This is a genomic window from Acinetobacter sp. NRRL B-65365 (assembly GCF_001605865.1).
Taxonomy (GTDB): domain Bacteria; phylum Pseudomonadota; class Gammaproteobacteria; order Pseudomonadales; family Moraxellaceae; genus Acinetobacter; species Acinetobacter vivianii.
The window spans coordinates 1-57,671 of record NZ_LRPD01000005.1; the positions used below are offsets into that span (position 1 = coordinate 1).

Annotated in this window: 51 protein-coding genes (1 of these 51 running past the window's edge); 22 read left to right on the forward strand and 29 right to left on the reverse strand. The window is 41.1% G+C overall.

Going from position 1 to position 57,671, the window contains the following annotated elements:
* The first annotated feature begins 441 nt into the window (after positions 1-441).
* From AWW72_RS03125 to AWW72_RS03145, 5 genes are all read left to right on the forward strand, one after another.
* Positions 442-3,120: a TonB-dependent receptor gene (locus AWW72_RS03125; RefSeq protein ID WP_062846423.1), complete on the forward strand. Its 2,679-nt coding sequence runs from the start codon at positions 442-444 to the stop codon at positions 3,118-3,120.
* Between the two features lie 150 nt (positions 3,121-3,270).
* Positions 3,271-3,981, forward strand: a complete 711-nt coding sequence (locus AWW72_RS03130; protein WP_062846424.1) for an energy transducer TonB — start codon at positions 3,271-3,273, stop codon at positions 3,979-3,981.
* Positions 3,982-4,021: 40 nt separating this feature from the next.
* Positions 4,022-4,897 carry a MotA/TolQ/ExbB proton channel family protein gene (locus tag AWW72_RS03135; protein WP_062846425.1) on the forward strand — a complete coding sequence of 292 codons (876 nt, stop codon included), beginning with the start codon at positions 4,022-4,024 and terminating at the stop codon, positions 4,895-4,897.
* A gap of 11 nt (positions 4,898-4,908) precedes the next feature.
* Positions 4,909-5,337: an ExbD/TolR family protein gene (locus AWW72_RS03140; RefSeq protein ID WP_062846426.1), complete on the forward strand. Its 429-nt coding sequence runs from the start codon at positions 4,909-4,911 to the stop codon at positions 5,335-5,337.
* A gap of 15 nt (positions 5,338-5,352) precedes the next feature.
* Positions 5,353-5,772, forward strand: coding sequence for an ExbD/TolR family protein (locus tag AWW72_RS03145; RefSeq protein ID WP_062846427.1), 420 nt, complete (start codon positions 5,353-5,355; stop codon positions 5,770-5,772).
* Between the two features lie 75 nt (positions 5,773-5,847).
* Here the strand turns inward: AWW72_RS03145 and AWW72_RS03150 are convergent, their stop codons facing one another.
* The 7 genes from AWW72_RS03150 to AWW72_RS03180 all read right to left on the reverse strand — a co-directional run bounded on the left by AWW72_RS03150 (position 5,848) and on the right by AWW72_RS03180 (position 11,955).
* Positions 5,848-6,513, reverse strand: coding sequence for a hypothetical protein (locus AWW72_RS03150; protein ID WP_062846428.1), 666 nt, complete (start codon positions 6,511-6,513; stop codon positions 5,848-5,850).
* A 235-nt stretch (positions 6,514-6,748) separates the two neighbouring features.
* Positions 6,749-7,390: a dethiobiotin synthase gene (bioD, locus tag AWW72_RS03155; RefSeq protein ID WP_062846429.1), complete on the reverse strand. Its 642-nt coding sequence runs from the start codon at positions 7,388-7,390 to the stop codon at positions 6,749-6,751.
* Complete coding sequence (gene bioC, locus AWW72_RS03160) at positions 7,387-8,139, reverse strand: malonyl-ACP O-methyltransferase BioC (RefSeq protein ID WP_062846469.1); 753 nt, start codon at positions 8,137-8,139, stop codon at positions 7,387-7,389. Before bioC ends, bioD begins: the two co-directional genes overlap by 4 nt.
* Positions 8,136-9,290, reverse strand: coding sequence for an 8-amino-7-oxononanoate synthase (locus AWW72_RS03165; RefSeq protein ID WP_062846468.1), 1,155 nt, complete (start codon positions 9,288-9,290; stop codon positions 8,136-8,138). Before AWW72_RS03165 ends, bioC begins: the two co-directional genes overlap by 4 nt.
* The gene (bioA, locus tag AWW72_RS03170; RefSeq protein WP_062846430.1) at positions 9,277-10,572 is read right to left on the reverse strand and encodes an adenosylmethionine--8-amino-7-oxononanoate transaminase; all 1,296 of its coding nucleotides are present in this window, start codon (positions 10,570-10,572) and stop codon (positions 9,277-9,279) included. The genes AWW72_RS03165 and bioA overlap by 14 nt, the downstream gene beginning before the upstream one ends.
* 287 nt (positions 10,573-10,859) lie before the next feature.
* Entirely contained in the window at positions 10,860-11,582 is a 723-nt protein-coding gene (locus AWW72_RS03175; RefSeq protein WP_062846431.1) for an alpha/beta hydrolase family protein, read from the reverse strand.
* 16 nt (positions 11,583-11,598) lie between these two features.
* Positions 11,599-11,955 (reverse strand): DUF6176 family protein, encoded by a 357-nt coding sequence (locus tag AWW72_RS03180; protein ID WP_062846432.1) that lies wholly within the window; start codon positions 11,953-11,955, stop codon positions 11,599-11,601.
* 134 nt (positions 11,956-12,089) lie between these two features.
* On the opposite strand from AWW72_RS03180, the gene AWW72_RS03185 reads away from it, so the two are divergent.
* The gene (locus AWW72_RS03185; protein ID WP_062846433.1) at positions 12,090-12,665 is read left to right on the forward strand and encodes a peroxiredoxin; all 576 of its coding nucleotides are present in this window, start codon (positions 12,090-12,092) and stop codon (positions 12,663-12,665) included.
* 77 nt (positions 12,666-12,742) lie between these two features.
* On the opposite strand, the gene AWW72_RS03190 is transcribed toward AWW72_RS03185, so the two are convergent.
* Positions 12,743-13,702: a LysR family transcriptional regulator gene (locus tag AWW72_RS03190; RefSeq protein WP_004770853.1), complete on the reverse strand. Its 960-nt coding sequence runs from the start codon at positions 13,700-13,702 to the stop codon at positions 12,743-12,745.
* Between the two features lie 249 nt (positions 13,703-13,951).
* Here AWW72_RS03190 and benA point away from each other — a divergent pair, with 249 nt between their 5' ends.
* The 7 genes from benA (at position 13,952) to AWW72_RS03225 (ending at position 22,083) form a co-directional block, all read left to right on the forward strand.
* On the forward strand, positions 13,952-15,334 hold the full coding sequence (gene benA / locus AWW72_RS03195; RefSeq protein WP_005256256.1) for a benzoate 1,2-dioxygenase large subunit: 1,383 nt from the start codon (positions 13,952-13,954) through the stop codon (positions 15,332-15,334).
* Positions 15,331-15,831, forward strand: a complete 501-nt coding sequence (gene benB / locus AWW72_RS03200) for a benzoate 1,2-dioxygenase small subunit (RefSeq protein ID WP_062846434.1) — start codon at positions 15,331-15,333, stop codon at positions 15,829-15,831. Before benA ends, benB begins: the two co-directional genes overlap by 4 nt.
* A gap of 73 nt (positions 15,832-15,904) precedes the next feature.
* Positions 15,905-16,921, forward strand: coding sequence for a benzoate 1,2-dioxygenase electron transfer component BenC (gene benC / locus AWW72_RS03205; RefSeq protein WP_062846435.1), 1,017 nt, complete (start codon positions 15,905-15,907; stop codon positions 16,919-16,921).
* 20 nt (positions 16,922-16,941) lie between these two features.
* Positions 16,942-17,727, forward strand: a complete 786-nt coding sequence (benD, locus tag AWW72_RS03210) for a benzoate diol dehydrogenase BenD (protein WP_062846436.1) — start codon at positions 16,942-16,944, stop codon at positions 17,725-17,727.
* A gap of 44 nt (positions 17,728-17,771) precedes the next feature.
* Positions 17,772-18,965 (forward strand): benzoate/H(+) symporter BenE, encoded by a 1,194-nt coding sequence (gene benE, locus AWW72_RS03215; protein WP_062846437.1) that lies wholly within the window; start codon positions 17,772-17,774, stop codon positions 18,963-18,965.
* Between the two features lie 445 nt (positions 18,966-19,410).
* Positions 19,411-20,769, forward strand: coding sequence for an aromatic acid/H+ symport family MFS transporter (locus tag AWW72_RS03220; protein WP_062846438.1), 1,359 nt, complete (start codon positions 19,411-19,413; stop codon positions 20,767-20,769).
* A 45-nt stretch (positions 20,770-20,814) separates the two neighbouring features.
* The gene (locus tag AWW72_RS03225) at positions 20,815-22,083 is read left to right on the forward strand and encodes an OprD family outer membrane porin (protein ID WP_062846439.1); all 1,269 of its coding nucleotides are present in this window, start codon (positions 20,815-20,817) and stop codon (positions 22,081-22,083) included.
* A gap of 89 nt (positions 22,084-22,172) precedes the next feature.
* Here the strand turns inward: AWW72_RS03225 and ftn are convergent, their stop codons facing one another.
* Positions 22,173-22,637, reverse strand: a complete 465-nt coding sequence (ftn, locus tag AWW72_RS03230; protein ID WP_047430990.1) for a heteropolymeric bacterioferritin subunit Ftn — start codon at positions 22,635-22,637, stop codon at positions 22,173-22,175.
* A gap of 353 nt (positions 22,638-22,990) precedes the next feature.
* On the opposite strand from ftn, the gene AWW72_RS03235 reads away from it, so the two are divergent.
* Positions 22,991-24,046, forward strand: a complete 1,056-nt coding sequence (locus AWW72_RS03235; protein ID WP_047430987.1) for an SDR family oxidoreductase — start codon at positions 22,991-22,993, stop codon at positions 24,044-24,046.
* Positions 24,047-24,402: 356 nt separating this feature from the next.
* Here the strand turns inward: AWW72_RS03235 and ligA are convergent, their stop codons facing one another.
* From ligA to AWW72_RS03260, 5 genes are all read right to left on the reverse strand, one after another.
* Positions 24,403-26,430: an NAD-dependent DNA ligase LigA gene (gene ligA / locus AWW72_RS03240; RefSeq protein WP_062846440.1), complete on the reverse strand. Its 2,028-nt coding sequence runs from the start codon at positions 26,428-26,430 to the stop codon at positions 24,403-24,405.
* A gap of 72 nt (positions 26,431-26,502) precedes the next feature.
* Entirely contained in the window at positions 26,503-27,513 is a 1,011-nt protein-coding gene (locus AWW72_RS03245) for a cell division protein ZipA C-terminal FtsZ-binding domain-containing protein (protein WP_062846441.1), read from the reverse strand.
* 1 nt (position 27,514) lies between these two features.
* Entirely contained in the window at positions 27,515-30,964 is a 3,450-nt protein-coding gene (gene smc, locus AWW72_RS03250; protein WP_062846442.1) for a chromosome segregation protein SMC, read from the reverse strand.
* Positions 30,965-30,974: 10 nt separating this feature from the next.
* Positions 30,975-31,670 carry a GntR family transcriptional regulator gene (locus AWW72_RS03255; protein ID WP_004770835.1) on the reverse strand — a complete coding sequence of 232 codons (696 nt, stop codon included), beginning with the start codon at positions 31,668-31,670 and terminating at the stop codon, positions 30,975-30,977.
* 367 nt (positions 31,671-32,037) lie between these two features.
* The gene (locus AWW72_RS03260) at positions 32,038-32,838 is read right to left on the reverse strand and encodes a sulfite exporter TauE/SafE family protein (RefSeq protein ID WP_062846443.1); all 801 of its coding nucleotides are present in this window, start codon (positions 32,836-32,838) and stop codon (positions 32,038-32,040) included.
* Positions 32,839-32,844: 6 nt separating this feature from the next.
* Between AWW72_RS03260 and AWW72_RS03265 the strand changes: the two genes are divergently transcribed.
* A complete protein-coding gene (locus AWW72_RS03265) occupies positions 32,845-33,621 on the forward strand; it encodes a biotin--[acetyl-CoA-carboxylase] ligase (protein ID WP_004770833.1) in 777 nt (258 codons plus the stop codon).
* A gap of 15 nt (positions 33,622-33,636) precedes the next feature.
* Positions 33,637-34,380, forward strand: coding sequence for a pantothenate kinase (locus AWW72_RS03270; RefSeq protein WP_047430970.1), 744 nt, complete (start codon positions 33,637-33,639; stop codon positions 34,378-34,380).
* On the opposite strand, the gene AWW72_RS03275 is transcribed toward AWW72_RS03270, so the two are convergent.
* Both AWW72_RS03275 and ffh read right to left on the reverse strand, forming a co-directional pair.
* The gene (locus AWW72_RS03275; protein WP_062846444.1) at positions 34,350-34,937 is read right to left on the reverse strand and encodes an RBBP9/YdeN family alpha/beta hydrolase; all 588 of its coding nucleotides are present in this window, start codon (positions 34,935-34,937) and stop codon (positions 34,350-34,352) included. The genes AWW72_RS03270 and AWW72_RS03275 overlap by 31 nt on opposite strands.
* Positions 34,938-35,099: 162 nt before the next feature.
* A complete protein-coding gene (ffh, locus tag AWW72_RS03280) occupies positions 35,100-36,509 on the reverse strand; it encodes a signal recognition particle protein (protein ID WP_004770827.1) in 1,410 nt (469 codons plus the stop codon).
* 147 nt (positions 36,510-36,656) lie between these two features.
* Between ffh and AWW72_RS03285 the strand changes: the two genes are divergently transcribed.
* The 3 genes from AWW72_RS03285 (at position 36,657) to AWW72_RS03295 (ending at position 38,998) form a co-directional block, all read left to right on the forward strand.
* Positions 36,657-37,466, forward strand: a complete 810-nt coding sequence (locus tag AWW72_RS03285) for a cytochrome C assembly family protein (RefSeq protein ID WP_005256228.1) — start codon at positions 36,657-36,659, stop codon at positions 37,464-37,466.
* Between the two features lie 24 nt (positions 37,467-37,490).
* Positions 37,491-37,994 (forward strand): hypothetical protein, encoded by a 504-nt coding sequence (locus AWW72_RS03290; RefSeq protein WP_062846445.1) that lies wholly within the window; start codon positions 37,491-37,493, stop codon positions 37,992-37,994.
* Positions 37,995-38,068: 74 nt separating this feature from the next.
* The gene (locus AWW72_RS03295; RefSeq protein WP_004770825.1) at positions 38,069-38,998 is read left to right on the forward strand and encodes a tRNA dihydrouridine synthase; all 930 of its coding nucleotides are present in this window, start codon (positions 38,069-38,071) and stop codon (positions 38,996-38,998) included.
* Positions 38,999-39,074: 76 nt separating this feature from the next.
* On the opposite strand, the gene AWW72_RS03300 is transcribed toward AWW72_RS03295, so the two are convergent.
* The 8 genes from AWW72_RS03300 to AWW72_RS03335 all read right to left on the reverse strand — a co-directional run bounded on the left by AWW72_RS03300 (position 39,075) and on the right by AWW72_RS03335 (position 50,372).
* Entirely contained in the window at positions 39,075-40,076 is a 1,002-nt protein-coding gene (locus AWW72_RS03300; protein WP_062846446.1) for a DUF6160 family protein, read from the reverse strand.
* Positions 40,077-40,199: 123 nt separating this feature from the next.
* Positions 40,200-42,623, reverse strand: coding sequence for a DUF6160 family protein (locus AWW72_RS03305; RefSeq protein WP_005256222.1), 2,424 nt, complete (start codon positions 42,621-42,623; stop codon positions 40,200-40,202).
* A gap of 29 nt (positions 42,624-42,652) precedes the next feature.
* Positions 42,653-43,381: a DUF6160 family protein gene (locus AWW72_RS03310; RefSeq protein ID WP_047430956.1), complete on the reverse strand. Its 729-nt coding sequence runs from the start codon at positions 43,379-43,381 to the stop codon at positions 42,653-42,655.
* A gap of 13 nt (positions 43,382-43,394) precedes the next feature.
* On the reverse strand, positions 43,395-45,518 hold the full coding sequence (locus AWW72_RS03315) for a hypothetical protein (protein ID WP_062846447.1): 2,124 nt from the start codon (positions 45,516-45,518) through the stop codon (positions 43,395-43,397).
* Positions 45,519-45,762: 244 nt separating this feature from the next.
* Entirely contained in the window at positions 45,763-47,172 is a 1,410-nt protein-coding gene (locus tag AWW72_RS03320) for a hypothetical protein (RefSeq protein ID WP_062846448.1), read from the reverse strand.
* A 287-nt stretch (positions 47,173-47,459) separates the two neighbouring features.
* Positions 47,460-48,851 carry a hypothetical protein gene (locus tag AWW72_RS03325; protein WP_005256214.1) on the reverse strand — a complete coding sequence of 464 codons (1,392 nt, stop codon included), beginning with the start codon at positions 48,849-48,851 and terminating at the stop codon, positions 47,460-47,462.
* Positions 48,852-49,103: 252 nt separating this feature from the next.
* Positions 49,104-49,673, reverse strand: a complete 570-nt coding sequence (gene dcd / locus AWW72_RS03330; RefSeq protein WP_002120290.1) for a dCTP deaminase — start codon at positions 49,671-49,673, stop codon at positions 49,104-49,106.
* A 105-nt stretch (positions 49,674-49,778) separates the two neighbouring features.
* A complete protein-coding gene (locus tag AWW72_RS03335) occupies positions 49,779-50,372 on the reverse strand; it encodes a LysE family translocator (protein ID WP_005256212.1) in 594 nt (197 codons plus the stop codon).
* Positions 50,373-50,683: 311 nt separating this feature from the next.
* On the opposite strand from AWW72_RS03335, the gene AWW72_RS03340 reads away from it, so the two are divergent.
* Positions 50,684-51,241: a DUF2062 domain-containing protein gene (locus AWW72_RS03340; RefSeq protein ID WP_062846449.1), complete on the forward strand. Its 558-nt coding sequence runs from the start codon at positions 50,684-50,686 to the stop codon at positions 51,239-51,241.
* Positions 51,242-51,265: 24 nt separating this feature from the next.
* On the opposite strand, the gene AWW72_RS03345 is transcribed toward AWW72_RS03340, so the two are convergent.
* The 4 genes from AWW72_RS03345 to AWW72_RS03360 form a co-directional block, all read right to left on the reverse strand.
* Complete coding sequence (locus AWW72_RS03345; protein WP_171254671.1) at positions 51,266-52,141, reverse strand: 5'-methylthioadenosine/S-adenosylhomocysteine nucleosidase; 876 nt, start codon at positions 52,139-52,141, stop codon at positions 51,266-51,268.
* Positions 52,142-52,286: 145 nt separating this feature from the next.
* The gene (apbC, locus tag AWW72_RS03350) at positions 52,287-53,516 is read right to left on the reverse strand and encodes an iron-sulfur cluster carrier protein ApbC (protein WP_062846451.1); all 1,230 of its coding nucleotides are present in this window, start codon (positions 53,514-53,516) and stop codon (positions 52,287-52,289) included.
* Between the two features lie 309 nt (positions 53,517-53,825).
* Positions 53,826-54,275 (reverse strand): hypothetical protein, encoded by a 450-nt coding sequence (locus tag AWW72_RS03355; protein ID WP_004770808.1) that lies wholly within the window; start codon positions 54,273-54,275, stop codon positions 53,826-53,828.
* 189 nt (positions 54,276-54,464) lie between these two features.
* Complete coding sequence (locus AWW72_RS03360; RefSeq protein ID WP_062846452.1) at positions 54,465-55,001, reverse strand: GNAT family N-acetyltransferase; 537 nt, start codon at positions 54,999-55,001, stop codon at positions 54,465-54,467.
* A gap of 109 nt (positions 55,002-55,110) precedes the next feature.
* Between AWW72_RS03360 and AWW72_RS03365 the strand changes: the two genes are divergently transcribed.
* The gene (locus AWW72_RS03365; RefSeq protein ID WP_062846453.1) at positions 55,111-55,608 is read left to right on the forward strand and encodes a hypothetical protein; all 498 of its coding nucleotides are present in this window, start codon (positions 55,111-55,113) and stop codon (positions 55,606-55,608) included.
* A 56-nt stretch (positions 55,609-55,664) separates the two neighbouring features.
* On the opposite strand, the gene AWW72_RS03370 is transcribed toward AWW72_RS03365, so the two are convergent.
* Complete coding sequence (locus AWW72_RS03370; protein ID WP_062846454.1) at positions 55,665-56,111, reverse strand: hypothetical protein; 447 nt, start codon at positions 56,109-56,111, stop codon at positions 55,665-55,667.
* Between the two features lie 348 nt (positions 56,112-56,459).
* On the opposite strand from AWW72_RS03370, the gene metG reads away from it, so the two are divergent.
* Positions 56,460-57,671 carry the 5' portion of a methionine--tRNA ligase gene (metG, locus tag AWW72_RS03375; RefSeq protein WP_062846455.1) on the forward strand. It continues 846 nt past the right edge of the window, so the window shows 1,212 of its 2,058 coding nt (coding positions 1-1,212); its start codon is at positions 56,460-56,462; its stop codon lies off the right edge, out of view.

A 57,671-nucleotide genomic window follows, 5' to 3' on the forward strand; every position in this document is an offset into this window, starting at 1 on the left:
AATCATGATTATTTTTTAACCAATACTTATTTAAAGCAAATCTGGTTTTCAGGCATCTTAAATAAAAGTAACTTTATGCCAAATCATATTTTTTTATATTATTTCCTATTTCAATGAAATTAGAATAATAAAATACATGTTTTATTGAAATAGGAAAGTATTTGCACTACAAAAAAGCAAAAATAAAACTTTATGATTCATTTTAATGCATCATCTGTGAACCTTCATTTTGTAACTTTATGACAACCTTCCACTCTCTTCATTATTTTTGGTTTTTTAATATTTAGTAAAAATATGAAAAGCTTATATATAAAAACTAAAACACTTTTACATAATTTATTCTACATTAAGCGAAATCTAAAAATAGGGCTTGGCACAGGTCTTGCTAAAACGGATTTATCTAATTTTAGAGTGGCAAACGATCTAGGGGTTCAATAAACAATGAAAAAAGCCAACTTCGCTGCACCAGACTTCACACAAAAATCGGGTAAAACCCTGCTTAAACTCAGTACATTGAGCTTAAGTATACTATGCCTGACCATGGCACATGCTGCCGATACGGAAACCACCACTGAGGAAAAACCAACCAAGGTTGTTAAGGTCGCCGTAACAGGATCTTCGATCAAAGGCGTTGCGGCACAAAGTGCCTCTCCCATTACAATTATTAAAGCCGACGACCTTGCCAAGCAAGGGGTGACCACTGTTGAAGAAGCTTTAACCAAAGTCAGTGCTAACCAAGCTGGTTTCGCAACCGCCCAAAATGTGGGTGCAAGCAATACCGAAGGTTCATCGGCCAATTTACGTGCCTTAGGTACTGATAAGACCTTGATTTTATTGAATGGTCGCCGTTTAGCGTATAGCCCATTTAGTACATCAACGACTAACCTGAATATTATTCCAATGGCGATGGTTGATCGTATTGAAATCCTCCGTGATGGAGCTTCTGCAATTTATGGAGCAGATGCGATTGCAGGTGTAATCAACTTCATTACCAAAAAGTCCTTTGAAGGATTAAATATCAGCGCGGGTTTAATCCAGCCTGAAGAAAGTGGTGGTGATAAACAAGATGTCTCAATATTTGGTGGCTATGGGGATTTGGAGGAGCAGGGTTTTAATGTGATGGGCGTTATTGATTACCGCCGTTCAAATGACATCATGGCAAGTGATCGTAAAGCCAGTAAACGAGGCGGGCTTCTTCCAGAATTAGGAATTGATGCAAGTTCAGCCAATGGTTTTCCAGCCAATTTTCGTGATCCAAAAACAGGAAAACTAGGCAATCCTTATGCAAATACTCAATGTAATAACGCTCCAAATACCGTTTCAGATGGTGAACTGTGCTATCTAAATACGCAAGCATTGATCGGTATCGTTCCAAAATCAGAAACAATTTCTGCACTCGGACGCGGTACGTTCAAATTAAATGATAATTTTAATGCCATTGGTGAATATATTTATTCACGTAATGAAGTGACAACTTCTATTGCTCCTGATGTTTACAGTCGTTCAGTTACGCTTCCCTCAACAAGTCCTTATTACCCAGGAAATGGTATTACTCCTGCTGTCAGTGGTTTAAGTGGAGAACCTTTAGAACTTTATTTACGTTCACAAGCGGGCAATCGTATATCCAATCCTGTCAATGAATCACATCGAGCGCTACTTGCTTTAGAAGGTGAAGCATATGGATGGGATATCAACACAGGTATTTCTTATGCCCGCAGTGAAGCAACAGATGGTTTTGCTGGCGGCTATCTCAATCAGAGCCAAGTACAGGCTGCTTTAAATGCAGGGAAACTGAACCCATTTGGTCCAAGTGCAGATCAAAATATATGGCAATCATTCGAAGTTAAGGGAGATACCAATAAAGGTACCCTAACTGCAACGACATTTGACTTTAATGTCAGTCGTCCAATTTATACCCTTCCCGCTGGCGATGTTGGTTTTGCATTCGGGGGAAGCTTTAGTTCTCAGGACTGGAAAGCAAATGTTAACTCAGAGATTGTGAGACAAGTTCCAGGAAGTGGTATTGATCCAGACAAACCGGAAAGTAAGGGCAAACGCGATATCACCGCTCTCTTTACTGAGCTACATATCCCTGTTACCAAAACACTAGAAGCCCAACTTGCTGCTCGTTATGACAAATACAGTGATTTTGGTGATACTTTCAATCCCAAAGTAGCTTTCCGTTGGGAACCTTTAAAACAATTAATGTTCCGCACCTCTTACAGTACAGGTTTCCGTGCACCAAGTTTGTATGACATCAATGCACCTCAAAGTAAAACCTATACAGGAGCAAAATACGATGATCCTGTGCTTTGCCCAAATGGACAAGCAATCTCAGACCAATATAAGACTGAATGTAATACGCAATTTTATCGTACTCAGGGCGGAACCAAAGGCTTACAACCAGAAGAATCTACCTCGATCACGGCTGGTTTTGTAGTAGAGCCGATTAAGAATCTGGTTTTCTCTGCCGACTATTACAACATCAAAATTGACGGTCTGATTAATAGTATTGGTGAAGCCATGATTTTTGGTGATCCAGAAAAATATGCAGATCGCTTCATTCGTGGAGAAGATGGCCGCCTCCAATATATCAATAGTGCATTAACCAATATGGGTGGGGTTAAAACCCAAGGGATTGACCTTGCCCTAAATTACCTCACTCCAATGACGGTAACAGGCCGCTTTGGCTTCGGAATCGATGGTACTTATATTATTAAATATGACCGACAAGAAGAAAAAGGTGGCGTTTGGGACAGCTATGCAGGCAAGTACGATGATCCTGCAATTTTACGCTGGAAGCATGTTGCAAATATAAATTGGAGCTATGAAAACTGGAAAATGGTATTCGAGCAAGAGTTCTACCGAGGTTATAAAGACCAGAATGAAACGGGTGATGATAAATATGACAACCACCGTGTCAGTGACTATACCTTGTACAACGTTTCAGGAACCTATAAAGGCTTTAAAAATCTAGAGCTTACCGCAGGTATAAAAAATATATTTGATGCAGAACCATCAGCATCGAATGTATTAGACAACTTCCAATATGGTTATGACCCTCGCTATAGCGATGTAACGGGTCGAGCATATTTCCTGAGAGGCACCTACAAATTTTAATAAGTTTCTCCACTGCAACATAAATTGCTTATGTCGCAGTGGTTCACCGTAATCCTCTGATTCATCAAAAATTAAAGTGGTCAGTATCAATTTTTTAATTGATCTCCTCCAAACAACGATGAATCCATGATTACAATTTCAGGAGTAATTATGGGCATCCCCTTTTCTGAGAATGAAAATCAACCTGCCAAACGCCTGGTTGGCATTGGTCTGGTGTTATTTCTACATCTCATTATCGCCTATATTCTGATGACAAGTTTAGCGACCGACTTTACCAAGCCTGTCGATAAGCCTGTAGAACTACAGATTATTCAGGACATCAAACCACCACCTCCAAAACTAGAGGAACCAAAACCAAAAGAAAAGCCACCCGAGCCACCGAAAATGGTAGAGAAAGTGGCAAAAATGCCAGATCCACCAAAGCAGGTGGAGAAAGCCATGCCTGTGCAAAAACCGGCACCAGCGCAACCGACCCAAACAGCAGTTGCAACACCAACGCCTGCCCCCGCAACACCAAGCCCGAGTCCAGTTGCAGCGCCTGTCGCATCAGCCGTGCCTGCAGCTCCTGCCAAACCCGCAGGGATTTCACGTGGTGTTTCCGAAGGTGAAGCGGGTTGTCAAAAACCTGAATATCCGCGTGAAGCCTTGATGAATGAGGAAGAAGGCACTGTACGTATTCGTGTATTGGTCGATGCCTCTGGCAAGGTGATTGACTCAAAAGTTAAAAAATCGAGTGGCAGTAAAAGTTTAGATAAAGCAGCGATTAAAGCTTATAGCCTGTGTACTTTTAAAGCAGCGATGAAAGACGGTGTACCACAACAAGAATGGTACGAAATCGAATATCCATTCACGATTTCCTGAATAAATGCATTGAACAAACAAATTTTTGGAGAATTTTTAGATGAAAAACACAGCAAAACGTATCTCACGAATCGCAGCAATTGGCCTCATCGCAGGTACCACCTTGCTTCCAGTTACAACAGTGTGGGCAGATGAAACCACGCAAACCACAGCCGTCACCAGCGTCAGTACAGATGCTACAAACCAAGCGGCACCGACACCACCACCTTTAGCAGCCACAACTGAGAAAGTGCATAATCCTTATGGTTTAGAAGCACTCTGGCGTGAGGGTGATCTGGTTGCAAAATCGACTTTATTTATCTTGGTACTGATGTCGATTGGCACGTGGTACATCATTCTGTCTAAAGTCTTTCAACAAAGTAAAATCAAACGCCATGCTACAGAAGCTGAGCGTAATTTCTGGGAAGCTGAATCATTAAATAGTGCGGCCGACAGCTTAAATGCAAACAGTAGCTATCGTTATATCGCAGAAAAAGGCATCCGCTCGACCAAACATCATGACGGCACTTTATTAGAACGTATTGATTTCAATACATGGGTGACCATTTCAATTCAGCGCGCCATTGAAAAGGTACAAAGTCATCTCAGCAATGGCCTAGCTTTCCTTGCAACGGTTGGTTCAACAGCGCCATTTGTCGGCTTATTCGGAACGGTTTGGGGAATTTATCATGCCCTTACTGCGATAGGTATTTCAGGCCAAGCGTCAATTGATAAAGTGGCTGGCCCTGTGGGCGAAGCATTGATTATGACAGCGATTGGTCTTGCAGTCGCAGTGCCTGCTGTACTGGGCTATAACTGGTTAACTCGCCGTAATAAAGCCGTCATGGACAATGTCCGTTCATTTGGATCAGATCTACACGCTGTCTTACTTAGCGGTGAATTAAACGGCAACCACCCAAACCGTGATTCTAAATAAGGAACATCATTATGGGCATGATGATTAATTCAGATCAAAGTGATAATGATGTCATTGGGACAATTAACACGACACCATTAGTCGACATCATGCTGGTACTGCTGATTATCTTTTTAATCACTGTTCCAGTGGTCACACATACGGTTCCGGTAAAACTACCAGAAGAAAAAAACACACCTTATGCCACGACACCACAAAATATCCAGCTCTCAGTGAATAAAACAGGCGATATTTTCTGGAATGAACAACATGTAGCGAATAAAGAAACTTTACTTACTCGTTTGCAGGCTGAAGCGCAAAAACGTCCGCAGCCTGAAGTTCATATTCGTGGCGATCAACTAACCCATTACGAAGCAATTGATCAGGTGATTAGTACGACTCAGCAAGCGGGTATTGGCAAAATTGCATTTGTCACCACCCCACCTGCGACTTCGCCATAACAGGAGCAATCACACATGGGTATGAATGTGGGTTCAAAAAATGATGAAGAAGATGTGATGCTCGACGTCAACATGACACCTTTGATTGATGTCATGTTGGTGCTGTTGATCATGTTCATTATCACTATCCCGATTCCGAACAATGCTATTAACATCAACTTGCCAAATGGTACACCGCCGCCGCCAACAGATCAGAAACCACCAGAAACCATTAACCTACGTATCGACGCACAAGGGCATATTTTCTGGAATGATCAAGCAGTGGCTGACCGTCAGGCACTTAAGGTTTTATTCGAATCTGTGGCTCAAAAAGCCGATCAGGATCAAATTAAATTTAAGCCCGATGCACAAGCGGAATATAAGAATATCGCGATGGTCATGGCGCTGGCTCAACAAACCAATGTCACTAAAATCGGCATTGTCAGTAATAACTAAAAAACGAGAACAATAAATTAAATCCAATAACCACAAACTTACTCCTACGCTAACAAGTTCGCTTGTTGGCTTTTTTTATTTTATTTCACTGATCACAATAGGAATCAACTTGCTGCTGACTTTATAGCCTTGTGGTTTGTTATTACAGGCATTGCCTGTGACTGTAGTCTGAACAACATAAGGCGAATAAGGCATCACATTTAAATAGCCTGAATTATCCCGACCAGTTCGGCAATCCTCTGCACCTAACTTGTCATCATAACGTCCTTCATAGGAAGATTCTTCAACCTCTGCAATCAGCTTACTCGTCCATTGATTTAAATAAACTAGACTTTTACTCGATTCAACTGTCCCCTGACCTGAACCTGCACTTTCAATTTCCACCAACTGAATCGGTTTACCTTTATAAACGGTGGAATGTACTATGAAGCTATTCGATTGACCACCAAACGCTTTTAAGATTCGCGCCTGTTTTAATTTTGGACGGGTTAATACATAACCTGCCCAAAAGTTACGCCCTGCATTTTCAAAACTCACACCTGATAGATAAGCTTCTTCTCCCGAGATCAACTTCACTGCTTCGGTAGAATCGATCTGAATGGATTGAGGTGGATTGGCATTTGAATCCTGAAAATTAGTAATCCAACTAATAATGGTTTTATCTGTTGGTACGGCAGCATGAGTTGTCGAGATTAGGCCTGATAGGCACAGAGCCATACAGATAAAATTATTTTTATTCATTGTTAGTCACCTTAAATTTATTAGTTAAATGGCTTCCAAAATCTATTAGCTATCGTGACGGCGGCATGGATGCCGCCCGTAGGGCTGCGGTATAAGGATATATCGTCAGCCCTACAAAGGATTTTTGTTACTTTTCATCCTTGAAAAGTAAGATCATGTGGTATTCATTTGAGAAAACTCGGGAAGACACTGCGGTTCCTCCTATTGAATAAGATTCTAAATTTAATGAATTAAATTAGAATTTTTCCAAGTCAATCCATTGAGCCTCAGGAAAATGCTTTGCTAAATAAGTCTTTAAATAATCTGCGGTATCTTTTGAAATAATCGGATCTTTCGACTCATCCTTTAAGTTATACACCAAAGCATGCAAACTCAAACCACGCTGCTTTAAAGCCTCTAAACTCAACAAAGTATGATTAATACTTCCTAAACGCCCAGAAGTCACCAAAATCACAGGAAATTGATGCTGCACAATATAATCAATGGTCAACAGTTCTGTGGTTAAAGGTACCATCAAACCACCCGCACCTTCCAAAAGTACCACATCAAAACGCTGGGCAAGTTGTTTAGTCGCAGCTTCAATCTTGGCAAAATCTAAATCTCGCCCATCCAAACGCGTCGCTAAATGAGGTGAAGCCGGATATGTAAAAATTTCAGGCATGGTCAGTTTGTCATGATCTTCCTGAAACCAGCCACTGCCCATAATTTCACGATGTTTTTCGATATCTTCCGAGATCTCGACATTACCCGTTTGTACCAGCTTTTGGGTAATGACACGTTGCCCCCGTTCTGTCCAGAGCTTGGCGAGATAGCCTGTGGCATAAGTTTTACCAATCTCAGTATCAATACCACTGACAAAATAAATTGCTGCACTCATGCTGTTCTCCGCGCAATCACATAAATCGGATGATAAGTCAGACTAAAACCCTGCTCATCATGAAACTGTTCATAATCTGAATAAAATTGTTGTAAGGATTGCTTGGTCCAGCGATGCGACTTTGCGGTTGCCGTTACACCTGTCGCCTTTAAATGCTGCAATATCGATTTCGGATGATCAAAATAACGCTGCTTATGATCTTGGTGCATGAACAGCACTTCAAAACCTTGTTGTTCAAGCTGCTGTCGCAAAGTATCCAAATCAACATAATTTAAACCTTGTCCTGTTAACTGCTTAATTTCGGTCAAATTGTCAGGGCCAAAGCTAGAAAAACAAAAATAGGCATTCGGTTTTAACGCAGAATGAATCCGCTGCAATAAAGCAGGTAAATCAATCATCCACTGTAATGCTGAACTGGAAATTACAGTATCCAAGGACTGAGGTAAAATCAGTTGCTCAATATCACCGATCAACCAATTAATCTTGTCGACGCTTGAAAAATGCTGCTCAACATCGTCATACAAGTCATTTAAAAACAGTTGCTCAATTTGAAAATGGGACTGAAACAAATGAGTTAAATTGCCTGAACCACAGCCAATCTCAAGTACAGAAGCTAAATATTGCGGACAATAAACTTTGAGATATTCAAATAGCTGTGCACTAATTTGCTTTTGTATAACCGCATGCTCAACATAGCTTTGTCCTGCTTTGGCAAAACGCTGCGCAACCAGTGCTTTATTGATGCTCACAAACACTCCACCAATTGTTCCAATTCATTTTTTTGTACCATAGAGGTCAACGAGATACGTAAACGTGAACTATTCTGCGGTACGGTTGGTGGTCGTACTGGCATGGCATAAAAACCCTGTTGCTGCACATAGCGAGCTTTTTCAATTGCAGCTTGGCTTTCCCCGACAATAATCGGAATAATATGGCTACTCGACGGGCTTGAAAAACCTTTTGCAATCACCGCCTGCTGTAAATACTGACTGATTTCAGCCAAGTGCTGCCGCTGTTGTTGCATGTTCAACACTTTATTAAAGATAAAATCAGACCACGCCATTGAAATTGGCGGCAATGCGGTACTAAAAATCAGTGAACGCATTTTATTGATGAGATAGTCACGGATAATTGGATCACAAATAAGATAACCACCCACCGAAGCAATCGCTTTACCGAAAGTTCCCACTAGAAAATCAATCTGATCCAGCACGCCATACTGCTCAGCACAACCTAAGCCTTGCTCACCTCTTACGCCGATGGCATGCGCCTCATCCACATACAACATGGTTTTAGCAAAGCGTTGTTTTAGCTGAGCCAATGCCGCTAAATCAGTCTCGTCACCATCCATACTAAAGATACTTTCAGTCACCACAATAATGCGTTCAATTTGCTCATCTTGATGATACTTTTGCAATAATTGTTCCAGATGCTGTAAATCATTATGTCGATAACGCACATATTGAGCGGTTGATAACCGAATCCCATCAATCATACTGGCATGCACCAATTTATCAGCCAGAATCACAGTTTTACTATCCGCCAAAGCAGGTAAGATGCCGATATTCATGTGATAGCCACTGTTGAATAATAAGGCAGCACGACCAAATGCTTTGCTTAGGCTATTTTCAAATTGTTCATATTCTGCAAAATTACCAGTCAGTAAGCGCGACGAAGATGAACTAAATAATGCACGTTCGATTTTCAATGTATCGAGAAATTCTTCTCTTAAACTTAAATCAGCAGCCAAGCCCAAATAATCATTGGATGCCAAATTCAACATGGTCCGATCTTGGATCGTAATCCACTTTCCCTGCTGTTGATTTGAAGTAAATTGACGGAAATTCCCTTGTTGTTTGAGCTGGTCAAGGTGCTCGGCATAATGATCAAGCAAGGACATTGGCATTGACTCCCTGCATGCTTTTCACTACTTCAATCAGCTGCGCTAATAAATAGTTCAGTTCATCATTGCTAATCACATACGGCGGCATCACATAGACCAATTTTCCAAATGGACGTACCCAGATACCACGTTCTACAAACTGTTGCTGTAAGGTTTTCATATCAACATTGGCGGTTAACTCCACCACCCCAATCGCCCCTAAAACCCGTACATCTGCAACATGGTCAAGCTGAGCTAAATCGGTTAATTGTTCAGCCAGAATCTTTTCAATCCGTTGAATATTCGCTTGCCAATCTTGCTCTACCAATAATTGGGTACTTCTTAATGCAACCGCACAAGCCAATGGATTCGCCATAAAGGTTGGGCCATGCATAAAGACACCTGCTTCACCACGACTGATGGTTTCAGCTACCTGCTTGGTGGTTAATGTTGCGGATAATGTCATATAGCCACCAGTCAAACCTTTACCGATACACATAATATCGGGTTCAACTTGTGCATGTTCCCAAGCGAACATTTTGCCTGTACGCCCAAAACCTGTTGCGATCTCATCAAAGATCAACAATAAATTATATTGCTCACATAAAGCTTTGGCTTGACGTAAATATTCAGGATGATAAAAACGCATGCCGCCTGCACCTTGTACAATCGGCTCAATAATCAATGCAGCAATGCTGTGATGATGCTGTTCAATCTGCTGTTTGAGTTCCTGAATATCTTGCGGATTCCACTCTCCATCAAATCGACTTTGTGGCGCAGGGACAAAAATTCGATTCGGTAAACTCGTGCCAAAAATCTGATGCATCCCCGTGACTGGATCACATACGGACATCGCATTCCATGTATCGCCATGATAACCAGAACGGGTGGTAATAAAGTTAGTTTTGGCTGGTTGATTCAATGCTACCCAATATTGCACTGCCATTTTCAAGGCCACTTCTACTGCAACCGAGCCTGAATCTGCGTAAAAAATCTTATCTAAAGTTGGTGGCGTAATCTTTAATAATAATTTGCCTAACTCAATCGCAGGTTCATGGGTCAGACCACCGAACATGATATGCGCCATGTTCTGTAATTGATCTGAAACCGCTTGGTTCAGTTCAGGATGGTTATAACCATGAATCGCACACCACCATGATGACATGCCATCAATCAAGATTTTTCCATCCTCTAGTTCAATAGTCGTACCATAAGCACGTTTGACTTTAAAGGTTGGCAGAGGATTTAACATCGAAGTATAAGGATGCCATATATGTTCTAAATCAAATAAATCGGTCATCCTTTACTTACTCCTCATCCTAAGCCAACTAAATTCATGGCAATGTCTACGATCATGGAGGCGGCATGGATGCCGCCCGTTAAGCTGTGGTACAAGGACGTACCATCAGCTTAACAAATGCCTTTGCTTACTTTGGGCGAAACCAAAGTAAGTCTAGCTGAAAGCTTATCCAGAAATTAAATTAAAACTCAGCACGACTCCACCCTAACAACTATAAAATCTGTATGTGCAATCTTAAACTTGTCAAAATCTAAAATAAATTGCGAGAACTCTCAATTCAAGCAAGATTAAACCTTCTCATTAAGAAAATCCTCAATTATTTGCACAGTCTGCTCAACCATAAAGCATGGAAAACCGTGTGAAGCCCCTTCAACAGAAATGATAGATAAATTCTTTGTAGACAAATTATCAAGATTACGTACAACTTGGTAAGGAACTAAAGCATCATGCTCAGCGAACACATGCAACTGTCCACCCTGATTGTTTTTATACATTTCAACCAGATTTAATTGCTCCAGCAACTGTAACCCATCCCGAAGCAATGTAATCTGTTGTGGGCGAATCAATTTCTGCATGGCTAAAAAGTCTTTTTTTGCGGAACTTGCACCTTGACACACCAATAAGCCAAACCGTTTTAGCGTAGTAATCGCATCCTGTTCAAATGACTGCTTAAACTGCATAAAGGTTTCAACAGACATTGCTGCCGACCAATCCGATTGAGCAACAAAACATGGATTCGATGCTAAAGTGATTAAAACTTTCTGTTGAACATATTGTTGTTGTATTTGATTGACCAAGATGGTTGCCAGTTGCCCGCCCAGCGACCATCCGACAATCACATCAAACTTCACGGCAAGTTCGACATGCTGTTGCAAGATGTCATCATCTAGCGCATTAAAGATATTGATCCGCTCAACCACATGTCCTTGTTTCTCTAAAGCTTCATGTAATGGTTTTAATAATTCGGCACCACCGCCCCATCCTGTAATCAGTAAAATCTTTTGTTCCACACTGTTGCCTAATTATTCAAACTTGCTCCGAAGTATAACCTGTTTCTTTCTCATCATTATTTTCCAAATCGATCAATAATGTTGTTGGAATGACTTGTTCCCAATGCTGTTTAAATTGCTGATGATATCTATCAATTTCAAATGAACTGTTTTTCGCGACCTGTTGCGCCTGAGCAATATATTTAGCTCGCGTATAGGCAAGTAAATAATTTTCTCCATTCAACTCAAGTTGAAACCAAGATTCAACTGTTACACCTTCAGCTTGAAGCGTTTGAATTGCTTCTGCTTTGCGTTTTTCAATTTCTTGCTGCCAAGCCTCGACCTCTGCCTGTGTATTTGTTTTTAATTTAATGAGAACCGCACCAACATCCATTGATTTTCCTTTTCTTTTTTTAAATCACTATTCAATTTAAATATATAAAGCAGATCAAAATTCTGTAAAGAATTTTCTAACACATTCAATTTCTAAATTTGCTAAAGTATGTGCTATTACACTTTGAGAATAGAATGATGAATACGATAAAGTCCAAAGTTCTAGTGCTATGCGGTTCACTTTTTTTACTCAGCGCATCCAGCCTAAGTACAGCGCAAAGCACCTTATTTTCTAAGCAAGATAACGCACAGAAAGAATGGGTTGGACAATCGGCGCCAGATTTTAAACTGCAAGATCAAAGTGGCAAATGGCATACCTTAAATCAATATAAAGGCAAATGGGTCGTCTTGTATTTTTATCCTAAAGATAACACCGCAGGATGTACCCAAGAAGCCAATCAATTTAAATCGCTGTATCCACAATTTTCAAAATCAAATGCTGTAGTACTGGGTGTCAGTCTGGATGATGTCGCATCACATCAAAAATTCTCAGAAAAACTCGGTTTACCGTTCCCAATTCTTGCAGATGATAAAGGCGAACTTGCAACTAAATTTGGTATTGTTCGAAACTTGGGTATTACCAAGATTGCCAAGCGAGAAAGTTTTCTACTCAATCCTCAAGGTGCAGTGATGTATCACTATACCAGCGTCAATACGCAAACCCATGCTGATCAGGTATTGAAGGATTTAAAAACATTGCAAAGCAAATAATCGCCTCAAAGATCTCGAGTCAATTTCTGGATTGATCATCTGCCTAGTTTTTAAAGACTAGGCATTTTTATACGTGTTTAAAAATCAATCCCAACCGAATCATCAATCGGGTTTTGATCAAGTGTAAACACCGTCCGTTGATATGGAATGCCTTCCAGATCATAGACCTGATAAACACAATCAAATAACAGTTGTAAGTCTTCGCTACGATCCATTGCCCGTGCAGTCAGAAAAATTGGGCTGACCGCACCATTGTCCAAAATCGGAATATAATTCAAATGGGGAAAACGAATGGTATCGGCACTGGCAGGAATCACACACAAGCCTTCACCCGCTGCCACCAGTCCTAAAGCCAGCTGGATTTCACGCACTTCATGCATATTTTTGGGTACTAAACTATGCTCGGCAAAGATATTAAGCAGTTGAGTCGAAAAATTAGGCTTTGGAGATGTGGGATACATAAACATCTTTTCATCAATCAGATCAGCCAAATAAACCCCTTCCGTCCGCTGCGCAATCGGATGGCTGGTATGTGCTGCCACAACCAAGCGCTCTTTACGCAATAAAATCCGTCTTACCGCAGGATCACTAATCCGCAAACGCCCAAAGCCCACATCAATACGGCCCTCTTTTAAAGCCTGTAACTGCTCCGTGGTACTCATTTCCACCAGTTGAATATTTAAATGCGGCTGCTGCTGCCGAAACAAATAGATGATTCGGGGTAACAATCCATACAGTAACGATCCCACAAAACCAATCGTGACACTGCGATCGATCAGTCCAATGCGTTTCGCCATGCTCTTAATTTCTTCAGCATTAGACAAAAGTTTAACGGCGTGCTGATAAAAGAAATGCCCAGCAGGTGTGGTCTGTAATGGTCGGCTTCCACGCTCAAACAATTGAATACCCAACTCACCTTCCAGATTCTGGATCTGTCGGCTCAAAGGCGGTTGAGCAATAAATAATTTTTCTGCTGCCTTGGTGAAGCTTTGTTCTTCAACAACGGCAACAAAATACCGTAAATGACGTAATTCCATGCGGTTTCCATACCTTTAAGATATATAAAAATATAAATTCAGTCTTAGACAGAGTTTACTCATTCTTTTAAGGTATAGACAAGAGATAAACCGATGAAATATGAATCGCCCCGCTGAGATTGCTGCCCCGTATTCATCATTATCGGTTCAAGTGAAAAGACTCACACAGAATTTAACCCTTTAGGATATCGAGAGACTTTTGAAAGCATCTCGATGACTTCCACAGATTTGGAAAGTCGGAGAACGGACATGCCACGTATTCCTGTAATCAATACCAGCCACCTTGACCGTATTGATGAACTACTTGTAGATAATATCGACACAGGTGAATTTAAACTTCATCGCTCAGTGTTTACCGATCAAGCCTTATTTGATCTTGAAATGAAATACATCTTCGAAGGTAATTGGGTTTATCTTGCGCACGAAAGCCAGATTCCTAATAACAACGATTTCTACACCACCCATATTGGTCGTCAACCGATCATTATTGCCCGCAATCGTAATGGCGAACTGAATGCCATGATTAACGCCTGCTCACACCGCGGCGCACAACTCTGTCGTCATAAGCGCGGTAACAAGGCAACCTATACTTGTCCTTTCCACGGCTGGACTTTTAACAATTCGGGTAAATTGCTCAAAGTCAAAGATCCAAGTGAAGCGGGCTACTCAGATTGCTTTAATCAGGATGGTTCGCATGACCTGAAAAAAGTTGCCCGTTTTGAGAATTACAAAGGCTTCTTGTTTGGCAGCCTCAATCCAGATGTACCTTCGCTTGAAGAGTTCTTAGGTGAAACCAGCAAAATTATCGACATGATTGTTGATCAATCTGACCATGGCCTAGAAGTGCTACGCGGCACCTCCTCTTATACCTATGAAGGAAACTGGAAACTAACGGCTGAAAATGGTGCCGATGGTTATCACGTTTCAGCAGTGCACTGGAACTATGCCGCAACCACGCAACACCGCAAAGAGACACAAGCTGCCGATAACATTCGTGCCATGAGTGCTGGGTCTTGGGGTAAGCAAGGCGGTGGTTCTTATGGTTTTGAAAATGGTCATATGCTGCTTTGGACACAATGGGCCAATCCTGAAGATCGTCCGAACTTTCCGAAGGCAGACGAATATACCGAGAAATATGGTGCAGCGATGTCGAAATGGATGATCGAACGTTCGCGCAACTTATGTCTTTATCCAAACGTGTATTTGATGGATCAATTCGGTTCGCAAATTCGTGTATTGCGTCCTATTTCAGTCGATCGCACTGAAGTGACGATTTACTGTATAGCACCAAAAGGTGAAGCCCCAGAAGCACGCGCACGTCGTATTCGCCAGTATGAAGATTTCTTTAATGCCTCAGGTATGGCCACGCCTGATGATCTGGAAGAATTCCGTGCCTGTCAGGCAGGTTATGCAGGTATCGCGCTGGAATGGAATGACATGTGCCGCGGTTCAAAACACTGGATTTATGGCCCTGATGATGCAGCCAATGAAATTGGTCTCAAACCGATGTTGAGCGGAATCAAAACCGAAGATGAAGGCTTGTATCTTGCGCAACATCAATACTGGTTGCATACCATGAAACACGCCATTGTCGCAGAGAAGGAAATCGCAGCTCAAGGAGAAAATGCATGAGCAATCAAGACAAAACCAGCTTGGAAAATATTGCCCAGTTTCTCTACCGCGAGGCACGTTTTTTAGATGACGAACAATGGGATGACTGGCTCAGTTGCTATGCGCCAGAAGCGAGTTTCTGGATGCCAGCTTGGGATGACAATGATCAACTCACCGAAGATCCGCAGTCAGAAATCTCACTGATTTATTACCCAGATCGTCAAGGTTTGGAAGACCGCGTATTCCGTATCAAAACTGAACGCTCCTCTGCCACCATGCCTGATACCCGTACTTGCCACAATATTGCCAACGTTGAAATCGTAGCGCGTGACGGAGATAAACTCACGGTTCGCTTCAATTGGAACACCTTGAGCTTCCGCTATAAAACTACCTATAGCTACTTTGGCATGTCACGTTATGTGATTGATTGTTCAGGTGATGAACCGAAAATCCAGAGCAAATATGTGGTGCTTAAAAATGACTATATCAATCAAGTGATTGATATCTATCACCTCTAAAAGAATAGGTCTCCTCAGTCAAACGGACTGTTGGCTGAGGTCCCAAATTTAAATTATTTTTGTAGGATCTCTCATGTCAAACCACAATGTAGCACTTCAATTTGAAGATGGTGTGACACGTTTTATTAGTGTTGCGCAAGGTGAAACCCTGTCCGATGCAGCTTATCGCCAAAAAATTAATATTCCTCTGGACTGTCGTGACGGTGCCTGTGGTACCTGTCGTGCCTTCTGCGAATCTGGCAGTTATGACATGCCAGAAGAAACGTATATTGAAGATGCCTTAACGCCTGAAGAAGCGGAACAAGGTTATATTCTGGCATGCCAATGTCGCCCAAGCTCAGATGCAGTCTTTCAGATTCAGGCCTCCTCTGATGTCTGTAAAACTGAAATTCATAGTTTTCAAGGGACTTTGGCCCGCGTTGAAAATCTATCTGATTCCACCATTACATTTGATATTCAACTGGATGAAGGTCAACCTGATATCCATTTCCTTGCAGGACAATATGTCAATGTTGGTATTCCAGCAACAGGTGAAACCCGTTCATATTCATTTAGCTCCAAGCCAGGTAACCGTTTAACAGGCTTTGTGGTTCGTAATGTCCCAAATGGCAAAATGAGCGACTTCTTGAGTAAAACCGCACAAGCTGGCGACAAGATGACCTTTACAGGACCATTCGGTAGCTTTTATCTGCGTAATGTAACGCGTCCTGTGCTGATGCTCGCAGGCGGTACGGGTATCGCTCCCTTTATGTCGATGTTACAGGTACTGGAAGAAAAAGGTTCAATCCAACCGATCCGTTTAGTGTTTGGCGTGACCAACGATTTTGATCTGGTGGCTTTGGAAAAACTAGCTGAATTACAAGCGAAATTCCCTTGGTTTGAATATCGAACTGTCGTTGCACATCCTGACAGTCAACATGAACGTAAAGGCTATGTCACAGGACATATTGAGACTGAATGGCTAAACAAGGGCGATGTCGATATTTACCTATGCGGCCCTGTGCCAATGGTCGAAGCAGTCCGTGGCTGGTTAGATGCAGAACACATCAAACCTGCCAATTTCCTGTTCGAAAAGTTCTCTGCGAATTGATGGTTAATGGAGAATTATGTATGTCTCAAGCACAAAGATTTAATCATAAAGTGGTGATTGTGACTGGCAGTGCTCAAGGCATTGGCCGTGGTGTTGCACTACAACTGGCTGCCGAAGGCGCACAACTGATTCTGGCAGATCGTTCTGATTATGTCGAAGAAGTATTGGCTGAAGTAAAAGCATTGGGTGCTGATGCCATGACCATCCAAGCTGATCTTGAAAGCTTTACGGGTGCACAAAACGTCGTTGCAAAAGCGCTTCAACATTTTGGTCGGGTCGATGTATTGATCAACAATGTCGGTGGCGCGATCTGGATGAAACCTTTTCAGGAGTTTTCGGAAGAAGAAATTATCAAGGAGGTCAATCGTTCGCTATTTCCAACGCTTTGGTGTTGTCGAGCCGTATTGCCCGAAATGATCAAGCAACAGGCGGGTGTGATTGTAAATGTTTCCTCGATTGCGACTCGCGGGATTAACCGTATTCCCTACTCGGCAGCCAAAGGTGGCGTTAATGCACTCACAGCATCGCTGGCATTTGAACATGCCCAAGACGGGATTCGCGTCAATGCCATTGCCACAGGTGGAACTGAAGCACCGCCTCGCAAAGTGCCTCGCAATAGCAATCCACTGAGTCAAAATGAAAAAGACTGGATGCAACAGGTCGTCGACCAAACCATAGACCGTACATTTATGGGCCGTTATGGCAGTATTGAGGAACAGGTCAAAGCCATTGTTTTTCTTGCATCTGATGATGCATCTTATATCACTGGCAGCGTCATCCCAGTGGGAGGTGGAGATCAGGGTTAGTCCTGATCTTTTTCGTTTCAGATGTGCAAGGAGGCCATCACCGAATGACAACTTTACTCAAAACATTAAAACAAGACTGGTCTATTTCAGCTACGGTTGCAGGCTTTCTTGCCGTGCTAATTTCCTATTCTGGCCCACTGATCATTTTCTTTCAGGCAGCGCAACGTGCCAATGTTTCTACAGACATGATGGTGTCATGGATTTGGGGCATTTCCATCGGTGCGGCAGTTGCGGGGATTTATCTCTCCATTAAATATAAAACACCTGTCATTACCGCTTGGTCTGCACCGGGGACGGCGTTATTAGTCACGTTATTTCCTGACATTTCATTGAATGAAGCAGTCGCGGCCTATATCACTTCTGCAATTGTGATTTTTCTGATTGGGATTACAGGCTGTTTCGACAAACTACTGAAATGGATTCCTCAAGATGTTGCTGCGGGAATGATGGCAGGTATCCTGTTCCAATTCGGGATCAATCTATTTACGGCATCAGATAGCATGCCTTTGATTGTGTTTAGCATGCTGATGGTATTTCTGATTGCAAAACGGCTGATGCCTCGCTATACCATGATCTGGGTATTGGCAGCCGGAATCTTACTCAGTTTATTTTTGGGAAAAATGAATCCTGTTGAAGTGAGTTTTAATCTGGCAGTTCCACAATGGATCAGCCCAGAATGGTCATGGAACTCCACCTTAAATCTGGCACTCCCTTTGATTCTGGTCAGCCTGACAGGTCAGTTTTTACCGGGTATGGCGATCATGAAACTGAGTGGTTATGACACGCCAGCCAAACCAATTATCAGTGCAACCAGTATCGCCTCTTTAGCGGTTGCCTGTGTTGGCGGTATTACCATTGTCCTCGCCTCGATTACCGCGGCCTTGTGCATGGGCAAAGATGCACATGAACTCAAAGAAAAGCGTTATATCGCGGGGATTGCCAATGGGATTTTTTATATTCTCGGCGGACTGTTTGCTGGCAGTATTGTCATGCTGTTTAGTTTATTGCCAAAAGAACTGGTTGCGGCTTTGGCAGGCTTAGCCTTACTGGGAGCGATTGCAACCAATATCACGGCTGCGATGCAAAATCCTCAACACCATGATGCTGCACTGATTACCTTTCTTGCTACCGCTTCTGGTATGCATTTTCTAGGCTTAAGTTCAGTGTTTTGGGGGATCTGTATTGGCGTTATTGCTCATTTTATTCTCACACCAATCAAGCACTCAGCTTCGACTTAACAACTAAATTACACTTCTTACGCTCTATTTTTCCAGAAAACTCAGCTTAGACGTTTTCTGGATTTTTGCATTTAAAAAGCAAAACTCAAAAATAATTAATCCGAAGATAAAACGAATTTCATCCAGTATTTTAACGCTTGATAAAATAACCCGATCATTGAATAAAAACATTATTTATTCATTAATGATTATTCATCCAAAAATATCTAAAAACACCACTTTAAAATGACCAGTATTCTCGTATTTTAATATTTCACACCAATTTACCATTTTATATGTCAGCATAAAAATAAAAACTAAAACCAATATTTTTCAAATATTTAAGCAATAGAAATCACAATACTTTAATGACATAAAGATATATCAATTAGGTTTTTGACTCCGACCCAATAACAAAATAGCTTAATAAAAAATAACCTGTACTTCACAAATCGGAGGTGAAGCAATGGATACAAACAAGGTCAATATTAATGACATTATTGATAAAGCCCGTTTTTCGGCTTTTCATTGGAAAGTCTTAATTTGGTGTTTAATCATTATTATTTTTGATGGATACGATCTGGTGATTTATGGTGTGGCACTGCCCTTACTGATGCAGCAATGGTCACTGACTGCCGTGCAAGCTGGATTGCTAGCCAGCGCAGCCTTATTCGGAATGATGTTTGGTGCCATGATTTTTGGCACACTCTCAGACAAACTGGGCCGTAAAAAAACGATTATGATCTGTGTCACCTTATTTAGTGGATTTACCTTTCTCGGTGCTTTCGCCAGTAATCCAGTTGAATTTGCAATTTTACGTTTTATTGCAGGCTTAGGTATTGGAGGTGTGATGCCAAATGTCGTGGCTCTGATGACCGAATATGCACCTAAAAAAATTCGTAGCACCTTAGTTGCATTAATGTTTAGTGGCTATGCCATTGGTGGCATGAGCTCTGCCTTACTGGGGGCATGGCTGGTCAAAGATATGGGCTGGCAAATCATGTTTTTAATTGCGGGCATTCCCCTATTACTGTTACCTGTGATCTGGAAGTTCCTGCCTGAATCTCTGGCATTTTTAGTGAAATCGAATCATCACGATCAAGCCAAAATGATCGTCACTAAAATTGCACCTGAAACTGAATTAACCAGCAACACCCAACTGATCCTAAATGAAAGCACCACCACCGAAGCCCCTGTTCGCGCACTGTTCCAACAAGGTCGTACCTTTAGTACTTTCATGTTCTGGATTGCCTTCTTTATGTGTTTATTGATGGTCTATGCATTGGGAAGCTGGTTACCAAAACTGATGTTACAGGCAGGCTATTCTTTAGGCGCCAGTATGTTATTCCTATTCGCACTGAATATTGGAGGCATGGTGGGCGCAATTGGCGGTGGCGCACTGGCAGATAAATTCCATTTAAAACCTGTGATTACCAGTATGTTTGTGATCGGTGCGGCTGCCCTGATCTTGCTTGGTTTTAATAGTCCACAGTTTATTTTATATAGCTTGATTGCGGTCGCAGGCGCAGCAACCATTGGCTCACAAATTCTCCTGTATACCTTTGTCGCTCAATTCTACCCGACGGCATTACGCTCAACAGGTATGGGCTGGGCTTCAGGCATTGGACGAATTGGCGCCATCATTGGCCCTGTCTTAACGGGTGCCTTGCTCACCTTTGAACTGCCTCACCAAATGAACTTTCTCGCGATTGCCATCCCAGGCATTATCGCTGCACTTGCCATCTTTATGGTCAATTTAAAAGCCTCAGTGGCAGCACAATCTGCACCGAACTTTAATACACAAGCTTCACTGACTCAGCAATAAAAATAAGTGCGCCGAGGACTGGCGCACCCACGTTGGATATGGATTATGACTTTATTACCACGCTTTAAACCACATGGCTTAACAGCCTCTACACTACTTGTGATGGGGAGCTTTTACAGCCCGCTACTCGCTGCCGCAGAAGCGACTCAAACTGCTCAAGATGAATGGAAGTTTACCCTGAAGAATGCTTATATCAATCGAGACTTTGATAATCCTAATCTCAAAGATACAGGCAGTTGGTCACAAGCAGCATCCTTATTTTATAAATCCAAAATGCAGGAAACGCCGATGCATATCGCAGATAAGCCGATCACCATTGGTGCAGATGCTTCGGTGCAATATGCAGTGCGCTTAAGTAAAGATAAACATGTCGCTGATACTGTTCTGCCTTTTGATGTTCAAACACAATCACAGGCATCCGACTATTTAAAATATGGCGCGACCCTGAAACTGGGTTATGACAAAACCTTATTAAGTGTGGGCGAACTCTGGCTAGACTTACCTGTGACTGCGGTGGATGCCAGTCGCCAGTTACTCACCTCTTATTGGGGGACGAATTTAAAATCGCAAATTTCTGATCAGTTGTATGCGGAAATCGGTCGGGTTGAAAAAGTATCGCCACGCAACGAAGAAGATTTTAAAAAGTTCTCCTTTACTGCGAATGGCAAAACCGTTTACTCGGATGGTCTAAATTATCTGGATTTGCGTTATCAACTCACACCATCATTGAAGGCAGAATACTATTTTGGCAATTTAGAAGACTTATACAACAAGCATTATGTTGGATTAGAACATCAGTGGAAACAGCCTAATTTTAGTCTCAGTTCCAAGTTTAAATATTTTAATGCCAAGAACGATGGTCACAACTTCGATATCGATGCTCAAAATATTGGTTTACTTGAAATGCTGAAAGTGAACAATCAGTCTTTTGGTATGGGTTATCAACAAATTATTGGTGAGTCAGCCTATCCGTTACCTGATGGTTTTCTGCCTGAAACCTATTTTATAAACTGGAACGCGACGGGCTTCTTTAAAAAGAATGAAAAGTCTTATCACCTGATGTATGGCTATGATTTTAAAGATTATGTACCAGGCCTAAATGCAATGGTGAAATATGTCTATGGTCATGATTTTAAAGCTGCCAATGGTGAGAAAAATCATGAATCTGAGTCCAATCTCATTCTCAACTATGCATTGCAACAGCCTTATCTTAAAGGTATTTCGCTACAATACATCCGTATTGATTATGATGTAAAACATGGCAATGACTTTGGTGAAGATCGCCTATTTGTGAACTACAGTAAAAAATTCTAAACCTTCATTTCAGCATTTTTTCCAGACCAAAATAAAAAGGGAACTTTATTGAAAGCTCCCTTTTTAATTACTGCATGTGCAGCAATTTATTAGATTTGTGATTGAATATAATTTTGTAGACCAATCAATTCAATTAAACGTAATTGCTTTTCTAACCAGTAGGTATGATCTTCTTCTGTATCAGAAAGCTGCTGGCGTAACATATCACGGCTGATAAAATCGCCTTTCTCTTCACACAGTTTGATACCTGTCGCAAGTTTTTCACGTACATGATATTCAAGTGCTAAATCTGCCTTTAAGCAGCTCACAACATCTGTACCAACATTGATATCTTCACGATTCATATTCGGTTGAGCACCAAGGAACAAAACACGACGAATGATTGCGTCAGCATGAGATGCTTCTTCCTGCATTTCATGGTCGATACGCTCATAGATCTTATTCAGACCCCAATCTTCGTACATTCTTGAATGAATTAAATATTGATCACGAGCAGCCAATTCACCGCCAATGAGCATATTTAAATAGTCGATGACTTCTGGATTGCCACGCATAATACTTACTCCTATCGAATGACAATATTATGGTCAAGTTAGAACAGAATTGCAAAAACAAATATGTGTAAGTTTATGATTTTTATAAAATTAAAATGAGAAACATACGCATTTACAGTTCGAATTGACTGAATTTATGTAAATAAAATAAGCCTTTGCATATCATTTGTCACATTAAAAAGAGATAATTCTATTGAAAATCATTTGTTTGATTTTTTGTAACCATTAGCAATGCTTCTTATTTCGCCGATGTTTTAATCAAAAAATCATAAAAAATGACTGCTCAGCTGTTGTTTGTTTAAGCGAAATTCGGTAAATAACAGCAATCACAAAAACATAATGTGGAAACCACAATGGATAAAAGCAAACCAATTTTGGTCACTGGCGCGACGGGTTATATTGCAGGCTGGATTATCGAACGTCTGTTGAATCAAGGTCATACAGTTCATGCAACTGTACGTGACCCATCAAAGAAAAATAAGATCCAGCATTTGTATGATCTGGCAGAGCAATCAGCGGGACAAATCCAGTTCTTCAAAGCAGATTTGCTTGAATCAGGTTCATTTGATGAAGCGATGAAAGATTGCGAGATCGTGATTCATACCGCATCGCCTTTCGTTGTCACCAATTATAAAGATGCCGTTAAAGACATCATTGAGCCTGCGGTGAAAGGCACAGAAAATGTTTTGAACAGTGTTAATCGCACTGAATCAGTTAAACGTGTCGTACTCACTTCAAGCATTGCCTCAACTTATGGCGATGCAGTTGAGATTCAAGACACTGCTAATAATGAATTTGATGAAAATCACTGGAACACAACCAGTAGCGAAACACACCAGCCCTATCCTTATTCAAAAGTCATGGCCGAGCGAAAAGCATGGGAAATGGCCGAGCAACAAAACCGTTGGGATCTGGTATGCATTAACCCGGCTTTAGTGATGGGGCCATCCCTGACCGATGCGAGTCAGTCAGGTAGTATTGAAGTACTACAACAGTTCGGTAATGGCACCACCTTGTTCGGTGTTCCGCCAATGTGGAATGGGATTGTCGATGTTCGTGATGTTGCCGATGCACACGTCGCTGCGGCATTAAATCCAAATGCACATGGCCGCTATATTATTTGTGGTGGAACATTAAGCTTATTGGATATGGGCAAGGCACTTACTCAGAAGTTTGGCTATAAATTTCCATTCCCGCACTTTACTGTGCCAAAAACAGCCTTTTCTTTTGTTGCACCGATCCTCGGCCATTCACGTGAATTTGTAAAATTGAATATGGGTTATCCCATCTATTTTAATTCACAACGTAGCGTGAAAGATTTAGGGATTGAATATCGCGATGTGCGCGAAAGTGTCTGTGAACATTTCCAACAATTGCTGGATGACGGCATTGTAAAAAAATATATTTGATTCAAAACAATATATTCATTCAAAGCTAATTAAAACTTGGTACTCGGAGACGTCATCCACAACCTGAGCAAGCCAAAGCGACTAAAGCTTTGGTGAAGCGAAAAGCAACAACCGGCGTAGTCTATACTCAAGCATAGCTTTCGCCTTGCGGTACGGCAAAGATGATAAATCTTTGCTATTCGCACCTCAGGTTTTGCTTACTTTGGGCAAAACCAAAGTAAGTCCAGCTGAAAGCTTATCCTGAAATTGAGTGTAAACTCGGCAAGACTCTGTCAAGATAATTATTTCCCAGTCTCAGGATTTAATTAAATAGTCCCATTCAACTCACATTCATTGAATGGGCTTTTCTTGGTAGATTAAGCCTCGTATTGCGCCAAAAATTCCAAGAACTCTTGTTCATTCATCACGCGAATATCTAACTTCTGCGCTTTATCCAGCTTACTACCCGCTTTCTCACCTGCAACCACACATTTGGTTTTACTGGACACACTACCACTGACACGTGCACCTAAAGCTTGAAGCTTTTGTGTCGCCTCATCACGTCCCATGGTTTCCAGCGTTCCAGTCACCACCCAACTCTCACCATTCAAGGGTTGGCGTGTTGGTGCTGTTGGTGCATCCCAATGAATACCTGCTGCCATTAAACGATCGAGTACCTCAATGTTATGCGGTGCCTGAAAGAAATCAGCAATCCATTCAGCAGTAATATCACCGACATCAGGCGTTTTCTTGAGTGCTTCAATATCCGCTGATTTCAATGCCTCAAGCGTCTGAAAAGTATTCGCCAGCATACGCGCTGTGGTCTCACCCACCCCACGAATCCCCAAGGCATAAATAAAGCGTGCCAAAGTAGTTTTCTTGCTGGCTTCAATCGCATCAATCAGGTTCTGAACCGATTTCTCACCCATTTTTTCAATGGTTAATAAAGTGTCACGATGCTCATGCAAATGATAAATATCAGCCACATCTTTGAGTAAGTTGAGATGTAGAAGTGACTCCACCCAACGATCACCTAGACCTTCAATATCCAAAGCTTTACGCGAAACAAAGTGACGAATCGCTTCAATACGCTGTGCCGCACAATATAAACCGCCCGAACAACGTGCCAATGCCTCACCTTCTGGCATGACCACGGGCGAATCACAGACTGGACAATTTTCTGGAAGATGCACCATCTCGGCATCCACAGGACGAAACTCCGCCCAGACCTTCTCGACCTTTGGAATCACATCGCCAGTACGGTAAACACTTACGGTATCGCCAACACGTACATCTAAACGGTGAATTTCACCAATGTTATGTAAGGTCACATTCGATACCGTCACGCCACCAACAAAGACTGGCGCTAAACGTGCAACAGGCGTTAGCGTTCCTGTACGCCCTACTTGCCAGTCAATATTTTCCACTTTGGTGAGTGCAGCCTGTGCTGGGAATTTATAGGCCGTTGCCCAACGCGGTTCACGACTCAAGAAACCCAATTGTTGTTGCTGCTTAAGGCTGTCCACCTTAATCACCATGCCATCAATTTCAACCTTGAGGTCTGGGCGTTCTTGTTGAATCTGTTCGTAACGTTGTTGTACTTCTTCAATCGAAGCACACAGGAATTGACGTTCTGCAATTTCAAAACCAAACTTGGTCAACCAATGCAGACTATCGTGCATAGTCTCAAGCCCATGATTCGGGACACACTGCGCAATCCCATAAGCATAGAACGCCAATGGACGTGAGGCTGCAATATTCGGATCAAGTTGTCTTAAGCTACCTGCCGCAGCATTACGTGGATTCGCAAAGGTTTTATCGCCTTTCGCTTCCTGATCAGCATTGAGCTTTTCAAAGCCTTGCTTTGGCATCAACACTTCGCCACGTACTTCTAGAAACTGTGGAATCGCCTGATGCTGACTCGACAATACTTTAGGTAAATTACGAATGGTTTTGACATTCTGGGTAATATCTTCGCCTGTCTCGCCATCGCCACGAGTGACACCACGAACCAATACACCATTTTCATACCACAGTGAAATCGCTAAACCATCCAGTTTCAGCTCTACTTCATACTGCACTTTCTGGTTCGGTAAACGTTCATCAATACGACGGGCAAAAGCAAACAGGTCTTCCTGATTAAACACATTGCCCAATGACAACATTGGCACTGCATGAGTGACACTTTCAAATTTCGATAAGGCTTGACCACCCACTTTATTGGTCGGGGTATCCGCTTGAATACAGTCTGGATATTGTTGTTCTAAAGCTTTCAGCTGATGAAATAAATGGTCATATTCACTGTCTGAAATGGAAGGTTGATCCATCACATAGTAAGCATGATTATGTTTTGCAATCAGTTGAATTAACTGACGCATTTGCTCAATAACTGAGTTGTGTTCCATTTAAATTTCACCATATAAAAGGGCGGAAAAACCGCCCTATAACTTTTCACTGAATTTATTATAAAAGATTCATTAAGCTGTTGCTTGATTTGGTCGATAATCAATCACGTGATGACGCCAATGTTCTTTTAACTGCGGCGTAAATTCCAGATTATTTTCATCATAGACCTTACCATCGACTTCACGCGCAATTAAACCCGCAATACTGGTCATCATGTCATAACCCGTAACGGCCTTGCTGTTTGGTAATGCCAAGAAGAATGCAAGACCTTGCACCTGCTCACCAGATAAGGTTTCCAGATCAAAACCAGCTGGGCCATTATCCGTCATACGCAATACTGAGAACATCAAGGCACTTGGTTCATCGGTATTTTCATAACGATGGAAGCACGACATTTCACCGAAACGTAAGCCATATTTTAATAAGACTTTGAGTGCTTTATCACCCGATAATGCACGACGTGGATTCGGATAAACATTCAGAGCAATGATCTGCTCTGCGGTAGCTAAAGCACTTTCATCGTCGTAACGTTGTTGTTCGTGTAAATGCACATCCAGAATATTACTTTCGCCATCAAACTCTTCAATTGCGACCGTTTCGATATTCGGGTTCAAGCTGAGTTCTGCTTCGGTTTTATTTTCCTCAGCTTTCTCTGTCGCTTCTGCATTTTCAGAGACGATTGTTGTTTCTGCTTCAGCAGTCACGGTCTCATCTTTTTGAACAGTTTCAGTTTCTACAACTGTTTCAACAGTTTCTTCTTTAGCGACTTCTTCTGTTGAAACGATAGCTTCTGTTTTTTCTACGGTATTTGCAGTCTCAACTGTTTTTTCTACTGGAGTCTCTGCCACAACCGCGTCTGTATTCAGACTTGGTTCAACACGTTCAGTTGTGGTGACCACTTCATCTGGTAAAACTTGATCTCGTACATGACGAGGGATGACAGGCTGCTGACTTTCAGGATTAATATATAAATCCGCTTCTAATGACGGCTCGACTGGTTTCGGTTTTCTTAAAAGCATCATTAAACCAACGAGCATAATCACAACGGCGATAACAATGCCTATTATTGTATTCATTTCCATACTATGACTCCGCAACTAACCCGTATTCTTTTGCCTGCTCTAAATCGACAGTCACTAATTTTGATGTGCCTGGCTCTGGCATGGTCACTCCCAGTAAGTCAGTTGCCATTGTCATCGCCAATTTATTATGTGTAATGTAAATGAATTGCACCTGTTCAGAAAGCTCTTTTACCAAATTACAATACCGCTGAACGTTGGCATCATCCAAAGGCGCATCAACTTCATCCAAAACACAGAATGGTGCAGGGTTTAATCTAAAGATCGCAAACACCAGCGCCAATGCGGTCAAGGTTTTTTCACCGCCCGATAAGAGAGCCAATGAACTGTTTCGTTTGCCTGGTGGACGCGCCATCAATTTCACACCAGATTGCCAGTCATCTTCAAGACTTAAGCTCGCTTCCCCGCCATTAAAGACTTTAGGGAAAAGGACTTGCATCTCTTGATTGACCTGATCAAAAGTGGTCATGAATAGCTTACGGGTTTCCTGATCAATACTTTTCATGGCATCTTTCAGTTGATCAACCGTATTCTGCAAATCCTGCATCTGATGACTGAGTTCATCAAAACGCTGTGATACTTCCTCATATTCCTGTGAAGCTGCCAGATTGACCGCACCAATTTTTTCGAATTGCTGCTGTGCCTTTTCCAGTTTCTGTTGATGATCTTTAATTTCAATCGACAGATCAGACAAAGCCTCTGCATTCAACTCTTTCAGTTGTTCCAGATAATGTTCACGATCCGATTTGGCTGCCTGCCAAGCCAAACGCTTTTGCTCTAACTGTTCACGTACCTGCTCATCTTTTTGCTGGGCTTGATGACGCTGTTCAGTCAACTGCTGCTGTTTCTCTTGAATCTGATTCAGTTCAAGTTGCCATTCATTCCAGTTTTTTTGCAATTTTTCAGTTTGATGAAATTGTTCCTGAAATTGTGACTCTAAATTTGGCAGTTCCAACTGAATCGGATCAACAAATTTCTTTGCCTGTTCAATTTGTTCAATAATTTGATGATACTGCGTTTTTAAGAATGAAATATCTTTCTCTAACAGCTCCATTTGCTGATTGGCCTGAGATGTTTGGCGACGCAGACTTTCACGTTGCTGTTGCTGCTGAAGCAACTGCTGTTGTTGCTCATCCAGTTGTTCATTCAGGTTTTCTACCTGAAACTGCAAGGTTTTATAATTCGGCAATACCGCTTCTAATTTGAGTGCAAGCGCGTGTAAATCAATTTCCAGATCATCACGCTGCATCGCATCTTCTTCAAGCTGTAGATCCAGTTGTTTGAGTTGATCTGCCAATTGCTGTTGCTGCAATACAAAAGCCTGCGCTGTACTTTGCAATTTGGCAATTTGCACATCCAGCTGTTGCAGCTCTTTCTGTTTTTGTTTCAGACTTTGCTGTTGTTGCTGTAACTGTTGTTGTTGCTGTTGCAAGGTGTGCTGCTGTTGAGAAAATTGCTGTTCCAGCTCAAGCAGCTTGGGTTGTTTCTCCGCAAGTTGCAGCTCAATTTCCTCTAAACGCACTTGATGGCTCAACATACCTTGCGCACTTTGGCTATCTTCATCGTAATGCAGACCAATCACCCAATCTGCGCCAACATGATAACCATCCAGCGTTAAAATCGACTGTGCCTGTTGGAGCTCTGCTTGATGCGCTAAAGCGATTGCCAGATTCTCAGCCACGGCAACATTTGCCCATAATGAAGACTGTGGGGCTTCAATCCAGTCACTTAGACAGGTCAAATGTTGAATTTGAATACCTTGTTGCGTCGCTGTCTTTAATTGTCGAGCCACGCCTTCTTGAAATGACTGTTCATCATCCAGTAAATGCGCTTGTAACCATTTGGCCAAGAACTTTTCAATGATACTGGCATGGCTTTTACCTTGCGCGGTTAAACGCAGGCTTTGCATCAAGCGAACCGTATTCTGCTGATGCTTTGGACTTTGTTTTGCCACCAGTTGATTCAAATTCTTTTGTTCAGCCAGTAAAACCTGTATTTCGGTTTTAAGCGTCTGCACATCTGCCTTATCCAGCTGTTGTTGTTCTTGTTGCGCCTGTAAATTTTGCTGTAGTTCTTCAATAGCGGCTTCCAGCTCAACTATCTCTTGATGAAGTTGTTGCTGCAATTGTTCCAGTTGTGCCTGTTCTTCATCTTGAACCTGCGCTCGAATCTGACCACTTTGCGATTGTAGCGTTTGCTTTTGCTGTTCGATTCGCAACACATTTTTGGCAAGCTGCTCAATTTGCGCGGCCATCTGCAACTTTTGCTGTTGTTGCTTATCGACCTGTGCTTTGAGCTGTTCAAACTGCTGTTGTGCTTGCTTTTGCTGGGCCTGAACATCACTCACGTTTTGTTCAGCTGTTTGTGTTTGCTGTTCTAATGCCAGCAATGTTTCATTTTGCTCATCAAACTGGGCAGATAAAGTTTCGATCTGGAGTTCAGACAACTGTAAACGTTCTTTGGTCTGTACTTTCTGCTGTTCAAGCTGTACCAGACTACTGCTATTCTGCTGGAATAGGCTCTGCTTTTGTTCCAGTGTCATCTTCAACTCAGCCAGTTTTTTCTCTGCCTGCTGCCACTCATGTTGCAATGGCGAAGACTGCTGAATTAAGCGCTGAAATAAGGCACTGGTCGCTTCCAGATCATGTTCAATCGTCTGTGATTCAGAACGAACCAATTTAAATTGTTCACCCAATGCCGTCATTTCAACGGTATATTCTTGTTGTAATTTTTGGCTTTGATTGGCTTGGAAAGACAGAATCTCAATTTTTAAAGTACGGATCTGCCCTTCTAAGGTTTTGTATTGAATCGCAGCTTCAGATTGACGCTTCAAGCTTCTCAGCTGTGATTTTAGTTCCGCGGCAATGTCATCTAAACGTGCCAAATTTTGTTCAGTATGTTCTAAGTGCTGTAAAGTCTCGCGACGACGTGCCTGATAACGCGATACTCCAGCGGCTTCTTCAATAAAGACCCGCATTTCTTCAGGCTTGGCATCCACCAGACGGTTAATCATGCCCTGTTCAATCACCGCATAAGAGCGCGGCCCTAAACCTGTGCCCAAGAAAATATCGGTAATATCACGACGGCGACAACGCGTACCATTCAGGAAATACTCCGATTTCCCTTCACGTGTCACCTGACGACGGACGGCCAGCTCATTATAGGCGTTATATGCCCCACCCAATTTACCATAGGTATTGTCAAAACGAAGTTCGACACTGGCAACACCAACAGGTTTACGCTTGGCTGTCCCAGTAAAGATAACATCCTGCATACTGCCGCCACGCAATTGACGTGCGTTGGACTCGCCCATGACCCAGCGAATCGCATCAATAACATTGGATTTACCGCAACCGTTCGGCCCCACAACCGCAGTTCTGTTCGCCTTAAAATTTAATGTTGTACTATCGGCGAAAGATTTAAAGCCTGAGAGTTTTAAACTACTTAAACGCATACTGCCCTAACTAGCGGCGTGAGCGTCTAGCCCAGGCCAATTCAATCTGTTTCATACGTGTCAGAGATTCCAACACAAGGTTACGCAAGTGTCGACAAAAATCTTCCATAAATAAAGCAGCTTGTTGTGATTTTCGGATCAAAATAGCATCAATCACCAGCTTAAACAGGGTAAATGACTCTTGTAGCTCCCGACGCGAGGTATTCAAGGTAAGAAAATAGCTACGGCGCAATGAAGGCAACAGTTCTTTATAAAATTGCATGAGATATGGATTTGCCACCATTTCATGTTGTTCAGCTAAATATTTAAAGATTGCATCGTAAAATTTTTCAATGTCACCCGCCCTGACGAACTCAACCAATTGATCCAGTAAAGCTTGTAAATGCTCAGCTTCATTGACACGCCAAGTTTCACTAATGCGTTGCACGATATGCCCCAGAACCATCACATTGGTATCAAACAATGCTTTGACCTGTTGCGCCGACATTTCAGATACAATCGCACCACGTCGTGGAAAAATCTCAATTAAATATGTACGTTCCAGTAATAACAATGCTTCACGGACAGAACCGCGACTGACATCTAATTCTTTCGCAATGCGCAACTCTTGAATACGTTCGCCTTCAACCAGCTCACCGCTAATAATTTGTTCACTAATATATTTTGCAATCTGTTCAGAAAGACTATCAGCCTCTTCGAGATTCATGAGCGCCTCGCTATCTTTGTTATACGCATTGTCCAATGCTATTTACGCTTTTTTGTTTTAACTGATCTCACCCTATAAATTCTATATCATTGTCTGACAATTTTATTGCTTTTTAAGCCAATCGTCCTGAAAAAGCCCCCATCCATTCTCAAAATAGATAAAAAAATCATTTTTTCTATTTTTATTATCAAATATTTATATTTTCCATGAGTCGCCAACCATCCATCTGATCGGAAAATAACTTTATGGAATAAATCACAAAAAATATTATTTATATTAAATCAATCGCAATTTAATCATGGATGAATACACACATAAGCATCTTCATCCATTCTTGAAGTTCATGACTAACGAAACAAATTAATATCTACATCAACCCTTTGTAGATGAAATAACACCCAACCACCACCAGCAAGCCTGCAAAGCATTTTTTCAACATGGCTGGCGATAACAGATGAGCAACCTTGGCACCAAATTTCGCGGTGATAAAGCTCATGACACTAATGCCCAAAAAAGCATAAACATGCACATAACCAATGGTATTCGGTACTTCAATCTGTTCTTTGGCACCAAACCACATAAAGCCCAATGCACCTGCTACAGCGATCGGCAATCCACACGCTGCCGAAGTCGCCACTGCTTTTTGCATCACCACCCCATGACGATTAAGATAAGGAACGGTCAAGCTGCCACCACCAATACCAAAAATCGCCGATGCCACCCCAATGCCACCACCCGCAGCCAGCTGTAATGGTGCGGATGGCAAATGTCGATTTGGATCAACCACGGCATTGGCCCCTTTAAACATCTTATAGGCCATCCAGACTGCAAATACACCGATCACCAGTTGCAAATGCTGCCCTGACATCAAGTCGGCAATACCAGCGCCCAAAAATGATCCTATCACCAACCCCGGTGCAAGATTACGAAACACGGGCCAAAGCACCGCACCTTTCTTATGATGGGCCGTTACCGAACTAATTGAGGTCACAATAATGGTTGCTAACGATGTACCCACTGCAATATGCATAATGACATTCGGGTCATAATTCATTTGCGTGAAGACAATATATAAAATCGGCACAATAATTAAGCCACCGCCCACACCAAATAGCCCCGCAGCAAATCCGGCAATTGCACCAATCAGCAAATATATGATTAACTCCATAAACAAATGACCACGCTACTTGTAAAAATGATGGATGATTTCGCAACCCGCCAGCTTCAACAATTATTGAACGCAAAAAATCAGTTTCCCGAAGTGGTTTTACTCAAGACCACCACGACATCAACCAATGATGATATGCGTGAAATTGCAGAAAAAGGCATTACGACAGGACTGGTTTGCAGTGCGCAGCAAACACAAGGTCGAGGTCAACATCAACGACCATGGTCCTCTCCTGAAGGAAACATTTATTTAAGCACACTGATCCAGACCAAGACAGCACTAGACGGTCGTCTGGCATTGGAAATTGCGTTAAATATTCTACAGATGCCGAGCTTACACGGTCTTCAACTACAAGTGAAATGGCCCAACGATTTATATAGTCCTCAAGGGAAATGGGGCGGCATTCTGGTAGAGCCGCTTTCGACTCATCAAGCCATTATTGGGGTGGGCATCAACTTAACCACGCCACCTGTGGAAAATGCTGACCAGCAAATTACCTCCTTACAAATGCTCGGTTTAGATCCAATCGACCGAATCGGATTAATTGCTGAACTCTATACGGCAATCCAACAGGCAGCCCAGTGGTTTGAACATGGCAGTTATAATCTGGCAGAACGTTTTAACCACCACGCGATTTGGCTCAATCAGCACGTGGAATTTGAGCATACCCAAGGCAAAGTTCAGGGACTATTCCAAGGTATCTCCAATGAAGGCGCGGTATTGATCAAGACCGATCAAATCCAGCAATTCTATCAAGGTCGCTTACGTCTCGCTTCAGTTTGAGAATAGGAAAAGCTCATGAAAAGTTTATGGCTTGATATTGGAAATACCCGTTTAAAATACTGGATTACACAGAACGATCAGGTGCTTGAACACGCAGCCGAATTACACCTGCAATCTCCTGCCGATTTATTACTGGGTTTAATCCAGCATTTTCGTCATCAGAACCTGACGCAGGTCGGTATTTCTTCCGTACTCGATTCAGAGAATAATCAGCGTATCCAGATGATTCTCAATATTCTGGATATTCCGATTATCTTTGCCAAAGTTCATGCAGAGTATGCTGGTCTGAAATGTGGTTATGATGTACCAAGCCAGCTCGGGATTGACCGCTGGCTGCAAGTCTTGGCAATGGCAAAGCCAGCTGAAAATTTTTGTGTAATTGGTTGCGGGACTGCCCTGACCATCGATCTAGTTGAGGGTTTACAGCATCTTGGTGGTTATATTCTGCCAAATCTCTATCTGCAACGGGATTCGCTGATCCAGAATACTAAAGGGATCAAAATTCCAGACTCTGCCTTTGATAATTTAAAACCAGGTCATAACACGGTCGATGCAGTCCATCACGGTATATTGCTGGGTCTGATCAGTACCATTGATCAAATCATGCAGCAATCCCCGAAAAAGTTAATCTTAACAGGTGGTGACGCCGCTTTATTTGCTAAATTCCTCAGTCATTATCAACCTCAAGTTGAATCGGATTTATTGCTACAAGGTTTAAAACACTATGTTCAGCTAAATTCAGCTTTGAGCAAGGTTTGAAGTGCCTGTAATAACTGTGGAAACTCCTTAAAGCCATCTTCTGTACGAAAATGCCCAGCCTGAGCGACCTCAATCAGCTGGGCATTGAGCAGGTTTGAAAATTTAAACATCAATGGCACAGGAATCACGGGATCATTACTGGAAAAGAAAACCAGACGTCGCTGAATATTCGCTCTCAGAATGCCGCTCTCAAACTGAGCTTGTTGAATAAAAGCATTAAATTCTGGATGTTGAGCAATCGGGTCATTAAAACCAGCAATAAAAATTCCTGCTTTGATGCTCATTTGCTTCAATTTCTGAGCCAAAAATCGTGAGAGTGCTACACAAGAAAGCCCATGTGCTACCACGATACTCCGCTCATTCAGCCCTTTTAATTGCGCTTCCAGACAAGTTTGCCAAATCTCCGCTTCGGGATGACTGGCATCTGCAAGAAATACACGCTCAACCCTAAGCTCATCGCTTTTCAGTTGTTGTTCTAACCAGCCATACCAATGCTGATCGGGATCGGCATTTTCACAATGCAGAATAAATACGCTATTTTTTGAATTATGTGACATATTTAACACTATTTTTCAATAAAAACATAAACTTAGAAATATATATTGCGCTTTTTTAATTATTCTTAACATTAATATTTTGTATCAATTTTATACAATACCACTCAAAATATAGGCATAGAAAAAGGCGCATTACGCGCCCTTTCAGGAAGTCGATAGAACTTACTTTTTCTGGTCATTACTACCAAATAAAGGGCCCATACCACCACCGCCACCAAATTGTTTTTGCATATTGCCCAATGATTTCAGCATTTTGCTCATACCTGATGGATTCGCAAATTTCTTCATCATTTTCGCCATTTGTGCCTGTTGCTTGATCAATTTATTCACTTCAGCAACGTCCATACCACAACCAGCAGCAATACGTTTTTTACGACTTGGGTTAATCAAATCAGGGTTACGACGCTCTTTGATCGTCATTGACTGAATGATGGCTTCCATACGCTTCACTTGCTTTTCAGGATTGGCTTTTTCAATCGCGTCCTGAATACCCGCATTGCTCATGCCTGGTAATTTGTCTAGGAAGCCCATCATGCCGCCCATTTTGCTCATTTGCTCAAACTGCATCAGCATATCTTCAAAGTTGAAGTTACCGCCTTTTTGCAGTTTTTTTGCCATTTTCTCGGCTTTTTCTTTGTCGATTTTGCGTTCAACTTCTTCGACTAAAGAAAGAACGTCACCCATACCCAAAATACGTTGTGCAACACGATCCGGATGGAATGGCTCAAGTGCATCCAGTTTTTCACCAATACCTAAGAACTTGATTGGCTTACCAGTAATGGCACGAACCGAAAGTGCTGCACCACCGCGTGCATCACCATCAGTTTTAGTCAGAATCACACCAGTTAAAGCCAAAGCATCATTAAACGCTTTTGCAGTATTGGCAGCATCCTGACCTGTCATTGCATCAACAACGAATAAGGTCTCGGTTGGTTTCACCGCCGCATGTAATTCTTTGATCTCGTCCATCATGTCTTCATCGACATGTAAACGACCTGCTGTATCGACAATTAGAACATCAGCAAACTGGATTTTCGCTTGCTCAATCGCACGATTCACAATATCAATCGGCTTTTCAGACGCTTCAGATGGAATGAAACCGACACCGACTTCATTCGATACGGTTTCTAACTGCTTGATCGCTGCTGGACGATAAACGTCGGCAGACACCGTCATTACTTTTTTCTTTTGGCGTTCTTTTAAGAAACGTGCCAATTTTGCAGCAGTCGTGGTTTTACCTGCACCTTGCAAACCGGCAAGAAGCACAACAACTGGTGGTTTTGCACTTAAATCTAATGTTTCATTTGCCTCACCCATCATCTTGGTGAGTTCATCATAGACAATCTTTACAAATGCCTGACCAGGAGAAAGCTGAGTCATGACTTCTTGACCGAGCGCTTCTTCCTTAACCTTCGCGATAAATTCACGAGTTACAGGTAACGCCACATCGGCTTCAAGAAGTGCCATACGTACTTCACGTAGGGTATCTTTAATATTGTCTTCGGTCAGCTGCCCTGAGCCAGTAACATTTCTTAAACTCTGTGTGAGTCGTTCTGTTAAGGTATCAAACATTGCGAAATCCGCTTAAAATGGCTAGTTGCAAAAAAATCTTTCTTAAAATAGAAAATTTATGCATAAGATGCTATAGGATACTGTAGTTCGAAGCGAATTTATATCTTATATGGTGAATATTATTCATCCTCCTAAAAAAGGTTTGACATGATCAGTCTCCCCTTGGTTTACACAATTTTGGCACTTATCGCCTATACCAGTTCATTCTGGTATTTGTTTATTCGTTTAATGTCAAAACGTACTCCAAATCTTTGGTGTTATGGCCTGATGGTCGGTTTAGGACTAGTGCTGCATGCGACTGTCCTTTCCCAAGACATGCTGACATCTATTGGGGTGAATTATGATGTATTCAACCTGATGTCCTTCACTTCTGGACTCATGTTGGCACTCAGTCTGATCCTGAGCCTGATTCGCCCGATCCTGCCATTGAACCTGATTGGAACGCCTGTAGCCGCTTTTGGTTTAATTCTCGGCTTCGCTTTTAGCCAGCCAAATCAAATTATTGAACAACATAGTTTTGGTCTGGACTTACATATCATTTTGTCCCTGTCTGCTTATGCTGTGCTGCTCATGGCAACCATTCATGCTGTTCTGCTCTGGTTTCAGGATCGGGAACTAAAAAAGAAACAAAAACGTCGTATCTGGGTGAATTTGCTTCCACCATTTCAGGTGATGGAGTCATTATTATTTGACTTGATTATTACTGGATTTGGCCTGCTTACAGCCGCATTATTGTTCGGCTTCTTTACCATTGATAACTTTTTTGCCCAACATCTCGCACATAAAACTGCATTTAGTATCATTTCATGGTTCTTATACGGCGCATTATTGATCGGACATTACAAGTTTGGCTGGCGTGGACGCAAAGCAATTCGTTTCACCATTACAGGTTTTGTCCTGCTCGCAATCGGTTTTATGGGCAGTAAATTTGTTTTAGAAATGATATTAGGACGTTGATAAAACGTTCTAATATGGACTCTCATGTACTCTTACTATAAAAATACAGATAGAGATGGCGTAATAGACCTGTATGAATTAGATCAGGAATATTACTGCTTAAGAGCAATTTTTATCACGTCAACAATAATTTTAAATTCAGCTGTTATCGATGAACAATCTAATTTATTTCTTCCAGAAGGAAGTTTTTCTGAAAATTTAGAACAATTATCTGTAACGACAAAAGAAGAGTTTTTAAACTTTTGGCATAAATCTACATCGCGACATTTAGATGCATGGAATAGCTTAAAATGCAAACTTCACATCAATCAAAGTATTGATACAGAGATTGTTTGTTTCTATCCTCAAGGTGTTATTGTTAAATATAATGAAATTTTTTTGGGTTTAGTTAACTACAAAGATTGTGAATCTATTTTAGGATCAGAAAACATGTATCCTCAGCAAAAAATTAATCTTTATGTGCAAAACTTTGATGATGAAAACTTATGGATTAACTTCTCTGTAAACGCCCAACATCAACTTGTGTAGCCGCCCCTATCATTTCCTAGACATCTTATTAAAAAATGCGTATAACGCTGTTTTCGCTTAACTAGGTAAAAATCGTGAAACTTGTACTCGCTCCGATGGAAGGTCTTACTGATCCAATCATGCGTGATGTGCTCACCCATGTTGGCAGTTTTGATTGGTGCGTGACCGAGTTTATCCGTATTACCGATAGCATTCAGCCAGATCATATCTACTATAGCTTTTGTCCAGAACTGAAAAATGGTGGTAAAACCGCAGCTGGCACGCCTGTACATGTGCAATTTCTGGGCAACAACCCAGAGATGCTCGCTGCCAATGCAGCCAAAGTGGTTGAACTGGGCGCACCTGCGATTGATCTGAACTTTGGTTGTCCAGCCAAAACAGTAAACCGCCATCGTGGGGGTTCTGTGTTACTAGATGAGCCAGAAACCGTACATCTCTTAGTCAAAGCCGTTCGTGATGCTGTACCTGCACATATTCCAGTTTCAGCAAAAATGCGTTTGGGCTATCTTGATGAAAATCACACTTTGGATAATGCCCATGCCATTGAAGATGCTGGTGCGAGCTGGCTCACCGTACATGCACGCACCAAAGCAGATGGTTATACCCCACCCGCCTATTGGGAAAAGATCCAACCGATTACCGAAGCATTAAAAATCAATGTTATTGCCAATGGTGAAATCTGGAACAATGCCCATGCAAAAGCCTGTCTAGAGCAATCTCATTGTCAGGATTTAATGATTGGTCGGGGTGCGGTGACTACACCAGATTTAACCTTATGTATTCGTCAAAATATGGATCAGGCGCTGCTGTCTTGGCCGGAACTGGTGGAATTGCAGCTACGCTTCCTAAGTGGACAATACAAGACTGAAATTGGCATGGTCGGACGTTATAAGCAATGGCTCGGTATGATGACCAAGGCGTATCCTGAAGCCCAGCAACTCTGGGGACAGGTGAAGAAGATTAAACAGCTCGAAGACATCCTTCAGTATTTAAAGCAAAGCTAAGGCTATTGCTGAAATTCGATTTTAAATTAAAAAAAGCGGCCTAAGCCGCTTTGGAAAACCTAAAATCAATTCAAGATTACATTCCACTCACTTTCATTTTTAAATTCGTTACGGAAGCCCCTGTCATACCAATATTTCCAATCGAAGCATTTGGTAAATTATTAAAGACACCTGACTGTTGGGCTGCATTTGAACCCAACAGGACATTATTCAACTGTAAATCAAACTTGTCTGTTGTACCTGCATTGCCAAAAATAATCCCGCCCTTATCAGCTCCCTCTGTACCATACACGCCAGCATAGAAACCTTTAAGCCCAAAAGGACTACCATTATGTCCTGTCAATTTAAAGTTAAAACTTGCACCAACAGCGGTCGTTGCTGCGTTTCCAGAGGTTGTATAATCAGAAACCAGCATAATATTACAACCATTTCCTGAACCACAGATGGACTCAATTGCACCATCAAACATAATCATGTGCCCTTGCGGTGCCGCGCCCAGCTGGATGTTCATACTTGGTTTATTTGATGCAAAAACGATATCGATACCACCTACACGCAACAGTTCTTTAACATCACTTTTAAGTAAAGTCCCTGCCGTAAAAATGGAATTACGTGTATAGCTACTTCCATTTAAATTAGAAAGCGAATTTGATCCTGCGGTATAAATAGAGAAAGGTGAGATTCGAAGTCCTGTAATACTGTTATCGAAAGTCAAACCAATATTTGCAAAAGCGCCCTTTGCAGCAGCATTACCCTTATCTGTATCAATGGTTGCTTTCAAGCCGAAAGTGGTCTCGGTACTGCCATTTAATCCAGACACTTTTACAGGCGCTGCAACAGCTTGTCCTGCCACCCCAGCAATCACCAGACCTGCACGACCCGTATAACCACCACTTGGCAGACCATCATTATCAATGATTGCCATTTGATTGAACTGGACATTGGACTGTACACCAATGGTCAAACCGTCTTGTCCAGTCGTTGCTGAAAGACTCTGATCGTCCATCGGCTGCATCGCCATTGTTAATGGACTTAACAATAATAATGACAAACACGCTAGCTTCTTGTTTTTATTCATTGTCCTCATCCATAGACAAATGTTTAAAATATATACTACAGCTTAACATAACCCACTCACCGCACAATCACTTTATCGTTAGACAGATAAGTGGAAGCATCTACTGTTACACCATCAAATGCCTTAGTTTCGAGGCATAATTGAAAATTGGCTGGTTAAGCGTCCACCAGTAATTGCCATTTCACCTAAACGCTGAGCACCGCCACTCGGGCCATAAAGGTTAATATCTCGAGTTCTAAAGACACCGTCAGTGGTACGATTCGGGTTAAAGGTTAGCCCAGCATTAAAGCTAGCTACCCCTTCTCCTGAACTATCTCGACTGATCTTAATGGCATTGTTAAACGCAACATCACCCTGAATATTATCTAGGCCTAAAGTTGAACCATCCACAGGATCACTAATTTGAATCGTGTTATTGCTTGCTGCATTTAATTTAAGATCACCGACAATATTCAAGGCATTGCCTGAGCCATCCGCTTTATATTCGTTATTTGGAATAAGAGACAGATTCATATCTCCGCCGATACGAAGTTTTAAACCAAATAAAACATCATTACTCAGTGCAAAGTTATTATTTGGTGAAACGCCACCAGTATAAGTTGCACCTGGTAAATAACCCGCGGCGACTTCTGCTGCCATCACGATGAGCATATCTTTGAGAGTCGCGTTAAAACTGCCATTTTCGAGGCCGAGACTTCCCGTTCCTTTTAATAACATATCAATATTACGTAATCCCATGTAATAGTTTCGAGCGCCATCAATTACCAGAATAGAAGTGGTTTTATTTCCCAAAGCCTTGTAGTTGCTATCACGATCTACGCCTGTGGTACTCATACCCAATGAAAAACCCAATCTTGGCGTTTCACCAGTGCTTCCAACACTATGTTTCACACCATTTTTATCAAAATAGAAAGCCTCATTGGCATTCACCTTAGTCCCATACATTGCCATATTGGCATTCAGGTTATAAAAAGGTAAGGCTAAGCCCCAGTTATTATCCGTGTGATTAGTGATTGGTGCATATCCACTTTCAGGATTACTGGTTGCACTGTTGGTAAAACGTCCACGTCGAGAAATTGCCTGAAACTCTGCACCCCGAATTGCCACAAGCAGACTATAAGGATTTGTGGTACCTGTTTGGGTATGAAGACTTTGCGTATAGTCCACATCTCGGGTTAAGAAACTACCATTACCAAATTTAGAAGTCTGGAAAACATAGTTTGCTGGTAGAAATACCGAACGGGCATCAACCAGATTAATATAGACATTACCTGTATCAAATGAGCCTCGGCTACCTAACTGTAATCCCGTTAAATTGCCAAATTCAAAACCATAGGTATTTAATCCAGCACCGCCAATTTCTAACGTTGTCGCCTTTCCGTCACTCCCCAACATGGAGTCATTATCTTTAGTAAATTCAGCCTTCATACGGAATGCAACACCCGTTTTCCCCATAATGGCATTTCCGTCAGTGGTGCTGCCGAGAATATTAGTTCCCTCAGGATTGCCATAGCTGCTTCCATAAGCAGGATTCGCTGCATTACTTGCATTGATACCACGTAACTGTAGAGAACCATTAATCATACGACCATTGGCTCCGACACGAATTAAACCTTTAGCCTTATTATCAGGACTGGCTTGCTGATTTAACGGCGTATTGGTTGCATCCAGCGTATAAGGAGAAGCTGGATTTGCTTTTTTATTCAATAAAAACTCTAAATTTAATCCAGCATTGGTCGCTACGCCGCCATCTGCGTAGGTTCCAGCTGTAACATTGCCTGTATCTTTAACACGCGTAAAATCGACATAACCATAATCAGTCGTCGGTGTCTGGGTCAATGAAGCATTTGCTGCATTGCCAGTAAGTAATGCATTATTGGTTTGTAGCTTGATCCCTTCAACAGAATCGACAAACATCACGCCTTTGCCCAAAAAGTTAAAATTCAGATTCTTTAGAACCAGTTGATTCAACTCATTATTTGAAGTCTGACCCAAATAAATATTGGCATTTTTAAGGCCTAACTCTAACGAAGCCTGACTACTTTTACTAAACAGTCCGTCCGTCGTTTTAAACTTCAAGTCCAGTGGTGATGTTGTTTGAATAGCTAAATTACCAATATCACTACTACATCTATTGGTATCGCAAATCTGAAATGAATCAATCGTAATAAGAGACGGATTTGAGGAAAGCTCTATGTCTAGGCCCGTTTTATTGCCATTGCTACCAGTATTCAGCTTATAGGTTGTCCCAAGTGGGTTGCCTAATGCATTTTGCTGAATGTTAAAATTATTAGCGACTGCTTTTAAGGTCGTGCCCGCTGCATCAGAACTTCCTCGTCCTGCATCATCCTGCCAAAAAAACTGATCTACATGGATCTTGTCATAGGTGGTTTCAATATGAACACCATCTTGTCCATTTACACTACGTAAGGCACTATCATCCAACGCTTGTAAGGCATAAGCAGAATGACTAATAAAAAATATACTTGCAGCTAAAGTATTGAGTGCAAAACTTATATTCCTAGCATTTTCATTATTTTTTTTCATCGCTTCAATCCTTTGAAATTTATATCCGGTTAGCAACGTGGATGGCTTGCATCGCAAGAAAACATCATTACATTTCCTTGAATCGCCAAATTACCATTCATTTTTAACCCCATAAATCCCGTTTCTTTATTACGGTCATACACGGAAGGATGATCAGCAGCGTATGTCGGTGCTTTTAAATAGCCATAGCCATTTGCTGGCGGTGTAGTCGGATTATTCCCTTCGACCAGTTTTCCATTACTATCATAGTAACTGGTAAAATCATCTTGCTCGATGGCAAGAGCATTAAAACCAAAATTACGAATCAAAATCGGCTTGGTTGGGTCAAAGCTTAATTGCATTGCTGGTTTAGTTCTTGCAGCTCCGCCATCATCGTTATAAATCAGGTCAACACCATCCAGACCTAACTTTTGCAAATCAATAGTTCCTTGTATCCCTTTAAAGACCAACCAGACTTTATTCGCTGGATTAGCTTGGGTCGGATCACTAACAGGCTGATTACCATTTCGGACAAAACGTTTATTGACCGAAATCCCAAGATGACAAAAGGCCAAGTTTTCACACACACCACCCAGACCATTATCAAACTCGTATTTTCCAGTGGTACTGTTATAAATCTGGTTCAATGATAATTTGAGAGATAAATCCGCCCCTGCCTGACCTTCAACAGCCTGTAAAGCTTCATTATCCAGACTTTGTAATTCGGCATGCGTTAACGTTGTGGCTAATACAAGAAGTAAAGTTGTGATTTTTTTCATCGTATTACTCCTTTTATAGTCCAGTTGTCGTAATTTTAAGATGCTGAATCAAGACACCATCAATCACAGCCGAACCCATATTATTGATTGGCGAAGCAGTATTTAATTTATAAGTATTAATATCCGCATTTGGTGTAGTTGAATACCAACGTCCATCTACAATACGTGCATCAGGTAATGCTCCAGTATTTGGAACCACAAATTTTTGATTATTATTCCCTGCATCTTGGCGTGTATAACCTGCATTTAAAACAGATGGATCATAAAGTGATGTACTCTCAATGTTGACCCAGTTTACGCCGCTGGTTGAATCAAATCGCAGGCCGTAATCACCATTACTTCCTGTAGCTGTACCACCGCTGGTGCGATATTGCCAACGATAACCACTACAGAATAATCCTGAACAACCAATACTCGTCCGTTGTTGATTTTGTAACTGATAGAAATACTGATCTTTTGATACTGTGCCTGAGTTTAAAGACCCAAAAGAAATACCAACTGCATCCTGTGTACTATTTCCTTTAAATGCCTGAAGTGTTTTACCACCGTCATTACTATAGACAGTACCAATGCCAATACTACTGTGTGTAGCATTTGAACCCTGATAAGTTTTTCCACCCAAGCTGATATTGCTACCACATTGATAAACGTTACAGGTAGACCCTTTATAACTTGTATCTGCACCTGTGTAATCGGTATAGATTTGCTTATAAATACTTTCTTTATTCGGAATACGTGCAACTTCCAGACTGAAGTTCTTACCATCTGAACCCAAAATCACAGGCTGATATAAATTACCCAACACCAGATTGGTATTTAGGTTATAAATAAAAATCCCTTCATTTGCATCAAAAGTAGGTGCATTGCCCCCTTGAATCGCAGGTGTTGATAAATTCGCGGTATCTGTTGTTTCTCGAGTACTTAAACGGAGTACACGATCATTTAGGCCTGTTGGTGCAGTCCAGTTACCCGTTGATGTTATTTTAGTCGTCTGACTACGAATACGATACTCCGTCACTCCTGTTCCACCAGGGTTACTGGTTTGTCCTGGGCTATAACGAGGTGTCCAGATGTCTGTACCTGACCCGCAAGCAGTACAAGTTTCGCCGGCATTCAGCGTAGGCAAGGTATCTGTTTTTGTAGAAGTAGGCGTATTAATCGTCATGCCTGCTTTTAAATTAGCACCATCCCCACTATTGAAACGGAAAATACCAGATATACCCAATGTGTTGTTATAAAAAGGACTTAAGCCCCCCGTACTCCCTGCACCATTTAAGGTCTGGAATATTTTTACATTACTACCATTTAAACTAAAGCCGTTCCATATCCCTTGCAAACGCAGACGATTCGCACGAGTAGGATCAATACTCGTGCCGACTAAACCAGCATTATTTCCATACTGGAACTGGTCCGCGGCACCATCCGCTTTATTTGGATTGCGAACAAAGGCATCCGCCCATAAGCCAAGTTTTAAGTTATAAGCATTTACACCAACAGGATCTGCTCCTGTTTTAATCACAGTGGGAGCACCCGTACCTGTTGCATTATCATTATAATATTCATACAAAGGCGCTTCTAAAGCCATGTAGGTGACTTGCCCTGTATCGGTATTCGGTGTACTGCCATCTGGCGTAAAGGTAGGAACATTGGCTTGCGACTGAACTTTTAAGATCCATGGATTACTTGCCGATCCCCAGCTACTAATTGCATTAATCGCATTTCCAGCAGTATTTAAACCTATACGTTCATTATTATTGGTTGAACGACCTGCATTTGAGGCAGAAAGCGCCAATCCGTATAGAAATAAATCGGCTTTACCTACTGCGCGGTCTCCCGCATCTACACTACCACTTTTATTTGTATCTGTTGCTGCAAGAGATAAAGGCCCGACTGGAACATAGTTAATGTAGCCCGTATCTAATTGACGATTAAGTAAATCTGCACCTGTTGTGGTATTTTTTTCACCCTGAAAAATCATATATGTATTTTGTGGGAGTAGCGCTATGCCTTCACCTGTCGTTTGACTTAAACCTTCATCGGAGAGTTCTTGTAATGCAAAAGCAGATTGACTGATACATAGTCCAATAAAACTTGCTAAAACAGTCTTTTGAAATAAATCCATATGGAGTATAGCCATCTTGACCTTCCTAAATACCCGATGCTCCGCACCTACGTTATATTTTTTCTTTCATCCTTCTGAGTGATTTAAAAACTGCTTCCTAGCATCACTCAAGCTATAGACGAATCATGTCTATCTCATCACAATTTATTATGCCGAATAATTACACAAATGCAAAACAAACTGGCTAAATGTTACATTTTTCCGATGAGTGTATAGATGAAAAGCAGCCTGAGCTGCTTATGTTATTTTTCGAATTAAACTAACAGAACTTCAAAGTACCATAGCAGTTCGGCGTAAATTTTTGGGTGGCTAATTCTAAATTAGTTAAAGCCATTTGTGGCCTTGTTGCATACATTAAATCAACGGTACCAACAGGAATATCACCGCCAAATAAACAATTTCCTGCCAGATTATTACCACATTGAATTCGCCCTTTATCCGTTTTCAAAAAATTACTCACCTGCCTAAATGCTTCATTGAGAGTGTCTTTGGGAATATCAACATTAAAAGTAGGTTGAATAAATCCGATGTCAATTGGATTAGTAAACTCAAGCCACCAACCATTTTGAGAAATAGATGTATTCTTCGTCCACTGAATATTTTGAGACTGTAAAGAAAGTGAAGCTGCTGTCCCGTTTAGATTCGCTTTATGGAAATAACCTAAGTCCTCACTAATCGCCACATCAACCATTAAGTTTTGAATCACCCCAGTTACATTCTTATTGTTTAATGGAACATCAACAAAGCCTAATGCTCTAGCAACTGCATCAATAGTTCCAGTTAAAGCAATATCTCTAACTGCAGCAGTTGCCGTTAAATTCGCACTAGTTATACGTTTTCCTGTAATTTCTTGCTGTTTTAAAGTTAAATCACCTTTTAAAACATTACTACCGCTCGATTTATCACGAAGATTTAAGTTATAAGCAGTTGTTGTAAATGGAATATTTCCAATGCCAAACAATGTACAACATACTTCGCCAGAAATAGCATTATAGCCATCTGACTGTTTTAATGTGCCTTTTGCTGCCTCTCCTGCGACTAGACTTGTTCCAAATCCATTTACATTGGCAAGACCTGTTGTCGCGGCAATCTGCATATATCCACTGAGTGAGTTAATCCCACTTTTAGCCGCACCATTTTCCAAACCAAAAGTAATTAAACCCAAAGCCTTTTCCGCGCTTAAGTTCAGTCCAACAATTTGACGTGTCGAAGCTTTATCGGGATTTTTGATTGCGAACTCAATAAATGGATTGGTAAGAACTGCAGATGAGCCTGCACGTGCGGCACGGTCAGTCGCACTATCGGTATTGGATGTAGCAGAGTTACCTAAACCACTCAAACTCAAATAATCAATATCGATATCACAACCGCCAGTGCCATTGACACCACCACAACCCAACTGAAGTTTTTTAATATTGACGTTGAGTTCCATTTCAGCTTCTAGGCCTAGCTTATAGAAACCAATGGTTTTATCTCCCCCAAAACGGTTTGCTTCCTGATTTGCTAGATCAGTGGGTGCAACATAAGACAAACTCATCAATGCTTGACCCGTTGCTGCTGACAATTCACTATCGGTCATACTTTTCAAAGTATGTGGAACTGCATAGGCTGCATTGCAACACCAACTCATTACCCCTAGAAAAAATATAAATGAATATCTATTTTTCATCGAAAAAATCCCTTTATTTTCTAAAACTTAGATGAATTAACCATCAATATAAGTTTTACTTATAGGCAAATTATTAACAATTCTGCCTTCCCCCATACGCAATATAATCAAACTATTGTTAAATAATAAGTAACTTCCGATGAAACTCTCCAATATTTAATTTTTGGTCTATTAAAGGGGGGATCTATTTATAGGTTTTTTCTTTAAACCAGCGCGCAAAATATTAGAGTAATAAATGAATAGACAAATAAAAAGCAGCCGTAGCTGCTTAAGTTTTTAAGATAAAACTAGCAGAACTTCAAAGTACCATAACAGTTCGGCGTAAATTTTTGAGTGGCTAGCTCTAAATTGGTCAACGCCATTTGTGGGCGGGTTGCATTGATTAAATTCACAGTCCCTGTTGGAATCGTATCACCCAAAAGACAATTTAATACTCCAAATGTTCCACAATTAATCGGATGATCTGTCAAATATTGAGATACTTGTGAAAATGCTTCATTGAGCGTGGCTTTAGGAATGTCAACATTCAAGGTAGGTTGAATAAAACCAATATCGATTGGATTACTAAACTCTAACCACCAGCCATTTTGTGAAACAGATTTATTATTACTCCATTGAATATTCTGTGATTGTAACGAAAGTGACGCTGCTGTCCCATTTAAATTTGCTTTATGGAAAAAACCCAAATCTTCACTAATCGCAACATCGACCAGCAAATTCTGGATGGTACCTGTTACCTGTCTATCCAGATTTAACCCGATCGCTTTTGCCACAATATTCCCACTTAGGTCAATATCACGTACCTTTGCAGTAGCAGTTAAATTGGCACTGCTAATTCGCTTTCCAGTAATCGCTTGTTGCTCTAAGGTTAAATCACCTTTTAGAATATTACTCCCCGTTGCTTTATCTCTAAGGTTGAGTGCATAAGAGGTTGTTTCAAAGTTAATTGTAGGTACGCAAAGAGCTGGAAGACTACATACCTTACCTGTAATCGGATTATAGCCATCTGACTGATTTAAGGTTCCTCGCCCTGCTTCCCCGGATACCAAACTGGAGCCAAACCCATTTACATTGGCAAGACCGGTTGTCGCAGCAATTTCCATATAACCACTGAGTGAGTTGATACCCGTTTTTGTCGGGCCATTTTCTAGACCAAAGGTAATTAAACCCAAAGCCTTCTCTGCGCTTAAATTTAGTCCAACAATTTGGCGAGTTGAAGCTTTATCGGGGTTTTTGATTGCAAACTCAATAAATGGGTTGGTGAGAACTGCAGATGAGCCTGCACGTGCGGCACGATCGGCCGCGCTATCGGTATTGGAAGTTTCAGAATTACCTAAACCACTTAAACTCAGGTAATCAATATCAATATCACAACCGCCTGCCCCATTCACCCCACCACAACCTAACTGAAGCTTTTTAATATTCACGTTCAGTTCCATCTCAGCTTCTAGACCTAACTTATAGAAACCGATTGTTTTATCTCCGCCAGCGCGCTGTGCTTCTTTATTGGCTAAATCAGTAGGTGCGATATAGGACAAGCTCATCAATGCCTGCCCTGTCGTTGCAGACAGTTCACTATCCGTCATGCTTTTCATTGTAGTAGAAGTTGCATATGCCGTACTTAAGCAAGAGCCGCCTAACAAGAGCATTGCCAAATGAAGAGACTTGAACTGTCGCATAACCGACCTCCGTGTTTAAAACATCCATACATGTTTATTTTTATCGCGTATTTATATGATCACTATAGATTCCAAATCTATATTTTTTCTGTGATTCTGTACAAAAAAAAATCAAATTTATTAGATTGTATCTTATTTTTTTTAAAATGCTAGGTTCATTTATCTGAACAATTTAACCGATAAAAAAATTGAATATTTTTAAAGTATTTAGCTGAAAAAAAACTCACCGCAATTGGGTGAGTTTTTTAATATTTAGGTCTTCGGCAATGTCACACCAGTTTGACCTTGGTATTTACCACCACGATCTTTATATGAAGTTTCACATACTTCATCACTTTCAAAGAACAACATTTGTGCAACACCCTCACCCGCATAAATACGCGCTGGCAAGTTTGTTGTATTCGAGAATTCCAGTGTAACGTGACCTTCCCACTCTGGTTCTAACGGCGTAACGTTTACAATAATCCCGCAACGTGCATAAGTTGATTTACCAAGACATACGGTTAACACATTACGTGGAATACGGAAATATTCAATCGTACGCGCTAAAGCGAATGAGTTCGGCGGAATGATACACACATCAGACTCAATATCGATAAAGCTTTTATCATCGAAGTTCTTAGGATCTACGATTGCCGAGTGGACATTGGTAAATACCTTGAACTCACGTGCACAACGGACATCATAGCCATAGCTCGATACCCCGTAAGAAATCAACTTTTCACCGTTTTTATCAAAACGAACTTGATTTTCCGCATAAGGTTCAATCATGCCGTGTTTTTCGCTCATTTCACGAATCCAACGATCAGATTTTATAGCCATGACTTTTTATCCAAAGACGAAGTTAATAATTGGCGAGTACTTTAACTTAAAATGGTATTAATGAAAACAACACCTCTAGCCTTAGCGTCAATAGAGGTGTGAATTTTATAAATTACTGAGCGCTGAATAGCTAATCGGGATCGCAAAACTGACCAGCACGATACATGCGGTACGTTGTAATTTCGCTTGAGAGAGCCAGTTCACTTTATTGGTTGCCAGCATTGCACCAACAGAGATCCAGAATAAAGCTATCGGAAGAATAAGCCCGACAAATGTGCTCATGTGCGCCATATAAATGTCCTGACTTTTCCATGCAGCAGCAGGAAAAATAGCTGAAGCAAATAATAAAGCCTTAGGATTGAGTAAGGTTGCACAAAGCAATTCTTTAGGGCGAATGGTCGGTTGGTTTAAAACCACGTCCTGATTCGCTGTACGCCACAACTTTATTGCAAGAAAAACGATATAAGCCGCACTCAATAATTTCAGAAATATGGGTAATAAAGGTAAAGTCGCTGACACTTTGCCAATCAGCATTCCCCATGCGGTAATGGCAATAATATAACCGACAGCTTCCGCTGGAATAAGCAGTAAAGATTTACGTAATCCGACCTGAATCCCTGAAGATGCAAGTAAGGTATTGGTTGGACCAGGAGTCAGCAGAATGGTTATCACTAAACCAATAAAAAACCATGAAATCATTGAATGACCTCACTAAGAGAGATTTTCAGATTAATCCAATTACACAGCTATAGCAAAAAAATAACTGTAAGGACTTATGACTAAATCCTACATAAGTTTTTATTTTATTTATATTTTTAAAATTACAAGTAGCACTAACTCAACAGTCACAGGGATAATTCTGGATATTTAAGATTCAAATTTTAGAGACGGCTTGATTATTGTCTCAACCACCCTCAAATAAACAAGGACATTATTTTAAGTTTTTGCTAAGCAATTAATGTTATTTTATACACTACTCCCTTCTCTTTCTTGTTACCTCTCCATGATTTATGCCTAAGCAATTTTTTCATAAGTGGCTGCCTTCTTCGGAAAAAGTCGCTCGTCTAAAATTTATGAAGATTTTTGGTGAACGCACCTTAAATCCATTGCTTTGGTATGTAAATCGTCGCTCTATTGCAAAAGCCATGTTTATTGGCACCTTCTGGGGCATTTTACCGGTTCCGTTTCATAGCGTGTTTATTATCTTGACCGTGCTACTATTTGAAGTGAACTTGCCGATTGGATTATGCATGGCATGGTTAACCAACCCCTTTACGGTCGTACCGATTCTTTATTTAGGGTTCTGGTTTGGTAGTAAGATTTATCACGTCAATATGATCAATAAAGACATGTTGCTGGGGGTTTTGCATCAAATTATAAACTGGATCAAAAATTTTGGGCATGGGCATATTGATTTTAGCCTTGCCAAAATTCTGGTTTCAGGGCTTATGATTGAAGCCATTTTATTTGCAGTTTTATTTTATGCAGCGACACACTTACTCTGGCGTTGGAGTGTAATTCGAAGCTGGAAAAATCGTGAGAAAGAGAGAAAAGAAGAAACCATCTAAATGGTTTCTTCTTAACAAGAATATTTATTTGGCTGCTGCTTTGGCTTTCATATATTGCTCAGCTACATCAAGTGCGTATTCCTGACATGCTTCACCTGTCGCAGGGTCATAGCCACCATTATTGGTAATGTTATTGGATAAGATACGAATGCCGAGGAATGGCACTTCGAATTGATGTGCAATCTGTGCCACTGAAGCAGCTTCCATTTCTTCTACCGAAGTACCATAAACTGTATGGAACTGCTTGATGCGATCAAGCTCGTTATTCCATGTATCTGCCGAACCAATCGTGCCTTCCACCACTTGTCCTTTGGTGTAATTGGGTTTTGCCTTATAAGCAGCAAGCAAGAGTTCTTTGTCCCCTTCAAATTTACGGATCGCGATAGGCTCAGGATCAGATTCATCATCGGGTAATACATCAAAAGCTTCATTCCACTCTAATGCATTTGAACCACCGCCAACTGGCTTATTCGGTGTTTTAAATGCACCGATATTGGTGGTGTATTTGCCTAACACAATATCAAACACATGTAAGTCTGGATCATGACCACCGGCTGTGCCCTGATTAATAATCGCAATCGGTTTGTAATGTTGAATCGCAAGTGCAGTCGCCGCAGCAGAATTACTCATACCCATACGCGTCTTGGAAATTACCACAGGATAACCTTTATAGGTTCCCTTCCAGAACTTCCATTCACCAATCATTTCTACAGTCGCATTATCTAACTGAGCAGCCATTTTTTCCGACTCGACAGGTAATGCACCTTGAATCACGATCGGCTGTAATTTCGCTTGTTCTTGAGGTTGAGCCGAATTTGAATTGCCATCACCATTACACGCCCCTAAAAATAGAGCCGTACATACACTGGCAATACCGATAAAATATTTAACTTGCATCATTAACCTGTCTTAAAAAAGAAACCCTATACAAAGCAAGTAACGTACCTACTTTGCTGTTAAGGTGAGTTTTGAAATGGTCTAAATAAAAAGTGATCTCGATTAGAAAGCAAAAACCCAACATCAGAATGTTGGGTTTTTGGTGTACTTAGAAAATACGTTTATCGTCTTTCTGGCGTTTTGGCAGCTTATCTATTTGTTGCAACACCGCTTGTGCGATATTGAGATAGCTTTCAGCAGCCGCATCTTTTGCCACTACGCTTGGCGTTCCCTGATCTGCATGCTCACGAATTTTCGCATCTAAAGGTAAGCGTCCAAGTAATGGAATCTGATATTGCTCAGACAATTGATCTCCGCCACCTGTACCAAAAATCTGTTCTTCATGTCCGCAATTCGAGCAAATATGGGTCGACATATTTTCAATCACACCCAATACAGGGATATTTACTTTATTGAATAACTCAATCCCTTTGGTCGCATCCATTAACGCTACATTTTGTGGGGTAGTTACAATCACCGCACCCGTGACTGGAATACGTTGTGCCAAGGTCAGTTGAATATCGCCAGTACCAGGCGGCATATCGATCACCAGCACATCCAGATCAGGCCATAAAGTCTGGTTGAATAACTGCATCAATGCACCCGTTGCCTTTGGCCCACGCCAAGCGACAGGAGTATTGTGCTCACCAATTAAATGGCCAATTGATAATACGGCCATACCATACGCATCTAAAGGTACAAAGTGTTCATTTTCAATCAGTGGCGTTCTGCCTGCATTGCCCAGCATCGTTGGAATACTTGGGCCATAAATATCGGCATCCAGCACCCCAACTTTTAAGCCGAGCTGCTGTAAAGCCAATGCAAGGTTTACTGTGGTGGTTGATTTACCAACACCACCTTTACCTGATGAAACCAGAATCACATTCTGAATACGAGGATGTGCTGCCACATCGCGCTGTTGTGGTGCAGCTTTTTGAATCGGAGGATTATTTGGATCTGCTTCTGCTTTAGGTGAAGCATCCATCACAGGTGGTAAGTTGTTATTTTCTGCTTTTGGCTTTGATGAGCAGCTATGTCCCGCCTCACCATGCGCTGCATGTTTTTGTTGAATAATATGTAGGTTTAATTCCTGAATGCCACATTTTTCCAATGCTTCCGCAAGCTCATCATGAATCTGTTGTAAGTGGTCTTTTTCTTGGGGAAAGGTATTAATCGTCAGCTGTAAAATGCGACCTTGTACATTGACCTGACTAACGCGATCTTTGAGCGCATTATCTGAATGCGGTAACACATAACTTTGTAGAACTGTTTGAATCTCGTCTTCCTTCACTTCTTGCGCTGGTGAAAAAACAGATTTTAAGGAAGAAAGCCACGACATTTTGTTTACTCCAAAAACAGATCAACATAGCATTGAGTTCGCTTAGTTTAGCAGTATTGAAGAATCCACGCTCCTCTCAAAGCAGATAATTGCTCATTTTTTATAGTAACTTTTCTGCTTTAGATTTCTCTGCCCGACAACGCAGGTTTTTTGGAAGGAAAAGTTGATATTGAAAAGCGTATAACTGGATCATCCGTCTCATGGTGAGCCATATTAGACAATTTTAAATTTCTTCAAATAAAAAAATCCCCAAACATAACGTGGATATGTTTGGGGGAATTCTTTCATCCTATTCACAGATTAAGACTATTAACCTTTGAATTTATTGATGGTATCCGTCGCCGCTTTCTTTAAATCATCCAGCTTGTGACTAGCCTGAGCTTTTAAATCATCAAATTTTGCCGCAGCCTCATCTTTCAATTCAGCGGCTTTAGCTTTAGCATCATCCAGTTTATGACCTGCTTCTTCTTTAAAGTGATCAAATTTGTCTTGAACCGCATGCTGGGTATCTTCAAGCTTGGCTTTGATATCATCCACTTTATTTGAAACAGCTTCTTTACCTTCAGCATTTTGTTCAGAAACATCTTTCTTTAAATCATCCAGCGCTTTCTCGCCTTTTAACTTCAATTCCTCTGCGGAATGCTTTAAGTCATCAACTGCTTTTTCACCTTGTAGCTGTGTTTCTTTTGCTTTGTATTTTAAGTCATCGCCCAATTCAGCGGCTTGGTTTTTTAATTCATCAAGTTTTTCATTTGTCATGGTATTTCCTCACTATAGGTAAAAAAAACATATCGTTTGGAGCAATCTTAGTTATACCGCGTTTAAAGCTGTTTTTTGCTGATCGCTGCAAATTGAAACAAATGGGATACAGGAAGATTCAAATAATTGCCGAACGATAAATTATTTTATTTCTAGATATAAAAATCATATAAATGAATAACATCCTGTCTAGCTAATAAAATCCTTTTGCAAAATCTCGTAGAGTACATGCCAACTGAGCGGATGATCTTTAGCCAAAGCAGGATGCTGAAATTGAGTGACGTATTTCATGTTTAATTTTTGCATGACCTTTTGTGATTTCGCATTGTCCACCGTGGTAAAGGCCACCACTTTGTCCAGTTTTAATTGATCAAAAGCAAATGTAAGCGCGGCTTGAGCAGCTTCGGGTGCATAGCCCTGCCCCCAATAAGCCTGATCTAGCCGCCAACCGATTTCTACACAGGGCGAAAAAGAAAATTGTGTCGGTTGATCATGCAACCCCGTAAAGCCAATAAACTGCTGATTGTGCTTTAACTCAACCGCCCAGAAACCCCAGCCTTGCGTGTCGATTATTGATTTCATTCGATCAATCATGGCATCGCTTTCTGCTCGGGTCAGGAGTTTGGGAAAATACTCCATCACTTGTGGATGAGTACCCATTGCGGCAAAGGCTGTATAGTCCTCTGCTCTCCATTGTCTGAGACGTAATCGGGCTGTTTCGATCATTTTTAGAACCAATAAATATGTATTAAAAAGTATTAACAATATAAGGAGATAGATCGGATATACTGCTGCAAATATCTCAATCATAGACCTTGTCGTCAAAATTGCCTATATGAATGAAAATGAACTTCTAGAAATTCAACAGGAACTTCAGGCCCAAGAAAAACGCTTGAATTATATTCTTTCAAGTAAAAGAAGAATCCAGAATATGATTCTGTCTTTTGAAAAGGATCTGGCTGAACAGTTAATTCCTGTTATTGATCAAATCAGTGATGATAAAGCGCCAGTTGAAAGCAGTTTAGCGCTGACGATCTGCTGGAAATTTTCGAAAGCCGAGTTTCCTAAAACTGAACATTGGTGTAGCGAACTCAGCATTACTGACCTTGAAATCAAAGATCAATTTACTGTGGCATTAAAAGCACAGGCATGGTTAGGTATTTTAGGTAGTGATGAACTTTGGCAAACGCCGATGTGTGCTGAGATTACGCTTGATCCGAAAACAGATGGTTTAAAGAGTTATCACATTCATTTCCTATCAAAAGGAAAAGTCATTTCGTTAAGAAAGAACTCCAAGCACAGCGTAACAGTCAAGCAAATGCAAAGTATGTAATCCTTCGGGATGCATACTTTATGCTTTTTAAATTAAAAATCTCAGATTTTGGTTCTCTATTTTTTGAATATATTTGCAATTATAAAGCCTAATATAAATGGCAATAATATAACCATAAATAAGAAAATAGACGTCATAAATAACTCTAAATTAAAATCTGGAAGCCCCCATACAACAATAAAATTAATGACATACCCTCCTAATAAAAAACCTATGCCTTTTAGCAACTGAGAGATGTCGATTAACTTTTTTGGATGACGTAAAAAATAATAACTAATAAAATAAAGAAAGCTATGCCAACCAATTAAAACTGGCGTGAACATGATGATTGCAGCAACTCCTCTAACAGCCCCATTAGAGAGTTCTTGAGGTGAAAACGTTTGATCATAAATCAAAAATCCCCAAACAAAAATCACGATACTGAGCGTTGCAACTGTGCCCGAAATAACTGAACGGATACACCACCAGACAAAAGAAATCTGCTCACCATGATAATTTTTCATTTATTTCTCTTTTTATTTAATATAAATATCAACAACTTACAAAAACATCTGATAAAATAAGCATGTAAAATTTATTATAAGATAAATTCAGATAATCATCTTCAAATAACATCATAAATGCTAAATATAAATTCAATTTACATGATCTATAGAACAAGATATTAGAGAGAAAAATAAAGTCCATCCAGAAGTAATATCGTTAATTCTAGGGCAAATGAAGTCTGTATAAAGCCGTCAAAATTGCCTCCGAACCTAGCTTGAAAAGATTTCACTGAATCCCTTGTGCAAGTCGGGGTCAAGTCATGTAAAATCATCTGCCTTGCAAATACGAATGAGAGAACAATATCCGTGCGTAAAATTTTAGTCACCAATGCCCTACCTTATGCCAATGGTCCTATCCATATGGGTCACTTACTCGGTTATATCCAAGCAGATATTTGGGTTCGTGCAATGCGTGCAATGGGCCATGATGTGACTTATGTATGTGCGGATGATGCTCATGGTACAGCGATCATGCTACGTGCTGAAGCCAATGGCATCAGCCCAGAACAGCAAATTGCCAATGTTCAGAAAGAACATATCCGTGACTTTGATGGTTTTGGCGTGCATTTCGATCACTATGATTCAACCAACAGTGATGAGAACAAAGCACGTTCAGAAGAAATCTATATCAAAAACCGTGAAGCAGGCAATATTGCAATTCGCCCTGTTACCCAGTTATTTGATCCTGAAAAAGGTATGTTCCTGTCTGACCGCTTTATTAAAGGCACATGCCCGAAATGTAAGGCTGAAGATCAATACGGCGATGCCTGTGAAGTCTGCGGTACAACGTATAACGCCACTGAACTGGAAAACCCACGCTCAACCTTGAGCGGTGCAACGCCGATTGAGAAATCATCGGATCATTATTTCTTTAAACTTCCGAATTTCTCAGAATACTTACAGAAATGGACGCGTGATCAAGGTCGTCTGCCTGTTTCGATTGCCAACAAGCTAGATGAATGGTTTGAAGCAGGTTTATCGGATTGGGATATTTCTCGTGATGCACCTTATTTCGGTTTTGAAATTCCAGATGCGCCAAACAAATATTTCTACGTTTGGGTTGATGCACCAATTGGCTATATGTCAAGTTTTGAAAACTACATCAAAACCAAACGTCCAGATTTAAGCTTTGATGATTTCTGGAGAAAAGACAGCGATAAAGAAGTTTATCACTTCATCGGTAAAGACATTGTTTACTTCCATGCGCTGTTCTGGCCTGCAATGCTTGAAGGTGCGAACTACCGTACCCCATCAGGTTTATTCGTAAATGGTTTCTTGACCGTGAATGGTCAGAAGATGTCGAAATCTCGCGGTACCTTCATCAAAGCTGAAACCTATTTACAGCACTTAAATCCTGAATATTTACGTTATTACTTTGCATCTAAGCTTTCAGACAAAGTCGAAGATTCAGATTTGAACCTAGATGACTTCGTTCAGAAAGTGAATTCTGACCTCGTCGGTAAAGTAGTGAATATTGCCAGCCGTTGTGCAAAATTCATTAACACCAACTTCAATAAT

Bases quoted from the DNA above. Each gene is read 5' to 3' on its own strand.
- AWW72_RS03125 (WP_062846423.1), top strand. From the start codon at position 442: ATGAAAAAAGCCAACTTCGCTGCACCAGACTTCACACAAAAATCGGGT.
- AWW72_RS03130 (WP_062846424.1), top strand. From the start codon at position 3,271: ATGGGCATCCCCTTTTCTGAGAATGAAAATCAACCTGCCAAACGCCTG.
- AWW72_RS03135 (WP_062846425.1), top strand. From the start codon at position 4,022: ATGAAAAACACAGCAAAACGTATCTCACGAATCGCAGCAATTGGCCTC.
- AWW72_RS03140 (WP_062846426.1), top strand. From the start codon at position 4,909: ATGGGCATGATGATTAATTCAGATCAAAGTGATAATGATGTCATTGGG.
- AWW72_RS03145 (WP_062846427.1), top strand. From the start codon at position 5,353: ATGGGTATGAATGTGGGTTCAAAAAATGATGAAGAAGATGTGATGCTC.
- AWW72_RS03150 (WP_062846428.1), bottom strand. From the start codon at position 6,513: ATGAATAAAAATAATTTTATCTGTATGGCTCTGTGCCTATCAGGCCTA.
- bioD (WP_062846429.1), bottom strand. From the start codon at position 7,390: ATGAGTGCAGCAATTTATTTTGTCAGTGGTATTGATACTGAGATTGGT.
- AWW72_RS03165 (WP_062846468.1), bottom strand. From the start codon at position 9,290: ATGTCCTTGCTTGATCATTATGCCGAGCACCTTGACCAGCTCAAACAA.
- bioA (WP_062846430.1), bottom strand. From the start codon at position 10,572: ATGACCGATTTATTTGATTTAGAACATATATGGCATCCTTATACTTCG.
- AWW72_RS03180 (WP_062846432.1), bottom strand. From the start codon at position 11,955: ATGGATGTTGGTGCGGTTCTCATTAAATTAAAAACAAATACACAGGCA.
- AWW72_RS03185 (WP_062846433.1), top strand. From the start codon at position 12,090: ATGATGAATACGATAAAGTCCAAAGTTCTAGTGCTATGCGGTTCACTT.
- AWW72_RS03190 (WP_004770853.1), bottom strand. From the start codon at position 13,702: ATGGAATTACGTCATTTACGGTATTTTGTTGCCGTTGTTGAAGAACAA.
- benA (WP_005256256.1), top strand. From the start codon at position 13,952: ATGCCACGTATTCCTGTAATCAATACCAGCCACCTTGACCGTATTGAT.
- benB (WP_062846434.1), top strand. From the start codon at position 15,331: ATGAGCAATCAAGACAAAACCAGCTTGGAAAATATTGCCCAGTTTCTC.
- benC (WP_062846435.1), top strand. From the start codon at position 15,905: ATGTCAAACCACAATGTAGCACTTCAATTTGAAGATGGTGTGACACGT.
- benD (WP_062846436.1), top strand. From the start codon at position 16,942: ATGTCTCAAGCACAAAGATTTAATCATAAAGTGGTGATTGTGACTGGC.
- benE (WP_062846437.1), top strand. From the start codon at position 17,772: ATGACAACTTTACTCAAAACATTAAAACAAGACTGGTCTATTTCAGCT.
- AWW72_RS03220 (WP_062846438.1), top strand. From the start codon at position 19,411: ATGGATACAAACAAGGTCAATATTAATGACATTATTGATAAAGCCCGT.
- AWW72_RS03225 (WP_062846439.1), top strand. From the start codon at position 20,815: ATGACTTTATTACCACGCTTTAAACCACATGGCTTAACAGCCTCTACA.
- ftn (WP_047430990.1), bottom strand. From the start codon at position 22,637: ATGCGTGGCAATCCAGAAGTCATCGACTATTTAAATATGCTCATTGGC.
- AWW72_RS03235 (WP_047430987.1), top strand. From the start codon at position 22,991: ATGGATAAAAGCAAACCAATTTTGGTCACTGGCGCGACGGGTTATATT.
- ligA (WP_062846440.1), bottom strand. From the start codon at position 26,430: ATGGAACACAACTCAGTTATTGAGCAAATGCGTCAGTTAATTCAACTG.
- AWW72_RS03245 (WP_062846441.1), bottom strand. From the start codon at position 27,513: ATGGAAATGAATACAATAATAGGCATTGTTATCGCCGTTGTGATTATG.
- smc (WP_062846442.1), bottom strand. From the start codon at position 30,964: ATGCGTTTAAGTAGTTTAAAACTCTCAGGCTTTAAATCTTTCGCCGAT.
- AWW72_RS03255 (WP_004770835.1), bottom strand. From the start codon at position 31,670: ATGAATCTCGAAGAGGCTGATAGTCTTTCTGAACAGATTGCAAAATAT.
- AWW72_RS03260 (WP_062846443.1), bottom strand. From the start codon at position 32,838: ATGGAGTTAATCATATATTTGCTGATTGGTGCAATTGCCGGATTTGCT.
- AWW72_RS03265 (WP_004770833.1), top strand. From the start codon at position 32,845: ATGACCACGCTACTTGTAAAAATGATGGATGATTTCGCAACCCGCCAG.
- AWW72_RS03270 (WP_047430970.1), top strand. From the start codon at position 33,637: ATGAAAAGTTTATGGCTTGATATTGGAAATACCCGTTTAAAATACTGG.
- AWW72_RS03275 (WP_062846444.1), bottom strand. From the start codon at position 34,937: ATGTCACATAATTCAAAAAATAGCGTATTTATTCTGCATTGTGAAAAT.
- ffh (WP_004770827.1), bottom strand. From the start codon at position 36,509: ATGTTTGATACCTTAACAGAACGACTCACACAGAGTTTAAGAAATGTT.
- AWW72_RS03285 (WP_005256228.1), top strand. From the start codon at position 36,657: ATGATCAGTCTCCCCTTGGTTTACACAATTTTGGCACTTATCGCCTAT.
- AWW72_RS03290 (WP_062846445.1), top strand. From the start codon at position 37,491: ATGTACTCTTACTATAAAAATACAGATAGAGATGGCGTAATAGACCTG.
- AWW72_RS03300 (WP_062846446.1), bottom strand. From the start codon at position 40,076: ATGAATAAAAACAAGAAGCTAGCGTGTTTGTCATTATTATTGTTAAGT.
- AWW72_RS03305 (WP_005256222.1), bottom strand. From the start codon at position 42,623: ATGAAAAAAAATAATGAAAATGCTAGGAATATAAGTTTTGCACTCAAT.
- AWW72_RS03310 (WP_047430956.1), bottom strand. From the start codon at position 43,381: ATGAAAAAAATCACAACTTTACTTCTTGTATTAGCCACAACGTTAACG.
- AWW72_RS03315 (WP_062846447.1), bottom strand. From the start codon at position 45,518: ATGGCTATACTCCATATGGATTTATTTCAAAAGACTGTTTTAGCAAGT.
- AWW72_RS03320 (WP_062846448.1), bottom strand. From the start codon at position 47,172: ATGAAAAATAGATATTCATTTATATTTTTTCTAGGGGTAATGAGTTGG.
- AWW72_RS03325 (WP_005256214.1), bottom strand. From the start codon at position 48,851: ATGCGACAGTTCAAGTCTCTTCATTTGGCAATGCTCTTGTTAGGCGGC.
- dcd (WP_002120290.1), bottom strand. From the start codon at position 49,673: ATGGCTATAAAATCTGATCGTTGGATTCGTGAAATGAGCGAAAAACAC.
- AWW72_RS03335 (WP_005256212.1), bottom strand. From the start codon at position 50,372: ATGATTTCATGGTTTTTTATTGGTTTAGTGATAACCATTCTGCTGACT.
- AWW72_RS03340 (WP_062846449.1), top strand. From the start codon at position 50,684: ATGCCTAAGCAATTTTTTCATAAGTGGCTGCCTTCTTCGGAAAAAGTC.
- AWW72_RS03345 (WP_171254671.1), bottom strand. From the start codon at position 52,141: ATGATGCAAGTTAAATATTTTATCGGTATTGCCAGTGTATGTACGGCT.
- apbC (WP_062846451.1), bottom strand. From the start codon at position 53,516: ATGTCGTGGCTTTCTTCCTTAAAATCTGTTTTTTCACCAGCGCAAGAA.
- AWW72_RS03355 (WP_004770808.1), bottom strand. From the start codon at position 54,275: ATGACAAATGAAAAACTTGATGAATTAAAAAACCAAGCCGCTGAATTG.
- AWW72_RS03360 (WP_062846452.1), bottom strand. From the start codon at position 55,001: ATGATCGAAACAGCCCGATTACGTCTCAGACAATGGAGAGCAGAGGAC.
- AWW72_RS03365 (WP_062846453.1), top strand. From the start codon at position 55,111: ATGAATGAAAATGAACTTCTAGAAATTCAACAGGAACTTCAGGCCCAA.
- AWW72_RS03370 (WP_062846454.1), bottom strand. From the start codon at position 56,111: ATGAAAAATTATCATGGTGAGCAGATTTCTTTTGTCTGGTGGTGTATC.